General features: G+C 51.8%; 42 protein-coding genes and 19 pseudogenes (1 of these 61 running past the window's edge). 38 read left to right on the top strand and 23 right to left on the bottom strand.

The window, feature by feature from the left end; all coding sequences use genetic code 11:
* The 4 genes in view from pstC to phoU are tightly spaced (at most 51 nt apart) and all read left to right on the top strand, a layout consistent with a single transcriptional unit that may run on beyond the window.
* Window positions 1–813 carry the 3' portion of a phosphate ABC transporter permease PstC gene (gene pstC, locus JZM30_RS00305; protein ID WP_252317179.1) on the top strand. Its footprint begins 144 nt before the window's first position, so 813 of the gene's 957 nt are visible here — the last part of the coding sequence; its start codon lies beyond the left edge, outside the window; the stop codon is at window positions 811–813.
* Window positions 813–1,700, top strand: a complete 888-nt coding sequence (gene pstA / locus JZM30_RS00300) for a phosphate ABC transporter permease PstA (protein WP_252317178.1) — start codon at window positions 813–815, stop codon at window positions 1,698–1,700. Before pstC ends, pstA begins: the two co-directional genes overlap by 1 nt.
* A 51-nt stretch (window positions 1,701–1,751) precedes the next feature.
* Window positions 1,752–2,528 (top strand): phosphate ABC transporter ATP-binding protein PstB, encoded by a 777-nt coding sequence (gene pstB, locus JZM30_RS00295; protein WP_252317177.1) that lies wholly within the window; start codon window positions 1,752–1,754, stop codon window positions 2,526–2,528.
* Between the two features lie 14 nt (window positions 2,529–2,542).
* Window positions 2,543–3,277, top strand: coding sequence for a phosphate signaling complex protein PhoU (gene phoU / locus JZM30_RS00290; protein WP_252317176.1), 735 nt, complete (start codon window positions 2,543–2,545; stop codon window positions 3,275–3,277).
* Window positions 3,278–3,511: 234 nt separating this feature from the next.
* On the opposite strand, the gene JZM30_RS00285 is transcribed toward phoU, so the two are convergent.
* Window positions 3,512–3,844: a PDZ domain-containing protein gene (locus JZM30_RS00285; protein WP_252317175.1), complete on the bottom strand. Its 333-nt coding sequence runs from the start codon at window positions 3,842–3,844 to the stop codon at window positions 3,512–3,514.
* Window positions 3,845–3,880: 36 nt separating this feature from the next.
* A complete protein-coding gene (locus JZM30_RS00280) occupies window positions 3,881–4,636 on the bottom strand; it encodes a retropepsin-like aspartic protease (protein WP_252317174.1) in 756 nt (251 codons plus the stop codon).
* Window positions 4,637–5,161: 525 nt separating this feature from the next.
* Here JZM30_RS00280 and JZM30_RS00275 point away from each other — a divergent pair.
* Together JZM30_RS00275 and JZM30_RS00270 are read left to right on the top strand one after the other, a co-directional pair.
* Window positions 5,162–5,992, top strand: a pseudogene (locus JZM30_RS00275) (ABC transporter substrate-binding protein); the annotation flags it as partial.
* Window positions 5,993–6,124: 132 nt separating this feature from the next.
* Window positions 6,125–6,871: pseudogene (locus JZM30_RS00270) on the top strand (amino acid ABC transporter permease).
* Here JZM30_RS00270 and JZM30_RS00265 read toward each other — a convergent pair.
* Window positions 6,846–7,169: pseudogene (locus tag JZM30_RS00265) on the bottom strand (HAD hydrolase-like protein); the annotation flags it as partial. The pseudogenes JZM30_RS00270 and JZM30_RS00265 overlap by 26 nt on opposite strands.
* Window positions 7,170–7,488: 319 nt before the next feature.
* Here JZM30_RS00265 and JZM30_RS00260 point away from each other — a divergent pair.
* A complete protein-coding gene (locus tag JZM30_RS00260) occupies window positions 7,489–8,811 on the top strand; it encodes an NCS2 family permease (RefSeq protein WP_252317173.1) in 1,323 nt (440 codons plus the stop codon).
* A gap of 184 nt (window positions 8,812–8,995) precedes the next feature.
* Here JZM30_RS00260 and JZM30_RS00255 read toward each other — a convergent pair whose 3' ends face one another.
* Entirely contained in the window at window positions 8,996–9,511 is a 516-nt protein-coding gene (locus JZM30_RS00255; protein ID WP_252317172.1) for a 4Fe-4S binding protein, read from the bottom strand.
* Window positions 9,508–11,538, bottom strand: a pseudogene (gene aegA, locus JZM30_RS00250) (formate-dependent uric acid utilization protein AegA). The gene JZM30_RS00255 and the pseudogene aegA overlap by 4 nt, the downstream one beginning before the upstream one ends.
* Window positions 11,539–12,173: 635 nt before the next feature.
* Here aegA and JZM30_RS00240 point away from each other — a divergent pair.
* From JZM30_RS00240 to JZM30_RS00215, 6 genes and pseudogenes are all read left to right on the top strand, one after another.
* Complete coding sequence (locus tag JZM30_RS00240; protein ID WP_252317171.1) at window positions 12,174–12,845, top strand: CsgG/HfaB family protein; 672 nt, start codon at window positions 12,174–12,176, stop codon at window positions 12,843–12,845.
* A gap of 20 nt (window positions 12,846–12,865) precedes the next feature.
* Window positions 12,866–13,225 (top strand): DUF4810 domain-containing protein, encoded by a 360-nt coding sequence (locus JZM30_RS00235; protein WP_252317170.1) that lies wholly within the window; start codon window positions 12,866–12,868, stop codon window positions 13,223–13,225.
* A pseudogene (locus tag JZM30_RS00230) lies at window positions 13,222–13,878 on the top strand (DUF799 domain-containing protein). Before JZM30_RS00235 ends, JZM30_RS00230 begins: the two are co-directional and overlap by 4 nt.
* Before the next feature lie 623 nt (window positions 13,879–14,501).
* The gene (locus JZM30_RS00225) at window positions 14,502–14,951 is read left to right on the top strand and encodes a hypothetical protein (RefSeq protein WP_252317169.1); all 450 of its coding nucleotides are present in this window, start codon (window positions 14,502–14,504) and stop codon (window positions 14,949–14,951) included.
* Window positions 14,952–15,118: 167 nt separating this feature from the next.
* Window positions 15,119–15,526, top strand: coding sequence for a T3SS effector SopD family protein (locus tag JZM30_RS00220; RefSeq protein WP_252317168.1), 408 nt, complete (start codon window positions 15,119–15,121; stop codon window positions 15,524–15,526).
* Window positions 15,508–15,846, top strand: coding sequence for a hypothetical protein (locus JZM30_RS00215; RefSeq protein ID WP_252317167.1), 339 nt, complete (start codon window positions 15,508–15,510; stop codon window positions 15,844–15,846). Before JZM30_RS00220 ends, JZM30_RS00215 begins: the two co-directional genes overlap by 19 nt.
* Window positions 15,847–15,938: 92 nt before the next feature.
* Here the strand turns inward: JZM30_RS00215 and ddlA are convergent, their stop codons facing one another.
* The gene (ddlA, locus tag JZM30_RS00210; RefSeq protein ID WP_252317166.1) at window positions 15,939–17,036 is read right to left on the bottom strand and encodes a D-alanine--D-alanine ligase; all 1,098 of its coding nucleotides are present in this window, start codon (window positions 17,034–17,036) and stop codon (window positions 15,939–15,941) included.
* 288 nt (window positions 17,037–17,324) lie between these two features.
* Here ddlA and JZM30_RS00205 point away from each other — a divergent pair, with 288 nt between their 5' ends.
* Window positions 17,325–17,801, top strand: a complete 477-nt coding sequence (locus JZM30_RS00205; RefSeq protein WP_252317165.1) for a hypothetical protein — start codon at window positions 17,325–17,327, stop codon at window positions 17,799–17,801.
* A gap of 255 nt (window positions 17,802–18,056) precedes the next feature.
* On the opposite strand, the gene JZM30_RS00200 is transcribed toward JZM30_RS00205, so the two are convergent.
* The 5 genes and pseudogenes from JZM30_RS00200 to yihU all read right to left on the bottom strand — a co-directional run bounded on the left by JZM30_RS00200 (window position 18,057) and on the right by yihU (window position 24,711).
* Window positions 18,057–19,487 (bottom strand): MFS transporter, encoded by a 1,431-nt coding sequence (locus tag JZM30_RS00200; RefSeq protein ID WP_252317164.1) that lies wholly within the window; start codon window positions 19,485–19,487, stop codon window positions 18,057–18,059.
* A gap of 45 nt (window positions 19,488–19,532) precedes the next feature.
* Window positions 19,533–21,555: pseudogene (locus tag JZM30_RS00195) on the bottom strand (alpha-glucosidase).
* Window positions 21,556–21,690: 135 nt separating this feature from the next.
* A pseudogene (yihS, locus tag JZM30_RS00190) lies at window positions 21,691–22,859 on the bottom strand (sulfoquinovose isomerase).
* A gap of 72 nt (window positions 22,860–22,931) precedes the next feature.
* Window positions 22,932–23,810, bottom strand: a complete 879-nt coding sequence (gene yihT / locus JZM30_RS00185; protein WP_252317163.1) for a sulfofructosephosphate aldolase — start codon at window positions 23,808–23,810, stop codon at window positions 22,932–22,934.
* A gap of 38 nt (window positions 23,811–23,848) precedes the next feature.
* Window positions 23,849–24,711, bottom strand: a pseudogene (gene yihU / locus JZM30_RS00180) (sulfolactaldehyde 3-reductase).
* Between the two features lie 166 nt (window positions 24,712–24,877).
* Between yihU and JZM30_RS00175 the strand changes: the two are divergent.
* Both JZM30_RS00175 and JZM30_RS00170 read left to right on the top strand, forming a co-directional pair.
* Window positions 24,878–25,785, top strand: a pseudogene (locus JZM30_RS00175) (sugar kinase).
* A gap of 33 nt (window positions 25,786–25,818) precedes the next feature.
* Window positions 25,819–26,608, top strand: a pseudogene (locus JZM30_RS00170) (DeoR/GlpR family DNA-binding transcription regulator).
* A 150-nt stretch (window positions 26,609–26,758) separates the two neighbouring features.
* On the opposite strand, the gene JZM30_RS00165 reads toward JZM30_RS00170, so the two are convergent.
* Both JZM30_RS00165 and JZM30_RS00160 read right to left on the bottom strand, forming a co-directional pair.
* Window positions 26,759–27,274, bottom strand: a complete 516-nt coding sequence (locus JZM30_RS00165; RefSeq protein ID WP_252317162.1) for a hypothetical protein — start codon at window positions 27,272–27,274, stop codon at window positions 26,759–26,761.
* Between the two features lie 110 nt (window positions 27,275–27,384).
* Window positions 27,385–27,702 carry a putative quinol monooxygenase gene (locus JZM30_RS00160; protein ID WP_252317161.1) on the bottom strand — a complete coding sequence of 106 codons (318 nt, stop codon included), beginning with the start codon at window positions 27,700–27,702 and terminating at the stop codon, window positions 27,385–27,387.
* A gap of 84 nt (window positions 27,703–27,786) precedes the next feature.
* On the opposite strand from JZM30_RS00160, the gene JZM30_RS23440 reads away from it, so the two are divergent.
* On the top strand, window positions 27,787–27,999 hold the full coding sequence (locus JZM30_RS23440; protein WP_308167131.1) for a HipA N-terminal domain-containing protein: 213 nt from the start codon (window positions 27,787–27,789) through the stop codon (window positions 27,997–27,999).
* A 78-nt stretch (window positions 28,000–28,077) separates the two neighbouring features.
* Here the strand turns inward: JZM30_RS23440 and rpmE are convergent, their stop codons facing one another.
* Window positions 28,078–28,293 carry a 50S ribosomal protein L31 gene (gene rpmE / locus JZM30_RS00150; RefSeq protein ID WP_252317160.1) on the bottom strand — a complete coding sequence of 72 codons (216 nt, stop codon included), beginning with the start codon at window positions 28,291–28,293 and terminating at the stop codon, window positions 28,078–28,080.
* Between the two features lie 342 nt (window positions 28,294–28,635).
* On the opposite strand from rpmE, the gene priA reads away from it, so the two are divergent.
* The 7 genes and pseudogenes from priA (at window position 28,636) to rraA (ending at window position 36,673) form a co-directional block, all read left to right on the top strand.
* Complete coding sequence (gene priA, locus JZM30_RS00145; RefSeq protein WP_252317159.1) at window positions 28,636–30,831, top strand: primosomal protein N'; 2,196 nt, start codon at window positions 28,636–28,638, stop codon at window positions 30,829–30,831.
* 263 nt (window positions 30,832–31,094) lie between these two features.
* Window positions 31,095–32,105: pseudogene (gene cytR, locus JZM30_RS00140) on the top strand (DNA-binding transcriptional regulator CytR).
* A gap of 80 nt (window positions 32,106–32,185) precedes the next feature.
* Window positions 32,186–33,049 (top strand): cell division protein FtsN, encoded by an 864-nt coding sequence (gene ftsN, locus JZM30_RS00135; RefSeq protein ID WP_252317158.1) that lies wholly within the window; start codon window positions 32,186–32,188, stop codon window positions 33,047–33,049.
* 87 nt (window positions 33,050–33,136) lie between these two features.
* Window positions 33,137–33,664, top strand: a pseudogene (gene hslV / locus JZM30_RS00130) (ATP-dependent protease subunit HslV).
* Window positions 33,665–33,675: 11 nt separating this feature from the next.
* Window positions 33,676–35,012: pseudogene (gene hslU, locus JZM30_RS00125) on the top strand (ATP-dependent protease ATPase subunit HslU).
* A 158-nt stretch (window positions 35,013–35,170) separates the two neighbouring features.
* Window positions 35,171–36,083 (top strand): annotated as a pseudogene (locus JZM30_RS00120) (1,4-dihydroxy-2-naphthoate polyprenyltransferase).
* Between the two features lie 107 nt (window positions 36,084–36,190).
* A complete protein-coding gene (rraA, locus tag JZM30_RS00115; protein WP_252317157.1) occupies window positions 36,191–36,673 on the top strand; it encodes a ribonuclease E activity regulator RraA in 483 nt (160 codons plus the stop codon).
* Window positions 36,674–36,738: 65 nt separating this feature from the next.
* Here the strand turns inward: rraA and zapB are convergent, their stop codons facing one another.
* On the bottom strand, window positions 36,739–36,978 hold the full coding sequence (zapB, locus tag JZM30_RS00110; protein WP_252317156.1) for a cell division protein ZapB: 240 nt from the start codon (window positions 36,976–36,978) through the stop codon (window positions 36,739–36,741).
* Between the two features lie 528 nt (window positions 36,979–37,506).
* Between zapB and JZM30_RS00105 the strand changes: the two genes are divergently transcribed.
* On the top strand, window positions 37,507–38,346 hold the full coding sequence (locus tag JZM30_RS00105) for an MIP/aquaporin family protein (RefSeq protein ID WP_252317155.1): 840 nt from the start codon (window positions 37,507–37,509) through the stop codon (window positions 38,344–38,346).
* Between the two features lie 53 nt (window positions 38,347–38,399).
* The gene (gene glpK, locus JZM30_RS00100) at window positions 38,400–39,908 is read left to right on the top strand and encodes a glycerol kinase GlpK (protein ID WP_252317154.1); all 1,509 of its coding nucleotides are present in this window, start codon (window positions 38,400–38,402) and stop codon (window positions 39,906–39,908) included.
* 50 nt (window positions 39,909–39,958) lie between these two features.
* On the opposite strand, the pseudogene JZM30_RS00095 reads toward glpK, so the two are convergent.
* Both JZM30_RS00095 and idnO read right to left on the bottom strand, forming a co-directional pair.
* A pseudogene (locus JZM30_RS00095) lies at window positions 39,959–40,486 on the bottom strand (gluconokinase).
* Window positions 40,487–40,511: 25 nt separating this feature from the next.
* Window positions 40,512–41,276, bottom strand: a complete 765-nt coding sequence (idnO, locus tag JZM30_RS00090; protein WP_252317153.1) for a gluconate 5-dehydrogenase — start codon at window positions 41,274–41,276, stop codon at window positions 40,512–40,514.
* A gap of 429 nt (window positions 41,277–41,705) precedes the next feature.
* On the opposite strand from idnO, the pseudogene JZM30_RS00085 reads away from it, so the two are divergent.
* The 3 genes and pseudogenes from JZM30_RS00085 to fpr form a co-directional block, all read left to right on the top strand.
* Window positions 41,706–42,563, top strand: a pseudogene (locus JZM30_RS00085) (LacI family DNA-binding transcriptional regulator); the annotation flags it as partial.
* Window positions 42,562–43,413 (top strand): annotated as a pseudogene (glpX, locus tag JZM30_RS00080) (class II fructose-bisphosphatase); the annotation flags it as partial. The pseudogenes JZM30_RS00085 and glpX, both read left to right, overlap by 2 nt.
* Window positions 43,414–43,553: 140 nt before the next feature.
* Entirely contained in the window at window positions 43,554–44,300 is a 747-nt protein-coding gene (fpr, locus tag JZM30_RS00075; protein WP_252317950.1) for a ferredoxin--NADP(+) reductase, read from the top strand.
* 75 nt (window positions 44,301–44,375) lie between these two features.
* Here fpr and JZM30_RS24175 read toward each other — a convergent pair whose 3' ends face one another.
* From JZM30_RS24175 to JZM30_RS23435, 4 genes are all read right to left on the bottom strand, one after another.
* On the bottom strand, window positions 44,376–44,561 hold the full coding sequence (locus tag JZM30_RS24175; protein WP_368858829.1) for a helix-turn-helix domain-containing protein: 186 nt from the start codon (window positions 44,559–44,561) through the stop codon (window positions 44,376–44,378).
* On the bottom strand, window positions 44,539–45,075 hold the full coding sequence (locus tag JZM30_RS00070; RefSeq protein WP_252317152.1) for a Crp/Fnr family transcriptional regulator: 537 nt from the start codon (window positions 45,073–45,075) through the stop codon (window positions 44,539–44,541). Before JZM30_RS00070 ends, JZM30_RS24175 begins: the two co-directional genes overlap by 23 nt.
* A 382-nt stretch (window positions 45,076–45,457) precedes the next feature.
* Complete coding sequence (locus JZM30_RS00065) at window positions 45,458–46,042, bottom strand: FAD-binding protein (protein ID WP_252317151.1); 585 nt, start codon at window positions 46,040–46,042, stop codon at window positions 45,458–45,460.
* A 137-nt stretch (window positions 46,043–46,179) separates the two neighbouring features.
* Window positions 46,180–46,569 carry an FAD-binding protein gene (locus JZM30_RS23435; protein WP_286673411.1) on the bottom strand — a complete coding sequence of 130 codons (390 nt, stop codon included), beginning with the start codon at window positions 46,567–46,569 and terminating at the stop codon, window positions 46,180–46,182.
* On the opposite strand from JZM30_RS23435, the gene JZM30_RS00055 reads away from it, so the two are divergent.
* The 7 genes and pseudogenes from JZM30_RS00055 (at window position 46,543) to deoD (ending at window position 53,643) form a co-directional block, all read left to right on the top strand.
* The gene (locus tag JZM30_RS00055; protein WP_252317149.1) at window positions 46,543–47,763 is read left to right on the top strand and encodes an ISL3 family transposase; all 1,221 of its coding nucleotides are present in this window, start codon (window positions 46,543–46,545) and stop codon (window positions 47,761–47,763) included. The two genes, JZM30_RS23435 and JZM30_RS00055, sit on opposite strands and share 27 nt — an antisense overlap.
* A gap of 38 nt (window positions 47,764–47,801) precedes the next feature.
* The gene (locus JZM30_RS23745) at window positions 47,802–48,473 is read left to right on the top strand and encodes a HAMP domain-containing protein (RefSeq protein ID WP_252317949.1); all 672 of its coding nucleotides are present in this window, start codon (window positions 47,802–47,804) and stop codon (window positions 48,471–48,473) included.
* A pseudogene (locus JZM30_RS00045) lies at window positions 48,449–49,072 on the top strand (methyl-accepting chemotaxis protein). The gene JZM30_RS23745 and the pseudogene JZM30_RS00045 overlap by 25 nt, the downstream one beginning before the upstream one ends.
* 358 nt (window positions 49,073–49,430) lie before the next feature.
* Window positions 49,431–50,210, top strand: coding sequence for a deoxyribose-phosphate aldolase (deoC, locus tag JZM30_RS00040; RefSeq protein WP_252317148.1), 780 nt, complete (start codon window positions 49,431–49,433; stop codon window positions 50,208–50,210).
* A 41-nt stretch (window positions 50,211–50,251) separates the two neighbouring features.
* The gene (gene deoA / locus JZM30_RS00035; protein WP_252317948.1) at window positions 50,252–51,586 is read left to right on the top strand and encodes a thymidine phosphorylase; all 1,335 of its coding nucleotides are present in this window, start codon (window positions 50,252–50,254) and stop codon (window positions 51,584–51,586) included.
* Between the two features lie 63 nt (window positions 51,587–51,649).
* The gene (deoB, locus tag JZM30_RS00030; RefSeq protein ID WP_252317147.1) at window positions 51,650–52,873 is read left to right on the top strand and encodes a phosphopentomutase; all 1,224 of its coding nucleotides are present in this window, start codon (window positions 51,650–51,652) and stop codon (window positions 52,871–52,873) included.
* 50 nt (window positions 52,874–52,923) lie between these two features.
* Window positions 52,924–53,643 (top strand): purine-nucleoside phosphorylase, encoded by a 720-nt coding sequence (gene deoD / locus JZM30_RS00025; protein ID WP_252317146.1) that lies wholly within the window; start codon window positions 52,924–52,926, stop codon window positions 53,641–53,643.
* Window positions 53,644–53,733: 90 nt separating this feature from the next.
* On the opposite strand, the gene JZM30_RS00020 is transcribed toward deoD, so the two are convergent.
* Complete coding sequence (locus tag JZM30_RS00020; protein ID WP_252317145.1) at window positions 53,734–54,213, bottom strand: discoidin domain-containing protein; 480 nt, start codon at window positions 54,211–54,213, stop codon at window positions 53,734–53,736.
* Between the two features lie 46 nt (window positions 54,214–54,259).
* Complete coding sequence (fhuF, locus tag JZM30_RS00015) at window positions 54,260–55,090, bottom strand: siderophore-iron reductase FhuF (protein WP_252317144.1); 831 nt, start codon at window positions 55,088–55,090, stop codon at window positions 54,260–54,262.
* Window positions 55,091–55,173: 83 nt separating this feature from the next.
* On the opposite strand from fhuF, the pseudogene fhuD reads away from it, so the two are divergent.
* Both fhuD and JZM30_RS00005 read left to right on the top strand, forming a co-directional pair.
* A pseudogene (gene fhuD, locus JZM30_RS00010) lies at window positions 55,174–56,127 on the top strand (Fe(3+)-hydroxamate ABC transporter substrate-binding protein FhuD).
* Window positions 56,112–57,671: iron ABC transporter permease (locus tag JZM30_RS00005; protein WP_252317143.1), on the top strand; the 1,560-nt coding region annotated here is incomplete at its 3' end. The pseudogene fhuD and the gene JZM30_RS00005, both read left to right, overlap by 16 nt.

The following is a 57,671-nucleotide window of genomic DNA, read 5'->3' as shown; positions in this document are numbered from 1 at the left end:
GAAAAGTTTGGCTTTGCGTTTCTGTGGACTAAAGAGTGGGACGCGCCTGCCGGGCAGTTTGGTGCGCTGGTGCCGATTTACGGTACCGTCGTGACCTCGCTGATTGCCCTGATCATTGCTATTCCTATCAGCTTCGGTATCGCCCTGTTCCTGACGGAGTTAGCACCGAACTGGCTGAAACGCCCGCTGGGCGTTGCCATCGAATTATTGGCCGCCATTCCGAGTATCGTTTACGGCATGTGGGGTCTGTTTATTTTCGCACCGTTGTTTGCCAAATACTTCCAGCAACCGGTCGGGAGTATCCTGTCCGGCATTCCTATTTTGGGCACACTGTTCTCTGGTCCTGCGTTTGGTATCGGTATTCTGGCCGCCGGTGTGATTCTGGCCATCATGATCATTCCTTATATCGCTGCCGTAATGCGCGACGTGTTTGAGCAAACACCGGTAATGATGAAAGAGTCAGCCTACGGTATTGGTTGCACCACCTGGGAAGTGATTTGGCGCATCGTATTGCCATGCACCAAAAACGGAGTGATTGGCGGCGTCATGCTGGGGCTGGGGCGTGCACTGGGTGAAACCATGGCGGTGACCTTTATTATCGGTAACACCTACCAGTTGGACAGCCTGTCTCTGTTTATGCCCGGCAACAGTATCACTTCCGCGCTGGCGAACGAGTTTGCCGAAGCGGAATCTGGCCTGCATACGGCGGCATTGATGCAGCTTGGTCTTATCCTGTTTGTGATTACCTTTATCGTGCTGGCGCTGTCTAAGTTGATGATTATGCGTTTGGCAAAAAATGAGGGGGCACGCTAATGGCGGCGTTAGGAATGGAACAAGAAGCCACACTGGCGCGTACCCGGCAGAAAACGCAGGCCTGGCGTCGCCAGAAGAATCGCATTGCGCTATGCCTCTCCATGACAACCATGGCATTTGGCCTGTTCTGGCTGGTGTGGATCCTGTTCTCTACCGTAGTGAGAGGGATCGACGGCATGTCGCTGGCGCTGTTTACCGAAATGACGCCGCCGCCCAATACCGCAGGTGGTGGGCTTGCCAACGCCATTGTCGGCAGTGGATTGCTGATTTTCTGGGCCACGGTCTTTGGTACACCGCTCGGCATTATGGCGGGTATCTACCTGGCGGAATATGGTCGCAAATCCATTGTTGCCGAAGTGATTCGCTTTATTAACGATATCTTATTGTCGGCACCTTCGATTGTGGTTGGCTTGTTTGTCTACTCGATTGTCGTGACAAAGATGCAGCACTTCTCGGGGTGGGCGGGGGTGATTGCGCTGGCGCTATTGCAGGTGCCTATCGTGATTCGTACCACAGAGAACATGCTGAAACTGGTTCCCGATAGCCTGCGTGAAGCGGCTTATGCGCTGGGAACGCCGAAGTGGAAAATGATTTCGGCCATCACATTGAAAGCCTCTGTCTCCGGCATTATCACAGGCGTACTGCTGGCAATCGCCCGCATCGCCGGGGAAACCGCACCGTTGCTGTTTACGTCGCTGTCCAACCAGTTCTGGAACACCGACATGATGCACCCGATTGCCAACCTGCCCGTCACCATCTTTAAGTTTGCCATGAGCCCGTTTGTCGAGTGGCAACAGCTGGCCTGGGCGGGGGGGCTACTGATTACGCTGTGCGTGCTGCCGCTGAACATTGTCGCGCGTATTTTGTTCGCGAAAAAGAAACATTAATGGATTCAACGGTGTGTCGGACGACACACCAGTTAAAAGAGAGGGGTCTTAATGAGTATGGCTACCGAGACATCCAACTACAAAATCCAGGTGCGCAATTTGAATTTCTATTATGGAAAATCCCATGCGCTGAAAGACATTACGCTGGATATTGCCACCAATCAGGTGACCGCATTTATCGGCCCGTCTGGCTGCGGCAAATCCACACTGTTGCGCACGCTGAATAAAATGTATCAACTGTATCCGGAACAGCGCGCGGAAGGGGATATTTTGCTGGATGGTAACAACATTCTTACTGACAAGCAGGATGTGGCGTTGCTGCGTGCCAAGGTGGGCATGGTGTTCCAGAAGCCAACCCCGTTCCCGATGTCGATTTATGACAATATTGCCTTCGGTGTGCGTTTGTTCGAAAAACTTTCCCGCGCCGATATGGATGAGCGCGTGCAGTGGTCATTGACCAAAGCCGCATTGTGGCAGGAAACTAAAGATAAGCTGCACCAGAGCGGATACAGTCTCTCGGGTGGTCAGCAGCAGCGTTTGTGCATTGCGCGCGGTATCGCTATCCGTCCTGATGTGTTGCTGCTTGATGAACCTTGTTCGGCGCTGGACCCTATCTCTACGGGCCGTATCGAAGAACTGATTTCCGAATTGAAGAAAGATTATACCGTGGTGATCGTCACCCACAACATGCAACAGGCGGCACGCTGTTCGGATCATACGGCATTTATGTACTTGGGCGAACTGATCGAATTTAGCGATACAGATACCCTGTTTACCGCGCCCAAACAGAAACAGACCGAAGACTACATTACCGGTCGCTATGGTTGATTACAGGAAGCATCATGGACAATCTGAATCTGAACAAACACATTTCCGGGCAGTTCAACGCTGAGCTTGAGCACATCCGCACCCAGGTGATGACCATGGGCGGTTTGGTTGAGCAGCAACTGACGGATGCCATTACGGCAATGCACAACCGTGACGCGGAATTGGCCCAACGCGTGATTGAATGTGATGCCAAGGTGAACTTGATGGAGGTGACCATCGATGAAGCCTGTGTGCGTATCATCGCTAAGCGTCAGCCAACGGCGAGTGATTTGCGTCTGGTGATGGCAATCATCAAAACTATTTCTGAACTGGAGCGTATTGGTGATGTAGCGGATAAAATCTGTCGCACCGCATTGGAGAAATATTCGCATCAGCATCAGCCTTTGCTGGTTAGCCTGGAATCGTTGGGTCGTCATACGGTAGAAATGCTGCATGACGTACTGGGCGCCTTTGCGCGCATGGATCTGGATGAAGCTATCCGTATTTATCGCGAAGACAAGAAGGTCGATAAAGAGTATGAAGGCATTGTGCGCCAACTGATGACGCACATGATGGAAGACTCACGCACCATTCCGAGCGTATTGACCGCGCTGTTTTGCGCCCGCTCAATCGAACGCATTGGCGACCGTTGCCAGAACATCTGCGAGTTTATTTTCTACTTCGTTAAAGGGCAGGATTTCCGCCATATTGGTGGTGATGCGCTGGAAAAACTGCTGGAGAAAGAGAAAAACGGACCTGCACCTCAGTGATTTTCACTGACAATATCCCCTGTCAGGGGGTGGGGGCAGACTGCTGACAAAGTCACTCTACCCCCTCGTCATCCTCGGCGGAAACTGGGGATCTCTGTGTGAATAAACGCGTTTCTTCGGCAAGAGATTCCCGCCTTCGCGGGAATGACAGTGGGAGTCTGGCTGTTTATCAGCAACCTCATACGCCCCGTCAGGGGCATGTTGTTGATGGTCGGATGCAGAGGTTTGTGTGTGTTAGAGCATAATATCCATTACTTGATTTTCACGCTGAATAGTCAGTGCCAATGTTCCTTTTGGCTCCTGAAGTAATAATTTTCCCACCGTTTTTATTTTTTCTGGAGAATAGGTGGTATTGTTGATGGTTAATATCTTATCACTATTTTTTAATCCATATTTTTGTATTTCTTCATTATTGTTGTAAAACACTTCAATGCTTCCATCCATATAGCGAACGGCAATGGAACGTTCATGAGGAATGCTGTTTTTTTCAATAGAGTCAGCGTCATAGCAAAACATCATGCGTGAATGGATAAACGTATAGCGTTTAAACCGAGACAGGAAATCCATCCCGACATGAAATTTTCCTTCCTGATTATCTGAAAACTACATTTTATTTAATGGCAATCCATTAAATATAAAGTCCTGCAATATATGTTGGGTGCTTTTTGTTAAGCCACCCGCTTCAGCCATCGGTTCATTGCTAGACAATAATTCAAGTGATAGCTTGTTTTCTTTGACATAATTGAGGAATTCATTGGAAACGAAGCTGTGATCGGCGCCAGTATCCATGCGAAAGGCCACATCATTATTTTTATATTTAAACCAGAGGTGTGGCATTCGGTTGTAACTGTCATCATAGCCGGTGCACGCCTGATAATCCGATGCGGAGGGGAGCGTGTCGGAAATAATAACCTTTTTTTGGTCATTATCGACTTTCCAATTGAACCGTCTAAACGTATCAATACCGATAATGCCGTCTATTTTTGTTCCCATCGATTGCGGCAGCAGTGATAAATCGAGAGAAACCCATATGTCGCTGTCATTGATCTCTTTTGTGCCGATGACGAAGGTGGTTGGTTTCAATAGGGCAAACTGATGGCCCTCCAATCGTCCAGAAACCGTCGTGACGTTTGAAAATTCTTGGCGATAATTCTGTGGAATTTCTGATGAGAGTAAGGGGCGTGTTATCGTGTTCGCTATTTTTTCATCAATAAAGGTTACGCTGGCACCAGTATCAACGAGAAAATTTAATGTTTTGTTGTTTATCACGACGGGGATAACAATGTCATCTTCAATACTCGTTTCAAGAACGATCCCGGATTTTTTATTATTTTGCGTTTCACGCGGGTTCTTTTCCATTTTCCAGATAATCGCACCCGGTCACGCTTGATAAACAAAGTAATATTGATACTATTTGGGTTGTTTTTTCATGACTTAGCGGCATTTTCATTCCTGCTTGCTGAATTTTTTAAAAATTCTATTGTTGTTTATTTAAACAACATATAAACAATGATTTGGTTTGCGATAATTAGACGTATTCTTAAGTGTAAAGCGCGCCATGATTGGACGCTATGTAATATGGCAATGGAATTTTTTTAATGTTGAAAGCATAGCCCATCTTCAGTTGCGGTGGTTACCTGAAAGGGACTGGCTGGTGCGGTGGTGTTTTCGGTGTGCAACACTGGTTTCAAACTCATAGACCGGACGAATCGTCCGGTTTCACCCGCCATCACCTGGGTTTTATCTTTGTTCAAACGCCTTACCCGAGTCTGAAACTCGGCTATGTGACATAAGATTATAATATTATCCATTTTTATTATTTCCTGATTGCCGCGCGGGCTGTTAGCTTGCTGGCTAACAAAACTTATAAGGGTGACAAGGGAAATGGTGAAAAAACAAGTTGTTGCATTAACGTTATTAGCGGGTTTGATTTCTGTTTCCGGTATCGCTCAGGCGGATAAGCTGGATGATATTCAGAAAGCGGGCGTAGTGAAAATTGCGGTATTTGACAGCAATCCGCCGTTTGGTTTTGTCGATCCGCAAACCAAAAAGCTGGTGGGCTATGACGTGGATATCGCGGAAGCCATCGGCAAAGCGCTGGGGGTCAAAGTCGAACTGCGTGCTACCAACCCGGCCGTATTCCTTTGCTTACCTCGCAGAAAGTCGATCTGATTGCCGCCAATTTCACCATTACGGATGAGCGTGCCAAGCAGGTTAATTTTAGTATTCCCTACTTCGCCACTGGACAGAAATTTATCGCCCGTAAAGGCGTGCTGAAAACGCCGGACGACATTAAAGCGCTGCGTATAGGTGCGGATAAAGGGACCGTGCAAGAGATCACCTGCGTGAACATTATCCGACGGCAAAAGTCATCTCTTATGACGACACACCGCTTGCTTTTGCAGCCTTGCGTAATGGTAACGTACAGGCCATTACTCAGGATGACGCCAAGCTGGTTGGCTTACTGGCCAACGTGCCAGATGCACAAAAAGCTGAGTTTGAGATCTCTCCGTTTAGCATCACTAAGGAATACCAAGGGGTGGGTGTTCCTAAAGGTGAAGATCGCCTGACACAGAAGGTGGATGAAACGCTGTTGCAATTGGAAAAAACGGTGAAGCGAAACAGACCTACGATCGCTGGTTTGGGCCGACCACAAAATCTGCTCAACCACGTGGCGATTTCACCTTTGCGCCGTTGGATAAACAGCCTAAAGCCTGGTGCTGTTATCCGTCCACACGTGCCAACGTGAGGTTACAGGACGTTTCAGGTGACACCGTATCTGTCCTCTGTTGAACAGAGGGCATTGTCGTTTCTGCAACAAAGCGTTTTTACTACCGCGAACAGGGTATGACATTGACTGAAAACGTTGCTTCTTTTTTAGAAAACTGGCTGCTGGCATCTCGTTATCTGTCATGGTTGTGGCACGGTTTTTTGCTGACACTGTGGCTTTCACTGTGTGTGGTTGTGCTATCAACGTTGCTGGGAATGGTGCTTGCCGCCGCAAGGGATAGCCATCGTAACCTTTTGCGCTGGCCGGTAATCGCTTACAGCGCCTTGTTTCGCAATACGCCGTAGCTGGTGCAGTTGTTCTTCTGGTATTTCGGCGCGGCGCAGTTGCTGCCGGGCGCACTGTTGCAATGGCTGAATTCACCCCATGATGTGGCCATTGCAGGCCAGGTTTTGAGTTGGCCCTCTTTCGAGTTTCTCGCCGGATTGATTGGCCTGACGCTCTATTCCAGTGCGTTTATCGTCGAAGAGATTCGTGCGGGAATAGGCGGTGTCGCGCGCGGACAAAAACACCCATCGCTGGCATTGGGGCTGACGCCCTGGCAATCCATGCGTTATGTAGTGCTGCCTCAGGTGCTGAAAATTGCTATGCCACCGCTGCTGGGTCAATACATGAATATCATCAAGAATTCCTCTCTGACGATGGCGATTGGCGTAGCCGAGCTCTCTTATGCTTCGCGTCAGGTTGAGACGGAAACCTTGCGGACCTTTCAGGCATTCGGCGTCGCGACGGTGCTGTATATTGCGATCATTGCGCTGATCGAGGGTTGGGGCATGTGGCGGCAACAGCGTCAATTGGCGCGGTAATCGCGGCAAGCAGTTCTGGAATGCCGTCAATGGGTTGCAGTGATTCCTCAAACAACCGAGCGATCTCTGCACGGAAGTGTTTTTCCAGCGTTTCAGGCACTACCGTCAGGCCATGTTGTGCGCTCACACGATCGATAATGTCGTAGAGCTTGACGCCTTTGTAGGTCTTGATGACCTCCTCCAGCGACAACTGTAAGCCATACGGAATAAAAATATTCACATAGGCCTGGCAACAAATCACTTCGCTGTCGACCAGCGTGCCATCACAATCGAAAAAAACACAATAAATCGAAGACATGGGGTTCCTTATTGGTAACGCGTGTGGTTCACCCACTACTTTACCCCACTGTGTCAGTATTTTGTCCTTACCGGGCGTAAACACGATAAAAGCCTGTTTTTCACCTGGTTTTCATCTTTTGTTCTGAAGGTGGAGAGTTATGGCTTGTTCGCCGTTTTTCTCGCGTATTTGCAGAAAAAAGGATACCTGATGCCGTTGAGGGTAACGGTTGCGATAACGTCTGCTTATGGCAAGAAAAAAACCGGCCAATGGCGTTAATCTCTGTACATTTTGTTATAGGATACCCACCGACCATAATTCCTTATCTGGAACGTTGATAATGAAAACATCACAACCTGAGATTGCGGGAGAGCAAAGCTTATTGGAGCGCGTATTCAAACTGCGCCAACATGGCACTACGGCGCGTACGGAAACGATTGCTGGGTTCACGACCTTGCTTACCATGGTGTACATCGTTTTCGTAAACCCGCAGATTCTGGGTGTTGCGGGCATGGATACCCAAGCGGTGTTTGTGACCACCTGTCTGATTGCTGCGTTTGGCAGTATTTTGATGGGGCTGGTGGCTAACCTGCCAGTTGCATTGGCTCCCGCCATGGGGCTGAATGCCTTTTTTGCGTTCGTTGTCGTCGGTGCCATGGAGATCTCCTGGCAGGTCGCGATGGGGGCTATCTTCTGGGGCGCAGTCGGCTTTTTGATTCTGACCATATTCCAGATTCGCTACTGGATGATCGCTAACATCCCAATCAGCTTGCGTTTAGGGATTGCCAGCGGTATCGGCATGATGGGGCTCAAAAACGCCGGTATCATTGTTGCTAACCCGGAAACGCTGGTGACCATTGGCAACCTGACGTCTCACAGTGTTCTGCTGGGCGCGCTGGGGTTCTTTATCATTGCGGTACTGGCCCCACGTAACATTCACGCCGCTGTGCTGATTTCCATTGTGGTTACTACAGTCATTGGCCTGTTGCTGGGTGACGTGAAGTTTTCTGGCGTGTTTTCTATGCCGCCGAGCGTCACATCCGTTGTCGGTCAGGTCGATCTGGCGGGATCGCTGAATTTGGCGCTTTCCGGTGTAATCTTCTCTTTTATGTTGGTCAACCTGTTCGATTCCTCTGGCACCCTGATTGGCGTGATGGATAAAGCTGGGTTAGTCGACGCGCGCGGTAAATTCCCGCGTATGAAGCAGGCGCTTTACGTTGATAGCATCAGCTCGGTGGCTGGTTCCTTTATTGGCACTTCCTCCGTAACGGCGTACATCGAAAGCTCTTCCGGTGTTTCGGTTGGCGGACGCACCGGGCTGACAGCAGTTGTGGTCGGTATTCTGTTCCTGCTGGTGATTTTCCTTTCTCCACTGGCCAGCATGGTATCCGCTTATGCGGCGGCAGGTGCGTTGATTTATGTTGGGGTGTTGATGACCTCAAGCCTGGCGCGCGTGAAATGGGACGATCTTACTGAAGCGGTGCCTGCGTTTATTACTGCGGTGATGATGCCATTCAGCTTTTCCATCACCGAAGGGATTGCCCTTGGCTTTATCTCCTATGTGGTGATAAAAGTAGCAACCGGGCGCTGGCGTGAAATCAGCCCTTGTGTGGTGGTTGCGGTGCTGTTCCTGTTGAAGTTTATCTTTATCGACGCGCATTAATTGCATACTCAGTCAGTGATAAAAAGCCTGCCTGTCACCACTGTCATTCCCGCTAAGGCGGGAATCTCTTGCAGGCGAAATACGTTTCTTCTCACAGAGATCCCCGGCTTTCGCCGAGGATGATGAGGGATAAAGTGACTTTGTCATCAGTCTGCGGCGTTTCAACAGCATCACCGTTTCTGACTTATAACAGGCGAATATCTGCGTTATCACGCGCTGCCTGTTGTTGCTTTTTGAAACTCCGTTGTTGCAGCTCACTGTTGCTTACCAATGTCAGCGCGGATGTCGGACACACCCGTACGCAGGAAGGAGATGCGGCAACATCGACGCAGAGATCGCACTTGTGCACCTCGCTTTTTGCCGCAACACCTTGTGAGGTCACCACCACGTCAATGGCACCAAAAGGACAAGCAATCACGCAACTTTTACAGCCAATGCAGCGAGATTGAATAACCTGAATGCTGTCGTGATGGCGCACCAACGCATCATGAGGATACACGCTGGCACAGGGCGCATTTTCACATTGGCGGCACAATACCGGCACGCTTACCTGCGCGCCCTTGATAACTTTCAGACGCGGGAAGAAACGCGCTTTGTCGATGGTGGCATCAGCGCCGCCCGCATGGGCGGCGGCACAGGCGATTTCACAGGTGCGGCAGCCAATACATTTACTGGCATCGGCAATCACAGAAGCGTTCATTGAAGCGTTTCCTCGCGCGACGAGTTGAACTGAGAAGCCAGCGAGACCGCCGGTAAGGAAGCGATGGTGCTTTGTAACCCCATCTGGTCGAGCATACTGATGGCAGCCTTGCGCCCATCGGCAATCGCGGTGACCACTAAATCCGCACCGCGCACGGCATCGCCACCGGCAAAAATACACGGATGGTTGGTTTGGCACGGACGTCGGCCGTTGCCGCGTGCCGGTGCATTAATGTGGCCCCAATCATCCAGTCTCACCTTGGCCTCTTCAAGCCACGGCATGCTGTGCGGTTGGAAGCCAAATGCAGTGATGACGGCTTCAGCTGGTTGTACAAACTCGGAGCCAGGGATAACACGTGGCCGACGGCGGCCGCTTGCATCGGCCTCACCCATCTCGGTTCTGACCAGACTGATACCGCAGACGTTGCCCTGCTCATCCAGACAAATCTTTTGCGGCTGAACGTTAAACATAAATTCCGCACCTTCTTCGCGCGAGTTCTTCACCTCTTTTTTCGATCCCGGCATGTTGGATTCATCGCGGCGATAGGCGCACGTTACTGATGCTGCTCCCTGACGCAATGAGGTTCGCAGGCAATCCATGGCCGTGTCACCACCGCCGAGCACCACCACGCGCTTTCCTTCCATCGAAATATAGGGTTAGTCTTCCAGATCGGGTAACCCCATAACCAGTTTAGTGTTGGCAATCAGGAATGGCAAGGCATCGTAAACACCGGGCGCGTCCTCATTTTCCAGACCCGCTTTCATCGAACGGTAAGTGCCGACACCGAGGAACAGGGTTTCGTATTCCTCCATGATTTGCGACAGCGCGATATCTTTCCCTACTTCGGTATTGAGTTGGAAGTGAATGCCCATTTCGCTAAACAGGTGGCGGCGATGGGTCAGTACTTTTTTTTCCAGCTTGAAGGGAGGAATACCAAAGGTCAGCAGGCCACCAATCTCAGGGGGACGATCGAACACGGTAACCTCTACGCCATTGCGTGCCAGTACGTCCGCACAGGCTAAACCCGCAGGTCCGGCACCGATGATCGCCGCGCGCTTGCCTGTGGGGGTAACACCGCTCATGTCCGGTTTCCATCCCATCGCCATGGCACTGTCCGTGATATAACGCTCGATATTGCCGACGGTAACCGCACCGAATTCTTTACCCAGCGTACAGGCTCCTTCGCACAAACGATCCTGCGGGCATACGCGACCGCAAATCTCTGGCAGGCTGCTGGTTTGGTGTGAAAGCTCCACCGCTTCCAGTATGCGGCCCTGCTTCGCCAGGCTGATCCAGTGCGGGATACTGTTGTGCAGCGGGCAGGCCCATTCACAAATGGAATGGTTGCCACAGGACAGGCAACGGCTTGCCTGGTCTTGCGTCTGTTCAGCGGAGAAATCGTGATAAATTTCGTCAAACGTGGTTTTGCGTAGCTCAATGGGCTTTTTCTTCGCCTCTACGCGCGGCCAGTTTTGGCGCTGTTTGAGTGGATTGACGCTTTTGGTCGGCATGACCGGCGTGGTGCGCTGCCAGGTGGTCGTAGAACGCTGCGCCATTACCTGTTGCTTGGCTTTTCGCTTCGCCTCCAGCGTCTGTTCACTCACCAGCGTGAGCGCTTGCGTTGGGCAGGCCGCCACGCACGCCTGACCTTCGGGGCGGCAGATACACAGGTCGCATTTATGCGCAAACGAGGCTGGGCTGGTTGGTTCTGCAACCACCGACATCGCCCCAAACGGGCAGGCAAGCACACAAGTTTTACAACCGATGCATTTGTCTTTTAACAGTTGGATGCTGTCGTCTTTGCGCACCAGTGCCTGAGTGGGACATACGCTGGCACAGGGCGCATCTTCACAATGGCGGCAGGTTACCGCAGGACGCAGTTCCTGCGTGTTGAAGGCCTTGATGCGGGGTAAAAATGCGTCCGCACTCGCAGGATACTGGTTGTCGTTGTGTGAAATGACACAGGCGATTTCACAGGCCTTACAGCCCATGCAATCTTGAGCGTTAGCAATAACAAAGCGGTTCATAACCTCTCCCTGACACATCTAGCCGATAAAAAAGAACCCAGAGTGGTGACGACAAACGTCCAGCAGCGTGTTTGCCGCGTACATTTTCCGCGCCGGATGAGCAAAGATCATCGGCGAGGCGTTACTCTCTGATTGTTAACGTTCGATTTTTTGTCTGGTCGCCCAGAAAGCGGTTTGGAAGGGGTTGGCACGGGTCTCGCACTTGCAGGAGAAAACACAAGAAAAAATACAACTTCCCCCCATTTACTGTCTTTCATCCTACTGGCTCCCTCTGTCTGTAATCTTGATGTAGGACATGTAAATAGAGGGTTAATTGGGGGAGAGTTGTTGAAGGGAGTGAAAACAAAATAGTGTTTTGTATTAGTTGGTTACGTTACGTGTTTTACTTAGGGCAACTTCAATTATTCAGCATAATGTGCCAATAAATGACGAAATAATAAACGATAACCTTGGTGTTGTTGGCGTTTTTTGTTATTAAAATTAAGAAAAACAGCTAGTGACAGGTCTTTACATTCATCATATTGTAATGGCGCGAATAAATTACATTTAACATAATGAATTTATTCACGATTTACGTAATTCCCACGAAAATGGTCGATCAAGATCACAAAAGAATATTGATAAGGGATTGGTCTATGAACAACAAAATCATCCAGGGTTCTCTATTGGTATCCGCGGCATTATTAAGCGAATGTGCAACAGAGTCTTCACGCAGCGTTGAGACACCTAAAGTTACCTCCTACCAGACGGCATACCAGGGTGTTCGCAGCCCGATATCTGTCGGAAAATTTGAAAACCGCTCGAACTACATGAACGGTATTTTCTCTGATGGCGTTGACCGTCTGGGAAACCAATCAAAAACCATTCTGGTGAGCCACCTTCAACAGACCGGTCGCTTCAACGTGTTGGATCGTACCAACATGGAAGAGATCAAGGCCGAAGCAGGTATCAAAGGTCAGCAGCAGAAACTCAAAGGCGCGAGTTATGTCATCACGGGTGATGTGACCGAATTTGGGCGTAAAGAAGTGGGCGATCACCAGCTGTGGGGCATTCTCGGTCGCGGAAAAACCCTGGTTGCCTACGCCAAAACTACGTTGAACGTGGTCAATGTGCAGACGTCAGAAGTGGTGTACTCGATGCAAGGTGCGGGTGAATACACGCTCTCCAACCGTGAAATTATCGGCTTTGGCGGCACGGCAAGCTATGACCCCACCCTGAATGGCAAAGTGCTGGATCTTGCTATTCGTGAAGCAGTGGACAACCTGGTGTCAGGTATTGAGAGCGGCGCATGGCGCCCGAGCAACTAACAGCATAGGGATTGCTACGTATGTCTTATGGAAAAAAAGGCGCACTGCTGCTGGCTGCAGCGGTGCTGGCTGGTTGTGCCACAGAACCCAAAACGATTTACAGCTGGGATAATTACCAACCGACGCTGTATCAATATTATCAACAGGACAAAACCAGCCCTGAAGAACAGATCACAGCGCTGAATCTGGCGCCTGAAAAGGCCAAAGCGAAAAATAAACCAGTTCCGCCCGGCTTACACGCTCAGCTTGGCTTACTCTACGCCAATACCGGGCGGGGCACGGAAGCCCGTCAACAGTTCGAAACGGAAAAAGCGCAATTTCCAGAATCTGCGCCGTACATGGATTTTCTGTTGAGCAAAAATAAAGTAGCGGCCAAATGAACCGTTTGTTGGGATTTCTCGGGCTGGCATTCGCTTTGGCCCTGACCGGCTGTGCCAAGCCGACACCGTATGATTACACCGTGTTTAAGCAAAGTCGGCCGAAATTTATTCTGGTGCTGCCGCCGCTCAACCACTCCCCAGATATTAAAGTGGGCCCCAGTATGCTGACACAGGTGACTTATCCGCTAGCGGAAGCGGGATATTATGTGTTGCTAGTGGCGGTAGTGGATGAAACCTTCAAGCAAAACGGAATGACCACGGCGCAGGATATTCATGCTGTTAGCATCGATAAGCTGCGCCAGATTTTCGGGGCTGATGCTGCGCTTTATTTGGATGTTAAAGATTACGGCTCCAAGTACATGGTACTTAGCAGCGAAACCCGTGTAACGGCGGAAACAAAGCTGGTGGATTTGAAAACCGGTAAGCAGATTTGGAACGGTGTTGCCACGGCCTCCAGCAGCGAGCAGTAGTCCAACTCCAATGGCATCCTTGGCGCGCTGGTGCAGGCGGCGGTAGAACAGATCGCCAGTACGGTGTCTGACAAAGGGCATGATATTGCTGGTATCACCAGCGTGCGCCTGCTCTCTGCGGGTACGCCGCGTGGTGTGTTGTATGGCCCGCGTTCGCAGCAATACGGTAAAGATGGCCTATAAGCCCCCTCGCGTTTAAACGGGTTATTGATCAAAAAGGAGCGCTCATTGTTTACGCTCCTTTTTTTATCTAAGTAAACCGCTCGCTTGTGAATTACAGTCGCGTCTGCGTGAGCTCGACATTATTGTGTGGCGTTAGCGCTCAATTCAGTCTCATTCAGTCTCAAGCCAAAATTCATTAGGGATTTATAAATCGCTTTTTCTATTTTCATAGCCCAACACCCTTTATTAAATGATATTTTAAACAAGCGAATTATCATAAAATATTGACCATTGTGTTTTTTATTGATTATTGATTATTGATTATTGATTATTGTAATGTTTTAGCACGCAGAAAAGTGTTTTTAGGAAGCGATGACTCTCTGCCATCGACATAATGTTGCCTGTGCGTTGGTTGCGATCGTTATTCAATTCATCTTTTTATCCAGCGTTGATGCTGTTCAAAAAAACAATCTTACGCGTTGTAACTAAATGTTTTTATGCGAGTGGTATCTGGTCGACCGGCGCTCTTTTTTGGCCTGTTTTTGTGAAAAGCCGATTATTAATAGTTACGCTAAGAAGAAACATACAATATCCAATGATATCGTTCAATTTTTTCACTTGATATTAGAGCAATAAGGAAAAATATGACTACAGTAAATTTAAAGCGACTGGACAATTGTGTTTTAAATGCTCAGCAGATCTCTGCTAGTGATAGCGAAGGGAATAATAACTCGACAGCATTAGCAAAAAAACTACATTCCATTGACAATACACCGTGTGTTTTACAATTTGGTTTTAAAAAAGGGAACATTGCGTCGACCCTGAATAAACAGGGTACGCTTTTTATGGGAATGCCGAAGATGGCTATGCCAATGAAGCCAGGCTATATCAGAAGCCTTGCGCATGAGAAACGTGGCATAAATAATCCGATAAAATATCAGGGTGGCCCCATTTATAATCCACTTAATAAACATGGGAATGCATTTCAAGGGTTTTCTGCCAGTATGAAAAGAGAGCCTGAAACAGTGAGAGACGTTTCCAAAATAAATTCTATCGACATAGGTCTTGATGATCATATTTTTGAAAAAATATAAATTATTTCCTGTGGCGAATGAAGAAAAAGTGCAAGTTGCACCTGTGAATCATGAAGGTGATATAAAACCGATTACGTTTAAAGATAATAAGCCCTATTATAAAATAGCATTTGTGGACGTGAATTGATTTTTAGCGTATTCCAGCATATTGAAGAGATGGTACAACTATGAACGTGGGCTTTTTAGGCAGTTCAGTTTTAAATAGTAAAAATTTGTCTAATCTTGTCATGTACAATGACAAAATGAAAGCAACGAAAATTAGCCTATGGGATAGATTTATTGATCTTTTTAAATCTTGCAAAAAGCAAGATGTCGTCAATACGTTTTACACCCTTATTCATGGCGATAGTAATGAAGGCAATAGTGCTAAAACAAACAACAGATTTTATTGTTTTGAACAATTAAAAAGACTGGCGGATGTTGAACATCAACATCTGTTCAGCATCCGCGAAACGCAGCACAGTGCCAGTGAAAGCCTGTACACCTTCTCGATTGGCAATGAGGATATTGTTACTTTTGCTCTGATAAAAATGGGCTCTCACTCGCTGGATTGGAAATGTCTGGATTACCGGTAGTGGACAATTATGAGCGCATTGTGTATGACTACATGAAAAGTCATGAAGCACGCTTTGTGGTTGATTACAAAGACACCAAAACCAAGGCCGGATTTGGCGCAGACGAACTCATGGATTATAGCCGTTTCTTTCTGAAGAATAATGCAGATATCAGAAGAGAATTTCTTGCACACGGTCTGATAAATATGGATATGATGGACATACTCAGGGACGATATAAACGATCGGTTCCCCATCGATGAGAATCGAAGAAATTATGTACTTACCGTCATCACCGGTTCATTGAGGTCGCTGTATCAGTTAGATAGCGATTACATGTAAAGCCGGAATATCTATTTTGCTTATTCCAGACTTCGACGTGGTTTATTCGAAGTCTGGTGAGAGGGCTAATAGGTATATGGCGGGCGTATCCGTTATCGAACAGAACTTGCCAGAGCGCGATCGTTTTCCTGCCGTTCTAACGCTAACTCAATCAATGTGGTGATGAGATCGGTATAGCTTAGGCCGCTAGCCTGCCACAGTTTTGGATACATGCTGATATTGGTGAAGCCGGGCAGCGTATTCACTTCATTGATAATCACTTCATCGTCCGGCGTGAGGAAAACATCCACACGTGCCATGCCCTGACATTCCAGCGCCTGGAAGGCCTGCAAGGCAATGTGTTGGGTCTTTTCGTTAATTTCAGGTGTAAGATCTGCTGGCGCTCGCACCAGCGCACCTTGTTCGTTGATGTATTTGGTATCGTAAGAGTAAAACTCGTCGCTCAGCACAATTTCGCCACAGACGCTGGCTTTCGGGTGATCGTTACCCAGTACCGCACACTCGATTTCTCTGCCAACAATCGCCGCTTCTACCAGCACCTTATGATCGAACTGGAAAGCGAGCTCAACGGCCTGCTGAAATTCTGCTTCGTTGCGAACTTTGCTCACGCCGACAGACGAGCCCTGATTGGCCGGCTTGATAAACAACGGCAGCCCGAGAGCGTTACTGACGCTGGAAAAGCTGTGATGCTGATGATTGGCGCGATTCAGGGTAACAAAGGGGGCCACCAGCAAGCCTGCATCACGCAGTAGGCGTTTGGTGACGTCTTTATCCATGCTGACCGCGGAACCCAGTACGCTGCTGCCAACAAACGGAATATTGGCCATTCTCAGCAAGCCTTGCAGTGAACCGTCTTCTCCCAGGGTGCCGTGCACGATAGGAAAAATAACATCCAATTGGGTAAGGGCGTGGGCACTCTGGCTTTCAATTACTTGCTGCTGTGTTTGACCTGGGATCAGCGCTACGCTTTTGTTTGAACGGTTAAAGGCGATCAGCGCGGGGTTCTCGGCATTCAGCAGGTAGTTTGACGCATCGTTGATATGCCACGCCCCCTGCTTGTCTATACCAAGCAGCGTCACATCAAACTTGGTTTTATCAATGGCATCAATAATATTCTTGGCCGATTGTAACGAGACCTCGTGCTCAGCGGATTTACCGCCAAAAATGATGCCCACGCGTAGCTTTTTCATGCGTTGATTCCTGTGTTGTAGTGCCAAACCCCGTAGCGCTTTGAGTACTGATTAGATAATCAAGTGCCTCTGCGATCAAGCGCTTCACGGTATTACGGGTAAAAAAATCCTCGCACAGGGAACGATGCTTGTATGACGGGTTGAAACGGTATTGTGCTGTTGTTTCGAATACGTGGTCTATGCTAAGCGATGTCATTAATAAAAACAGAGGGAGGATTCGCAAGATGGAAATAGAACTTACAGGGGGAAGGAAATTACATCATTGCAATATGACGAATTTAGTACAGTATGACGATAAAAAAAGCTACGGCGTTGAATTTATGGCAACGATTTCTCGATCTTTTCAGAGCTTCGCCGAAAAAAGACGTTATTGACTCTCTTTATGAAAACATTAATGAGCATCCTGCCGCCAAGCGCGGTGGTACAGTCTATTATCGTTTTTATAATTTTGAGAAACTCAAAGCGCTGGCTTTACCAGCATATAGAAATCTTTTTAAAGTCAGTGCGCAATCGCTTGGAATGAAGGGGACGCGATACACTTTTTCAATCGATAAGGTCGATATTTACAGTTTCGACACACCCAATAATTGGGACTCACTGTTTAAGTTGTCAGTTAATCAGTTGCCTTTGGTTGAAAACTACAGCGCTATTGTTAAAAAATTCGCCGCCGATAATGATATTAAGTTTGCCAAGCAATTCCCGGATACCAAGATAAAAGATAACTACGGTGGGGATGAAGTTATGGATTATAGCTGCTTTTTTTAGAGAGAAACCCGGACATTAAACTCACCTTGCTTGAGTATGGTCTTTTCGATCTGGATATCACCAACGCTTTTGTAAATGACATGGAAGCTCAACTCAAAGGCGATGATGATAGAATAGGAAAGATCAATTACCGACTGATCACCTTGCAAGTGTCACTCAAATATCTTGAGAGCAGAGATTGCATGGCGTGATATATTCACCGGCAGTGGGGTTTGACGTGCGTTGGTACAACCCCACTGCCGATGATATTTCGCATTACCCGCCACTCTTCAATGCTGTGAAGCTATTGCTGGTGCTTTCGGTAGGTTTCTCACCCTGATACTTACGTTGACCGATTTCTTCGATAATCAACGCAAAGCGTTTCTCATTGAGCTGGTAAAAGAAGCCCATGGTTAAGGCGGCAACGATCGCCAAACCGCACGGCCAGAGAAAAATAAGCTGACGCAGCCCGAGCAGGGTGGCGTCACTCTGGGCCACATTCGGCATATAGTCGGTGTGTGTCAGCATGATACCCGGCAGAAAACCGGCCAACGCGGCGGAAATCTTGCGCGAGAAGGTGTAACCGGTATACACCGAGCCCTCGGCACGAATGCCGGTTTTCCATTCTCCATAATCGACCGTATCCGGCACCAGTGCCCAGTTCAGGCTGTTGACAAAGGCTGTGCCGAAAAAAGCCATGCAGGAAAATGAGGCAAACAGTACCGAGTTACTGCCCCAAAAAAAGTTCAACACATCGCCGATGGCCCACAGGGCCAACCCGCCTAGGTAAACCTGCTTTTTGCCAAAGCGTTTTACCGCCGCAGGCACCATAAACACCCCGATCAAAATACAGCCCATGCTGAAAAAATCCATCCACGACAGTAAGTGAATATCGTTCAGTACGTATTGGGTGTAGTAGACCTGAATGGCCAGTTTGATATTGAAGGCGGCCAGTGTGCGCAGGTTGGCAATGCACAGCACCAGCAGCGGTGGGTTATGAAAAATAGCGCGGAAAGACTTCAGGATGCCGGGTTTATAGTGATCGGGCATGACATCCACGTAGCGCTCCTGCACGCCGCTGTAACACCACCACATGCTAAACAAGCCGCAGGTGGCGAAGATCAGTGCGGCGACCAAAAAACCCAACGAAGGTTGTGCAGTAAAAAGTGCCTGGATCGGCATAAATCCTACGGTGCATAGCAGCAGTCCCAGCGTCGCGCCGCCCTGTCGCCAGGCAGCCAGATGCGCTCGTTCTTGCGGGTTTTTCGTGATGGCTGGCACCATCGCACCGTAGGAACAGTTCATCATGCTTAAGAATAGGCCGTACAGCATAAACAGCACGGTTGCCATCACGGTTTTGCCCGTAATGTCGAAAGGGGTACCGATGAAGTTAGCCACCGCCAGCAGTGCCACGGGGAAAGAGGCGTACAGCACGAAGGGGCGGAATTTTCCTTTCGGACCTATATTACGCCGTGAATCCAGCATCACGCCGGTACCCATATCGGTAAAGGCGGTAAAGAATTTGGCAATCAGGAAGATAATGCCGCCGTAGGTGCCCGGCAGACCCAGTACATCGGTATAGAATTTCAGCAGGTACAACGTGCCAATATCCAGCAGGATATTAGAGCCGAGGTCACCCATGCCGTAAGCGAGTTTTTCCTTGAACGGCAGGCGTAGGGTAGCCGGGTTGGTTGCGGATTGACTCATTTTTATTCTCCGAATGCCAGCAGGTAGCGCTGCGGGCGAGCCGTTTTACAGGTGTTGTAATGAACCAAACAGGGTTGCCCATTGGCTGTCCGCGCGGTAGAACACCGGCGGTTTGCCCAGCGGTGCGTCAACGGTGACATCACCACCGCGGTGCGTTTTCCCCGTCCACAGGTTGACCCAGTTATCTTCCGGGAGATAAAGCGTCCAGTCGCTGCGGCCCTGTTCGTAGACCGGTGCCACCAGCAGATCCTGTCCAAACAGATACTGGTATTTCAGATGGTAAGTGCGGGCATCGTCTTCGTAATGCAGGAACAACGGACGCATCACGGGCAGGCCGCTGCTGGCGTTTTGTGCCACGGCCTGTTTGATGTAGGGCTTCAAGGTGGTAAATACGCTGGTCATTCGCGCGAAATGCGCGATGGTTTGCGTATCGCCATCAAACTGCCAGTTATCACCGGGGCGGTTGCCTTCGTGGGTGCGCATCATGGGGGTAAAGGCACTTAAATCGCACCAGCGCAGCAGCAGCTCTTTGCCGCGCTTCATCTCGAACAGCGTGGTGTAACCGCCAATATCGCTGTGGTGCGGGCCGTGGCCGGTCATCGCCAGCGACAGCGCGGCAGGCACCACTGAAGCCAGCCCGTCATCCAGACTCTAGTCAACGTTCTGATCGCCAGCCCACATCATTACCGAGCGTTTCTGGCTGCCGGTGGAGCCCGCGCGCATAAAGAATAAAATCTCGCCGAGCTTGCCGGTTTCCTGCAACGCTTCGTAGTTGCATTTCGCCCACAGCGCAGGCCAGGCGTTGTGCATGATTTCAGCGCTGACGCCGTTGTGCAGGTAGGTGTCGGTAGGCAGGTATTCGCCGAAATCGGCCATCCAGCCGTTGCAGTCCACCTCGATCAGGTTCTGCTTGATGACCTCTTTGTACCAGTTATAGGCGGCAGGATTGGTTAAATCCACGACGCCACCATAGAACTCGCCAAACTCCACCAGATAGTCGTTGCCCGCCGCATCTTTCGCCAGATAACCGTGCTGTGCCGCTTCGGTGCACAGGTCTTTGTCGCTGGCAACGTAAGGGTTGATGTAGGAGAGGAATTGCACGCCCTCCTGATTCCACTGCTTGATGCGTGCTTTCAGTTCCGGATAGAGGGTTTGGTTCCAGCGTCAGTTCCACATCACGCGCTTCCCGAAAGAGGTCATGCGAATCCCGGACCAGTCCTGCGCCCAGATGCCGTTAACTTTCACGCCCCCGTTTCGCATGGTATCCAGTTTTTGCTGACACACATCGGTGCCGCCTTGAATACCGAGCGTCACGCCGTCGTATACCAAATCCGGCAGCTCCGGTTGTCAACCCAGCAGCGCTGTGAGTTTTTCCAGCAGCGCAATGTAGGTGTCCGCCCATTCGAAGCGCAGGGTGGCATGATCTTCCCACATCGCCAGTTCGTGATAATCCGGTGCGGTAAAATCAAAATTCATGTAGCAGCTGTTATCAACGTGGCAATAGTATTGGCTGCTGACAAAGGTGGGTTGCGGGAAGAAGGTCCAGTAGTAGTCTCCGTCAGCGTTCTCCTTGCAGTCGGCCTGCCAGGTGACATAGCTCTGTTTATTGCGACCCACACCCTGTTCGCTGGTCCACAGCGGGAACGGCTTGCCGCGCAGATTAAAGTAGGAAAACTGTTCGCCGCAGCCATAAATATGGTCTTGCTCCTGCGCCGCCAGCCGCAGCCAGATACGGTTATGGTCGTGGTTGTCGTTTTGCAGCGCCAGCGCGAGTCTGCCTTGTTCATCACGCGTGATACGCAATGTGGCGACCGCGACTAAAGCGGATGGACCAGCCATCCGCTTGTTCCAGCACCGTCGCGTCGTTCAGCGCGATTTTCTCATTCAGACGATCTTTAATACTGAAATTGCCGCGGAACATATCGATGTCGGCGTTACCGGCACCAACCCATAAACAGGGCGCTTCTGCGCTGTGGCGTAGAATCAGGCGCTGGTGATAAGTTAACGAAAATCCACCGTTAACGGTGTGTAATTCGATATCGGTCAGCGAAAGCATTATGACCTCCATAAAGTAGGGTACTTTTTAGGGTAATTTTCTCTTTTTTTGTATCTTTTCAATCGCTTTGACCTGACCGCTTGGTGTCTTCGTCGCCCGGTGTTGGCTGGTTTATCCGCCGCACGATCAGGGGGCTACCGTTCACGCTTATCTGGCTTGGCTGTCCAAGAGTCCGGCGGCCACCGCAGGGGCTAAACCGGGAGCCAGTGGCAGACGAGGGATCACCAGACAGTGCAGCAGATGGTAAATATCCTGTTTGCCATCCCACACCTTGGTGGTCACTTCATTGTGGATATCCAGCTCTTGCCACCAGGAGCCGTTCTCGTAGTCCATGATATATTTGATGCAGTAATCCCACCATTTCTGGTACCAGGCTTCGTACTGGCTATCGCCGGTAACGGTGTACAAGGCGTAAGCGGTGCCCATCGCTTCCACAATTGGCCAGCGCACGCGTTCACGCACGATGGGTTTGCCGTCCCAGTCCACGGAGTAAACAAAGCCATCTGCGCCGTCGGGGGCCCAGGCATCGCGGATGGTGGCGTGAAACAAGCCTTTGGCATCTTCCAACAGCCAGTCTGGCGGGGTCTCAAAGCGGGCTTCCAAGGCAGCGCGCAAGTGCAGCATCAAACGGCCCCACTCGATCCAGTGCCCCGGTGTGCCGCCGTAGGCGCGGAAGCGGTGGGCGGGGTTATCCTTGTTGTAATCGCGAATCGGGTTCCACTGAGCGTCGAAATGCTCTTTGACACGATACTCGCCGCGTCGGGCCACATCGTGAATAATCACGGAGGCAATACGTAGAGCGCGATCGAGCCATTTACGGTCATGGGTCACGTCGTACGCAATCAAAAAGGCCTCGACTGCGCGCATGTTGGCGTTGCCGCCGCGATAGTCTTCTGTCGCGCTGAACGCTTCATCCCAGGATTCCAGACACATCTGCTCCAGTTCACTCCAGAAGTACTTTTCGATTACCGCAATGGCGTCATCCAGCAGCGTTCTGGCCTGCGGATGCCCAGTGGTGACGGCGCTGGCGGCACCGAGCAACACAAAGAAATGTTGATAACCTTGTTTTGAGGCATCCGTGACGCCTTCATCGTTAACGCAGGCATACCAGCCGCCATAGCGCTCGTCGCGCAGAGCGCCGTTCAACGCCTGAATGCCATGCTCCACCAAGGCATATGCACCGGGACGACCCATAGCGGCGGCCACCGAATAGACGTGCAACATGCGTGCGGTGATCCACAAGTGAGCGCCCATCTCGGCCCTGACCTGGCTGTTATTGCCGAGCCAGCCGAAGCGTTCTTGCCGAAATCGAGGATGCGGTCCGTTTATTGTTCCAGCCAGCGGTTGTGGCTCAGCGTGTTAAACCATTTCATCATGATGCGTACTCCTCAGCGGCGGCGGGCTATCATATCATAAACGATTTCACCCAGACGCTGCAATTTGGGCGCGGTGACATCCCTGAGCATCAGAGGCATATCGGGTAGACCAATCACGGAAGACCACACGGCGCGACCGGCTAAAAAACCCGAGGCACCGGCTTCCATGGCAACGCGCACAGCGCGCGGGAACAATTTTTCATCAACGCCGGAAGAGAGGATGACCCACGGCATAGCAATGTGTTCATTGAGTTTTTGCGAGGGAGCGAGCAACGCTTGCTGTGCGCCTTTGCCGTGCAACGGCATCTCCACTTTGTAGAGATCGGCTCCGCTGTCGCCCAGCTCTTTTGCCGCATCGATAATGGCTTGTTCACGATCGAAGTGGTCGCCACAGCGCGGCGGACGTACCACGGGTTCGATAATGCTGAGCAGCCCCTGAGCGTGACAGATATGGTTGAATGTTTTCACCATCTCCAGACGCTGCTGTGCATCTTCATCGCTGCGCCACAGCACCAACAGTTTCAATGCCTTGGCCCCATTGTTTTTGGCGGCCACCGGATCGACGCTGTTATCAATCATGACGTTATCAACCGGAATGCCGTTACCGGGTATAAACGCATCGGCGGCAACGATGGTGTCGCAGGAAGGCGCGATCGCCTGCTGCTGCACCACTTGTGGATAGCAGAATTGCTGATCGACCAAAATGGCTGAGGCATAAGGCGACAGAATTCTGGCGGCATTGATTTTAAAATCGGTTAACACCTGATCGACTACCGGTTGTGGGGCCCCTGCTGCTGCAAACATTAAGCGCATCGCTTCACGCTGATCGACGGTGAGCATGGCAAAGCCGCCGGAAGGTCGGGTAATGTCTTTCAGGGTGTAGGTTTCCATGTATCTGTCCTTTATTAATGTGTTACAGAGATCGGTGGTTACTGAGCGGCTTTCGGGGTCAACCCGGCGCTGGTGCGTACCTGCTCAAGAATGGCCGTCCAGTCCTGGCGTCCACGTCCGGCGGCGCGCGCCTGGTTGTAAACTTCGCGTGAGGCCGCGTTGAGCGCTATGCCTAAATCCTTGTGCGCCAAATCGATCATGAAGGCGGGGGTGAGATCGCCTTTCAGCACTTTGTTGGGCCAGGAGGTAGTAAAGTGGCCTTTGCCTGCCGGTGTGCCGCTCATCAATTTGAGAGCGACATCGAAAGAGAGCCCGAGTGCTTCACACAGCGTCGCGGCTTCTGCGGATAGGGAGTTGAGTGCGATGCTCATGTAGTTGTTGATGAGCTTGACCCGAATGCCCATGCCAGGACCGCCGGCATTCACCAGCTCATTGCCCATTGCCATCAGTACCGGTGTTGCGCGCTCAACCTGTGCGGGCGTGCCGCCTGCCAGTAACAGCAATGTGCCCGCGACGGCATGATCCGAGGTGCGGCCGACGGGCACATCCATCATGCTGAAGCCTTTTTGGTTCATTTCTCGGATCAGGGCGTCGGTTTGCAGTGGATGAATAGTGGACATATCGATCACCAAGGCATCCGTGCGTAGTGTTGTGCAGACACCCTCATCGCCGAACAACACATTGCGCACCAAATCACCGTTAGGCAGCATGGTGATCACTAATTCTGCCTCTTTTGCTGCATCGGCGGCGCTCTTGGCGCTGTGTGTGTGTCCTGTTGTACCAGTGTCTGCACGGCGGCCTGGCTGATATCAAACACATGCAACTGATGTCCCTGTTTGATCAGGTTGCTTGCCATCGGGGCGCCCATTTGGCCGAGGCCGATAAATGCGATTGTTGCCATGCTGCTCTCCTGCCGTTCTCGGTTGTCACATTTTGTCTATTGATGACCGTTTTGTTTGTTTTGTTGATCGTATTTGTAATTTATGGTCAAAAAATTGACATTCATCACTCTTTAAACATTTGATGAAATTAAAATGGTGTCATTCGATGTCGTTTAAGGAATAACCATGATTTGTATTACCTGTGTGGGAATTACCGTGATGGATCGCCTCTATTATGTGGAAGCGCTGCCTGCGACGGGGGGGGGGGGGGGGGGGAGTATGTGGCGCAAAACTACCGCGAAGTGGGCGGTGGCCCGGCGGCAACGGCTGCCGTTGCCGCTGCCAGACTGGGCGCGCAGGTCGATTTTATTGGTCGCGTGGGGGATGATGACATTGGTTCCGCACTGCTGAGCGAGCTGGCCTCCTATGGCGTTAACACCCGCTATACGCGCCGTATTGAACAGGCTCTCTCCTCGCAATCCGCTATTCTGGTGGATGAGCAAGGTGAGCGGATTATTTTTAACTACCAGAGCCCGGATCTTTCACCCAGCGCCTACTGGTTTGATCAAATCGATTTTAGCCAGTGGGATGTGGTGCTGGCGGATGTGCGCTTGCATGAAGGTGCCCAACGCGCTTTCACGTTGGCGCGTCAGTCGAGGGTGATGACGGTGCTGGACGGTGATATGACACCGCAGGACATTACCGAACTGGTGGCGCTGAGCGATCATGCGGTGTTCTCTGCCCCCGGTCTGCTGCGCTTAACGGACGTGGCTGCGAGCGCTGAAGCATTAACGCGCGCAAAAATGATCACAAATGGACAGGTTTATGTCACTCAGGGGGCTGAGGGATGTCAGTGGTTGGAAAACGGTGAGTTACGGCATCAGTCTGGATTTGCCGTTAACGTGGTGGATACCACCGGTGCGGGCGATGTTTTCCACGGTGCGCTGGCCGTTGCCTTGGCGCAGGGGAATACCGCAACTGAGGCAGTGCGCTTTGCCAGTGGCGTGGCGGCATTGAAATGCACGCGCCCGGGTGGACGTGCCGGTATCCCTGACTGTGATCAAACCCGCTCCTTTTTGTCCCTTTTTGTATAGAATGCGGAAAGTGTGGTTTTGAGAGGGATCCCCATGAGCTTTACCGAACTAACCGGTAATCCGCGCCACGACCGTTTGCTGGCACTGGTGGCCGAACGCGGTTACATGAACATTGATGAGTTGGCGCAACTGCTGGAGGTTTCCACGCAGACCGTCCGGCGTGACATTCGCAAACTGAGCGAGCAAGGATTGATTACCCGGCACCATGGCGGTGCCGGACGCGCATCCAGCGTGGTGAACACCGCGTTTGAACAGCGAGAAGTGTCTCTGACCGATGAGAAAAAGGCGATTGCCGATTATATTCCTGATGGCTCGACGATTTTTATCACCATTGGCACCACCGTAGAGCACGTAGCCAGTGCGCTACTGAACCATAACGAGCTGCGCATTATCAAGCCTGCGTGTCGCGCATATTCTGTATAAAAACCCGCGCCTTGAGGTGATGGTACCGGGCGGTACGCTGCGTTCCCACAACAGTGGCATTATCGGCCCGGCGGCCAACGCTTTTGTTCAAGGTTTTCGCGCCGATTATCTGGTGACCAGCGTCGGAGCGATCGAGAGCGACGGAACACTGCTGGAATTTGATGTCAATGAAGCCAGCGTGGCACAAAGCATGATGCGCCATTCGCGGCACATCTTGCTCGCGGCCGATCACACCAAGTATCACGCCTCGGCGGCGGTGGATATTGGCAATATTACTCAAGCCGCCGCGCTGTTTACTGATGAAATGCCGCCTGCGGCGTTGAAAGCGCGGCTCAAGGATAGCCAGGTGGAGGTTATTCTTTCGGGTGAGGAAGGAGAAGCTTCTGAGCCGAGGTTGTAGCCATCGCTTTGCGTATTCCCCGACATGGCTTCACTACAGTTGTCATATTAGCCGTTACATTCATCATGTGTAACGGCTAATGTTATGCCTGATACAGCATTCACTCACGGTTTGTGTTATTCAGCAGCGCAATTATGCAAATTGGATGCGCTAAATAATCATCGCGAGAATGATAAGGAAAAGAATCAAGATCGCGCTAGAGAAATAGATAAGATAGGTTCGTGTTTTTGTTAGTTCGTGCTGTAATGCTCTGAATTGTTTATCGTAATTAACAGCCCGACTCTCTTGCTGAGGGGATGTATCTTTTTCTGATAAGAAACGCTCAGCATGATTTGCAATGATGCTTCCCCCGGCCCCAGAGCATGAAAATATTGCCAGGTTTTTAAATATTTCCAGATTATCGATAACGCTCATCGGTAAGGTTTTAGCAAATTCTTCACTGGGTATGATTGCCTTTGGGACAAAAATACCAAAAAGAATACCGTACGATATCAAACTGACACCTTTTATAACCCTTTCTACTTTCCACTCAAGAATCGCAATCATAAAGCAGGTGAAGGTAATAATAAGGATGATGAAAATGAAATTGTAATTTTTATGAAACCAAGAAAGTAGCAATAGTATTGAAAACAATAAACCCAAATACACCATTAAATTACGGTTCAATTTAGCGCCTGCCCAAAAAATGTCGGTGTTGCACCACTCTTTTCTGGTTGTCAAACCATCAGTAAAAATCTTCTGTGGTGCTCTGTACCGGTTGTTAGCGTAATATCGATTTATCTTTTTGATAATAACTTATTATAGACTTCACCAAAACCACCCATCAATATATAGGCCGCATCCTTTCGCTTGTGCTGATCGATCATCGGCACCAGACGTTTGAAGTGTTCGCTGGCGCAGTGCTCATCCAGCGCCGCACGGTCCGGCCACTCTTCGATGAAGATGAATTGCCCGATGTCTTTTCCGTCGATATACAGATCGTAGGCAATGCACCGCGGCTCTTTCTTGGTGGCCTCAACAAACTCACGATATAGCGGGAGGACGGTTTCAATCGCCTCTGGCTTGATAAAATCTTCAGCAATTACTTTTAGCATTTAGGTTCTCGGTTTTTGAGGCTGAGGTGGGGAAAGTTCATCGTGGCGTTGGCGTCATATTGCAGATATACGCTATAGCAGGTAATTACGAGATTAACGTCTATAGCGTGTAGGCCTTGTTTTACCTGCTTCTCGATACCGCTACACCACCAGCCTTATCAAGGTGATGACGTTTATAATTTCTTCGACAATTTGTTGCCGGATAACCCGGATATCAGAAGGCGTATTGTGGTTAAGCATCACGCAGATTCTACCAGGCTGTTTGTTTGCAGGTTAAACTGGCGATGCGATTCTTAAAGGCAGGCAGGTCAAGGCGATTGATTACCGGGTGGGAATAGGCACCTGATGGGTGCCTTTATTGCTTTGCGCGGACGCTTATTTTTTGCTGCCCGGCACGCTGAAACGCTTGTTGAAGCGCTCAACACGGCCACCGGTGTCAACAACACGTTGTTTACCGGTATAGAACGGGTGGCATTCGCCACAAACGTCCAGGTTCAGATCGTGACCCACGGTAGAATAGGTTTTGATAACGTTACCGCAAGAACACGTTGCAGTAATCGCTACATAATTCGGGTGAATACCTTTTTTCATGGCAAACCTCTGTTAAGGCCGTGCCGCTATCCAGCCCTGTTTCGCCAGACACCACACGAAGTTAAGCACTGTAAGCACAGTACTGTACATTGACTCTCTACGAATCAGTATACGCTTCGCCATCGCGCCGGTCATTACACCACGCATAGCAAAGTCGTATAAAGGCGGCGAATCATACAGAAATTAGCCAGCCGATGCAATCAGGCAACACATTTTAGTCTGCAACCTGTACACTGGCGGCGCAAGCCCCCATGACGTCCGCGGAGCGGTAACACATCGTACCGTCGGGCTGCGCTGTGCAGAGAAAACAGCAGAGCGCCAGAGTTATCAGCCGGAGAAAGCATGTCCATCGTTCAGGTCGCATTGCCCGTGCCGCTGGCACGCACATTCGATTACCTGCTGCCCGCAGGCATGACGCCATTGCCTGGCGTGCGCGTCAGCGTGCCTTTTGGCAACCGCAAGGCAATTGGTATTGTCGTTGTATGCAGCGATCGCAGCGAACTTCCGGTAGAACAGCTCAAATCCATTCACGACGTGCTCGATGCGCAGCCTCTTTTCCCTGACAGCCTGTGGCGCATTCTTCTCTGGGCCGTGGGCTACTATCACTATCCTATAGGTGAGGTGCTGTTCCACGCTTTGCCTATTTTGCTGCGACAGGGCAAACCGGCCCATCGCGCTCCGCTCTGGCAATGGTTCGCCACCGAACAAGGTAAAGCCACACCGCTCGCCACGCTGGCGCGAGCCCGCAAACAGCAGCAGGCGCTGGCAGCCCTGATACAAGGTGCACTGTACCGCCATCAGGTGAATGAATCCGGTCTGACGGAGACCGCATTGCAGGCACTGCGCACCAAATGGTTGTGCGATCTCAAGGCCATCGACGCGGAGGTGCAAGACTGGCGTCATCAGCCCATCACCCATGATGAACGACTGCGCCTCAATACCGAGCAGGCGACCGCAGTGGGCGCTATTCGCAGCGAAGACAGCCATTTTACCGCCTGGCTACTGGCCGGGATCACTGGCTCCGGAAAAACCGAGGTGTACCTGAGCGCGCTGGAAAACGTGTTATCACAAGGCAAGCAGGCACTGGTGCTGGTGCCCGAGATCGGCTTGACGCCGCAGACCATTGCCCGTTTCCGCGCACGCTTCATCGCGCCAGTGGATGTGTTGCACTCGGGACTGAACGACAGCGAACGTCTGGCGGTTTGGCTGCGCGCACGCAGCGGAGAATCCGCGATTGTTATCGGCACCCGCTCTGCGCTGTTTACCCCGTTTGCTCGCCTGGGAATGATCATCATCGATGAAGAACACGACGGCTCATATAAACAGCACGAAGGATGGCGCTATCACGCGCGTGATTTGGTGGTGTTCCGCGCCAGAGAGGAAAATATTCCCATCGTGCTCGGCTCCGCCACGCCGGCGCTGGAAACGCTCTACAACGTGCAGAACGGCAAATACCGTCAGCTCACGCTACGCAAGCGTGCGGGCAATGCACAACCTGCGCGCCAGCATATCCTCGATGTCAAAGGATTACCGCTCACCAGCGGCCTGTCACAGCCGCTGATTACCCGCATTCGCCACCATTTGGAACACAACAATCAGGTCATCCTGTTTCTTAATCGCCGGGGTTTTTCGCCGGTGGTGATGTGCCACGAATGCGGTTGGATCGCGGAATGCCAGCGCTGCGAGCACTATTACACCTATCACCAGCAGCAGCGTCAGCTCCGTTGCCACCATTGTGACAGCCAGCGTCCGGTGCCGCAGCAGTGTCCGCACTGCGGTTCAACGCATCTGGTGCCAGTTGGTTTGGGCACCGAGCAGTTGGAGGAATCGCTGACCTCCCTGTTCACCGATGTGCCAATTACCCGTATCGATCGCGACACCACCAGCCGCAAAGGCATGCTGGAACAGCAACTGGCGCAAGTGCGTCAAGGAGATGCGCGCATTCTTATCGGAACGCAGATGCTGGCAAAAGGACACCATTTCCCGGATGTCACGCTGGTGGCGCTGCTGGATGCCGATAGCTCGCTGTTTTCTGCCGATTTTCGTGCAACAGAACGTTTTGCCCAGCTCTATACGCAGGTTTCCGGACGTGCCGGACGCGCCGGGAAGAGCGGCGAAGTGGTGCTGCAAACCCATCACCCCGACCATCCGTTACTGCAATTGCTGCTACAAAAGGGCTACGACGCCTTCGCCAGTCAGACGCTGAAAGAACGCCAGAGCGTGTTTCTGCCCCCCTACACCAGCCACATTCTGTTCCGCGCCGACGATCACGATAATCAGCATGCGCCGCTTTTCCTCCAGCAACTGCGCAACCTGCTGGAAAGCAGCCCGCTCAAGGATGACGCGCTCTGGCTGCTCGGCCCGGTTCCTGCACTGCAGCCCAAACGCGCCGGGCGCTTTCGCTGGCAATTGCTGTTGCAGCACCCTTCCCGCGCCACGCTTCAGCGTATCGTTAAAGCCTCACTGCCGCTTATCCCGCTACTGCCCGAAGCGCGAAAAGTGAAATGGGTGTTGGATGTCGACCCCACCGATAACTGATCGCCGTCGTTAACGCACCACGAAAAAATGCGAACGGTGCCGAAAAAACGACATCCGTCACATCTTTTATGCAATCTGAGCAGCAAAACTTGCGCGCCATCTGTTAAGCGTAGGCAGAGAAACAGTATCCTTAGCAAAATGGGTGGTATAAGCCTGTCGGGCAAAAAAATCGGGCGGCGAGCGTGCCGCCGTCCTGTTCGCCAATCGCATACGATGCAAGGAGAACCGCGTTGGACTATAAAAATGACACCACGCCGGCGACGATGAAAGACGTGGCAGAGGTCGCGGGTGTATCGACGGCCACGGTCTCCCGAACGTTAATGAACCCGGAGAAGGTCTCGAGCCAAACGCGTAAGCGGGTTGAACAAGCCGTGCTCACCGTGGGTTACGCGCCGCATGCGCTTGCCCGTCACGTAAAACGCAGCGAGTCGCGCACGCTGCTAGCGATTGTGCCAGATATTTGCGATCCCTTTTTTACCGATGTCCTGCGTGGTATCGAAGAAACCGCCGCAAAACAAGGTTATCTGGTACTGATTGGCGATTGCGCTCACCAGCATCACAAAGAAAAGTCCTTCGTGGATTTGATTATCACCAAGCAGATTGATGGCATGTTGCTGCTCGGGGCCAATCTGCCGTTTAGCGCCAGCAAAGAGGAGCGGCGCAACCTGCCGCCGATGGTGATGGTCAACGAGTTCTCACCCGATCTGGAATTGCCGACGGTGCACATCGATAATCTCATCGCCGCCTTTGATGCCGTTTATTCTCTGCACCGGCTCGGACATCGCCGTATTGCCTGTATCGCGGGTCCCGAAAACATGCATCTGAGCGAATACAGCTTGCAAGGGTATATTCAGGCGCTGCGCCGCAGCGGCATTCAAGTGGATAATCAGTATATCTATCGCGGCAGCTTCAGTTATGAAACCGGCGTGAACGGGCTGATGATGCTGATGAAGCACCCGGCACCGCCCAGCGCCATATTTTGCCACAGCGACATGATGGCGATGGGGGTACTCTCTCAAGCGAAAAAAATGAAGCTGGATGTTCCCAAAGACCTGTCGCTGGTGGGTTTTGATGATATCGAGCATGCACAATACCGTTTCCCAGCACTCACTACCGTCGCCCAACCCCGCTATGAATTGGGGTGTGAATCCATGCATCTGCTATTGGAACAATTGTAGGGCCATCCGGTGCCCAGCGGTTCACGGTTACTCAACAGCAAACTGGTTATTCGTGACAGCACGGCCACACCAAATTACGCTCGTTATCTGGTTTAAGAATTCCGGTGCTGGTCAAAGTTTTTAGGGTTCAGTAACATGCTCCCTAAATCTTTCATTTCATTTGTAGCGAAACGACAGTGGCACAACGAGATTACGTCAGTCGTGGGCGCTCAGGCGCACGACGAAAAAAGACAACCAGTCGAAGATGTGGCTCTTCGTCGGGCGTCTCTAAGCTCATGATAATGCTGGCCGTTGCCGTTCTGGTGACCTTCGCGGGCGGACTCTATTTTATCGCCAACAACAAGCCTGCTGAGTCGCCCGTGCTACCGCGCAGCGCCACCAACAACGGCAATGGTCTGCCACCGAAGCCGGAAGAGCGCTGGCGTTATATTAAAGAACTGGAGAATCGTCAGTTGGGTGTTCCTGAGCCAACGGCACCCAATTCCGGTGGAGAAATCAAATCACCGGCCCAACTCACGCAAGAACAACGCCAACTGCTAGAACAGATGCAGGCGGATATGCGCCGTGCGCCGACGCAGCTGTCAGAAGTGCCTTATAACGATCAAACGCCGGTGCCCCGCTCCCAGGTCACCATCACCGCACCTAAAACCGTGGTGGTACCGCCGGTAGCAACCACGTCGACGGTGAAGCAGCCGCCCGTGAGTACACGTGCGCCCGTCACAGCCCCCGCGACACAGCCAGCTACACCTAAGCAGGAAACGCCAAAACAGGTGGAAATTGCGAAGCAGCCGGAAACACCCAAACCAGAAAAAGCACAGCGCTGGATGGTACAGTGTGGTTCGTTTAAAACGCTGGAACCGGCAGAATCAGTGCGCGCACAGTTGGCTTTCGCCGGTATCGAAAGTCGCATCGCCAGCAGTGGCGGCTGGAATCGCATCACTTTAGGGCCGTATAAAGATCGCGCCACCGCCGACAAAATGTTATCGCGCCTGAAAGACGCTGGCGCAGCAAACTGCATTCCTCTCGCTGCCGGGGGTTGAAAACTCCTAAGCGCTCCCCCATCTACAACATTAATATGCCCCACAGCAATGTGGGGTTCTTTTTCCTTATCTAGCGGGGATCGACGCGTGACAACTATAGTAAGTGTACGTCGCAACGGTCACGTGGTGATTGGCGGCGACGGCCAAGCAACATTGGGAAACACGGTCATGAAGGGCAACGTGCGCAAAGTAGTCGCCTGTACAACGACAACGTGATCGCGGGCTTTGCGGGCGGCACCGCTGACGCCTTTACGCTGTTCGAGCTGTTTGAACGCAAGCTGGAACTGCATCAAGGCCACCTGGTCAAGGCCGCCGTGGAATTGGCAAAAGACTGGCGCACCGACCGTATGCTACGCCGTCTGGAGGCACTGCTGGCCGTCGCAGACGAAAACGCGTCGCTTATCATCACCGGTAACGGCGATGTGATTCAACCGGAAAACGATTTGATTGCTATCGGTTCTGGCGGCCCGTATGCGCAAGCCGCAGCCAGAGCGCTGCTGGAGAACACCGAGCTCAGCGCGCGAGATTGTTGAAAAGTCGCTGGGTATCGCAGGCGATATCTGCATCTACACCAATCCGTTCCACACGATTGAAGAATTAGCCTCCAAGGCGTAAGGAATGACATCATGTCTGAAATGACCACGCGCGAAATCGTTAGCGAGCTCGACAGCTACATCATCGGTCAGCACAAGGCCAAACGTGCGGTGGCAATCGCATTGCGTAACCGCTGGCGCCGTATGCAGCTTTCCGACGCGTTACGCCATGAAGTGACCCCCAAGAACATCCTGATGATCGGGCCGACCGGCGCCGGTAAAACTGAGATTGCCCGTCGTCTGGCCAAACTGGCCAACGCCCCGTTTATCAAAGTGGAAGCCACTAAATTCACTGAAGTCGGCTATGTTGGTAAAGAAGTGGACTCCATCATCAGCGATCTGACGGATGCGGCCATCAAAATGATGCGCCAGCAATCGCTGGAAAAAAAACCGCTTCCGCGCTGAAGAGATGGCCGAAGAACGCATTCTGGATGCGTTGATTCCCCCGGCAAAAAATAACTGGGGTCAGCCGGAAGAGCCGCAAGAACCATCTGCGGCGCGTCAGGCCTTCCGCAAAAAATTGCGTGAAGGGCAGTTAGATGACAAAGAAATTGAAATCAATCTGGCAGCAACCCCGATGGGCGTTGAAATCATGGCCCCTCCTGGCATGGAAGAGATGACCAATCAGTTGCAGTCCATGTTCCAGAATCTGGCGGGTCAAAAGCAGAAAGCGCACAAGATGAAAATCAAAGATGCCTTCAAGCTGCTGGTTGAAGAAGAAGCCCCAAACTGGTAAACCAAGAAGAGCTGAAACAGCAGGCTATCGAGTCCGTTGAGCAACATGGTATCGTGTTTATCGATGAGATCGATAAAATCTGCAAACGCGGGGGAAACCTCCGGCCCGGACGTCTCTCGTGAAGGGGTACAGCGCGTCTGCTGCCGCTGGCGGAAGGCTGTACGGTCTCCACCAAACACGGCATGGTGAAAACCGATCACATCCTGTTTATCGCCTCCGGTGCGTTCCAGGTCTCCAGCCCGTCGGATCTGATCCCCGAGCTGCAAGGGCGTTTACCTATCCGCGTTGAGCTGCAAGCGCTGACCACGGAAGATTTCGAACGCATCCTGACGGAGCCAAGCGCATCACTGACGGAACAGTACAAAGCGTTGCTGGCGACGGAAGGCGTGGATATCGTCTTCACGACAGACGGCATTCGCCTGATTGCCGAAGCAGCCTGGCAGGTCAACGAGCGCACCGAGAACATCGGCGCACGTCGTCTGCACACTGTTTTGGAGCGTTTGATCGAAGAGAAGAGATCTCTTACTATGCCAGCGAAATGAGCGGCCAAACTGTTACCGTGGACGCAGAATACGTGCGTAGTCATCTTGACGAGCTCGTAGCAGATGAAGATCTGAGCCGTTTTATCTTATAATCCCTACAATTCGGATTGTCCTGTTGCGCAAACGCTCTGTTTGGCAAATGATGGGAGGCTGATGCCTCCCATTTGCGTTTCTGGCCAGCGCTCATGGACTGGACTTCTCATTAACACATGCATGCGACAGACATTGCATTGAAAAAACGAAACGTATCATGACCTTATCAACCCAAAGCAGCAAAACCAAAGCCTGGCTGGACAGCTTGCGTCCGAAAACGCTTCCATTGGCGTTTGCGTCCATTGTGACGGGCTCCGCCATCGCTAGTTGGCACAACAATTTTAAACCGGGTATCGCTCTGCTGGCGCTACTGACCACCGAACTGCTGCAAATCCTCTCCAATCTGGCGAACGATTACGGTGATGCGGTAAAAGGCAGTGATACCGAAACCCGTATCGGGCCTTTGCGCGGCATCCAAACTGGCGTTATCTCGCTGTCGCAGTTGCGCATGGCGCTGATCGTCAACGTGGTGCTAACCATCGTGTCCGGGCTGTCGCTGGTCATCATGGCGTGCGAAAAACCGTCGGATATCATCGGCTTTCTGATCCTCTGGGTGCTGGCGATGGTCGCCGCCATTACCTATACCGTGGGCAACAAACCCTACGGTTATATGGGACTGGGGACATATCCGTCATGATTTTCTTTGGCTGGCTCAGCGTCGCAGGTTCCTATTACCTGCAAACCGGTCATTTTGACAGCATCGTTATGCTGCCCGCCACCGCCTGTGGCCTGCTCGCTACTGCGGTGCTGAACATCAACAATTTGCGCGATATCGACAACGATCGTCTCAGTGGTAAAAACACGCTGGCCGTTCGCCTCGGAGCGCAGCGTGCCCGGTGCTACCATTCCCTGCTGTTGCTGACCGCGCCGCTGTGCCTGGCCCTGTTTGCCATGTTTTATCTGCACACGCTGGCTGGCTGTTTATCCTGACCCTGCCGCTACTGCTCAAGCAGGCAGCCTATGTGCGCCGTGAAATCAGTCCGTTCAGCATGCGCCCCATGTTGGAAAAAACCGCCAAGGGCGCGCTGCTGACCAATTTGCTGTTTGCTGTGGGTGTGATGCTCAGCTAAGCGGCGAGTATTTAATGATACGCATCAAGTTAACATTTGATGATTTTGCCAACACTTGCCTTTAAGGGATATACTCAGGATCCCGGCGGCAAACTGACGTAAATCCTATGAAATACGATACTTCCGAGCTGTGCGATATCTATCACGAAGAGGCGAACGTTGTTGAACCTCTGTTTTCCAACTTTGGAGGACGCACTTCCTTTGGTGGCAAAATCACCACGGTGAAATGCTTTGAGGATAACGGCATCCTCTACGATGTGCTGGAAGAGAGCGGCGTAGGTCGTGTACTTCTGGTGGATGGCGGCGGTTCTGTGCGTCGTGCGTTAATCGATGCTGAACTCCCGTCTGGCGACACAAAACGCCTGGGAAGGCATCGTGGTCTACGGTGCGGTGCGTCAAGTGGACGATCTGGAAGAGTTGGATATCGGCTTCAGGCCATGGCCGCTATTCCGGTGGGTGCCGCCAGCGAAGGAGTTGGCGAAAGCGATATCCGCGTCAATTTCGGCGGTGTGACCTTCTTCTCCGGCGATCATCTGTATGCCGACAATACCGGCATTATCCTGTCGGAAGATCCACTGGATATCGAATAGTTCGGCAGTAACATATTGATAAAAAAGGGCGCACTGCGCCATTTTTTGACTTTTGCATTTCTCGCTTAGACTTCTTCCATCTTGCCCAACAGCGCGCGCAGGCGTTCCTGCCAGACAACCTGTTCTTCTTTCAAGTGTTCGTTTTCACGCACCAGCATTTCACGGGACTCAGCGGCCTGTTGCACTTCCTGGCTCAACTGACCGTTCTTTTCCTTCAGCTCTTCGATTTCCATTTGCAATAATGTAATGGTATCAATCGCTTGCTGAGCTTTGGCTTCCAGTTTCTCAAACACTTCAAATGACATTCTTCAACCCCTTTTAATCGCAAGGCACCAATGAGGCGTACTATCTCCCCTTCCCATGCCAATCCCGCTTCACATACGCTTGCTATCACGCTTGCGTTGAGGGTGGCACTCCACCAGCACGTCTCTTTCGTTCAGTGTATCGGTAAATTGTATGGGGCTGTCAGGGCGCTGTCTAGCAGCCATCCACTCTGATGGCAGTCTTGATCGTTTTTTTAACCGCAACAATCAGTGCAAACTGAAATTACGTACTTGCTTGCGTAATAATTTGCACGCTACCCTTCTGACCACTCGCGCTCATGTTAACAACGTTAACGCCGTCATTAACATGAAACGGGCGTAAGTAACCGTACAGCAGCGCTTTGATAGGCGAATACGCTCATTTTTATGACGAACAACACACATTTTGATTTCGATACTTCTCGTTTTCGAATATTAACGATAAATTCACATCGTCCACACATTTATACAGGGTCGCTCTATGTCAGCGGCCTGAACATTACTCTGTAGCCCCGTAAACAGGAAACCATTATGAGTCAATCGAGAGTGCCAACCTTAAAAGGCCAATGTATCGCCGAGTTTCTCGGCACCGGTCTGCTAATCTTCTTTGGAGTGGGTTGCGTGGCAGCATTAAAACTTGCCGGTGCCAGCTTCGGTCAATGGGAAATCAGCGCCGTCTGGGGTTTAGGCGTCGCCATGGCGGTCTACCTGACTGCTGCTATTTCCGGTGCCCACCTTAACCCGGCAGTTACCATCGCCCTGTGGCTGTTTGCATGCTTCGACGCGCGCAAGGTGATTCCTTACATCATTGCGCAGGTAGCTGGTGCCTTCTGCGCCGCCGCGTTGGTGTACGGTCTTTATCACAATTTGTTCGCAGATTTTGAACAGACTCACAACATCGTGCGCGGTAGTGTGGAAAGTTTAAATCTGGCGGGCACGTTCTCGACATATCCGCACCCGCAGATTTCCGTATTCCAGGCCTTTGTGGTGGAAATGGTCATCACCGCCGTACTGATGTGTTTGATTCTAGCGCTCACCGACGATGGCAACGGCGTGCCACGCGGTCCGTTAGCGCCGCTGCTGATCGGTATCCTGATCGCAGTAATTGGTGCCTCCATGGGTCCGTTGACTGGGTTTGCGTTAAACCCCGCACGTGACTTCGGTCCGAAGCTGTTTGCCTATCTGGCAGACTGGGGACAAGTGGCCTTCACCGGCGCGCGTGATATTCCGTATTTCCTCGTGCCGATTTTCGGACCAATCATTGGGGCATGCCTGGGCGCTTTCGGCTACCGCGCCCTGATTGGCCGTAATTTGCCTTGCGATGTCTGCGAAGTAGAAGACAAAGAAACGCAGCGCACTGAAGCACGCTAAGCGACGCCCACGGCATACGCTTTTTTACCCGCTACACAACAGGATTAGAACCTATGACACCGGAAAAAAAATACATTGTCGCGCTGGATCAGGGTACTACCAGCTCCCGCGCCGTCATACTCGATCATGATGCCAACATCATAGCCATCTCTCAGCGCGAATTCACCCAGATTTACCCCAAAGCAGGCTGGGTTGAACACGACCCAATGGAAATCTGGGCAACGCAAAGCACCACGCTGGTTGAAGTGCTGGCCAAAGCCGATATCAGCTCTGATGAAGTCGCCGGTATCGGTATCACCAACCAGCGTGAAACCACGGTGGTGTGGGAAAAAGAGACGGACAAACCGGTTTACAACGCTATCGTATGGCAGTGCCGCCGTACCGCTGATATTTGTGAAACCCTGAAAAAACAAGGCCTGGAAGATTATATCCGTACCAACACCGGTCTGGTGGTTGACCCTTACTTCTCCGGCACCAAGGTGAAGTGGATTCTGGACAACGTGGAAGGGGCTCAAGAGCGCGCCAAACGTGGCGAACTGCTGTTCGGCACGATTGATACCTGGCTGATTTGGAAAATGACACAAGGCCGCGTACACGTCACCGATTACACCAACGCCTCGCGTACCATGCTGTTCAACATCAAGACGCTGGACTGGGACGACCGCATGCTGGAAGCGCTGGATATTCCACGCGTTATGCTGCCACAAGTGCGTCCTTCTTCCGAAGTCTACGGTCAAACCAACATCGGCGGTAAAGGCGGCACGCGTATTCCTATCGCCGGTATCGCAGGCGACCAGCAAGCAGCGCTTTACGGCCAGCTTTGCGTTCAGCCGGGTATGGCGAAAAACACCTACGGTACTGGTTGCTTCCTGCTGATGAACACCGGTAAAGAGCCGGTAAAATCCCAGCATGGCCTGCTGACCACCATCGCCTGTGGCCCGCGTGGCGAAGTGAACTATGCGCTGGAAGGTTCCGTGTTCGTGGGTGGAGCCTCTATTCAATGGCTGCGTGATGAGCTGAAACTGATCGATGAATCCATGGACTCCGAATACTTCGCCACCAAGGTGAAAGATTCCAACGGCGTCTACGTGGTTCCTGCCTTTACCGGGCTGGGCGCACCGTACTGGGACCCGTATGCCCGTGGTGCCATCTTCGGCCTGACGCGCGGCGTAAACTCCAACCACATCATCCGCGCTACGCTGGAATCCATTGCGTATCAAACGCGTGACGTACTGGATGCCATGCAGGCGGATTCAGGCACACGTCTGCAATCACTGCGCGTTGACGGCGGTGCGGTTGCCAACAACTTCCTGATGCAGTTCCAGTCAGATATCCTCGGCACCCGCGTAGAACGCCCTGAAGTGCGCGAATCTACCGCACTGGGTGCTGCGTTCCTGGCAGGTCTGGCTACCGGGTTCTGGAATGATTTGGATGAAGTGAAGAGCAAGGCAACGATTGAACGTGAATTCCGCCCCAGCATTGAAACCGTGGAGCGTAACTATCGTCACAGCGGCTGGAAGAAAGCCGTGGCACGTGCTCAAGCGTGGGAAGATCACGAATAATTCCCGTAGGGAAAACCGCAAGGGCGCAGCGATAGCTGCGCCCTTTTTTATTAACCGGCAACGGGTAATCGCTCAGGCGTCAGCGCATTGATGCAGCGCTGTACCACACCGTCGACGGGTACAGCGATATCTATCGCCACCACATCCGGTTCGTCCGCCTGTGGCGTTTTCAGTGCCATAAACTGACTTTTCAGCAAACTTTCCGGCATGAAATGGCCTTTACGCTGCTGCATACGCGCTAGCACCAGCGCGTAATCTCCCGTCAGCCAGAGAAAGGTAATACCGTGATTTTACTTCCTCAGCCGATCGCGGTAGCGTTTTTTCAGCGATGGACAGACCAGAACGCCTGTCTCATTCTTTTGTTGCAGGCTGAAGATCACATCGTTCAACCGCTCAAGCCAAGGTTCACGGTCATCATCATTCAGCGCCAGCCCCTGTGACATCTTGAGAATATTGTAACGCGGGTGCAGATCGCCACCATCAATGAACTTGGCCCCTAACCGCTGTACCAACTGCGCACCCACGCTCGATTTTCCCGTGCTGGATACGCCCATGATCACCACGCATTGTCCTGCCATAACGGCTCCTTGTTACACCGCGTGCTTAAACGGCGACCAGCATGCCGCCATCAACAAACAACAGATGTCCGTTAACAAAATCAGATGCCCGTGAGGAGAGATAAACCGCCGCGCCGATCAGCTCTTCCGGGTTACCCCAGCGCGCCGCGGACGTACGTTTACCCAGCCATTGGGTAAAGGCTTCATCCTCGACCAGCGCTTTGGTCATGTCGGTTTTGAAATAACCCGGCGCAATGCCATTGACCTGAATGTTATAACGCGCAAGTTCAACGCACATACCATGCGTCAGAATTTTCACCGCCCCTTTAGAGGCGGCATAGGGGGTAATGGTGTCCCGCCCAAGCTCACTCTGCATTGAGCAGATATTAATAATCTTGCCGCGTTGCCGTTTCACCATAAAGCGAGATACCGCCTGAGAAACCAGAAACACGGATTTCTGATTGACGTCGATCACCGCATCCCATTCATTTTCAGGAAACTCAGTGAAAGGGTGACGGCGTTGGATGCCGGCATTATTTATCAGCACGTCAATTGCGCCAATATTTTCTTCAATATCAGCAATGGCGTTATTAACCGCCTGACCGTTGGTCACATCAAAGGCGCAGGCATCAGCCACAAACCCAGCATCACGTAATTGGCTGGCAGCATGTTGGGCACGATCGTCAGTAATATCGTTTATAATAATATCAGCACCTTGCTCGGCTAAACCTTGCGCCAACAGAAAACCAATACCCTGCGCTGAACCCGTAATAAGGACTTTTTTATTTGTTAACGAAAAAAGATCTTTCATTATTCTTTCCCGATAAATAATAGAACGGCTTGTCCTATTGATAGCGATAAGAAACTCAAAGCCCGCTGAAAAGAAGGCTCAATAAGTGATCGTGTGGGGCGTCGCTGTCGTAATAATAACCGCGGCGCAAATAACATCGCCAATGCCAGACGCCCTATTATCAAACCGGTTTATTGCTAGTAAAACTGTGAGAGAGATCACTCAATATCATGTTACGAAAGGAGGTTACTTTTTACGTGATCCTTCGCGCGTATTTTTACTGAAATATCGGCTACCGTTCGTCCCCCTCACGCTAACACCCGAAAAACACTTATTATTTTTGCGCTCACAGCCATGTTACGAGAGGTATTCCAGTAACGCGCTTTCCTTTTCCCGGAGCGGCAGTGCATAATCCTCGTTTTGAATCAGGCGACACTTGGGCTTTCCTGCATGAAGAACCAGCGCGTTACGTTACAGGACATCGCACAATTATCAGGCGTCACCAAGATGACCGTCAGTCGTTATCTGCGCACGCCGGATAAAGTGTCGCCTGAAACCGCGCAGCGCATCGCTCAGGTGATGGCGGAAGTGAATTACACCCCCGATGAGCGTAAAGAGGCGACACAAGCGCCCGCCCCGCGCATCGGCATTCTGGTACCATCGTTTAATAACCAGATTTTCTCCGATCTGTTGGCCGGGATTGAATCGGTTACCGCGCTGAACGGCTACCAAACACTGGTGGTCAATTACAACTACGATAAAACGCGGGAAGAAGAGCAGATCGTTAACCTGCTGTCTTGTAACATTGCTGGCTTAATTCTTACCGACTCCGAACACACGCTGCGCGCCAACAAATACCTCGATTCCGCCAATATTCCCGTCGCTCAAGTGATGGATCTGGAGCCGTTGCCAGGCCGCATTGTGGTCGGGTTCAACAATACGCAGGCCGCCTATGATATGACGGTGGCGATGCTGGCCAGCGGTAAACGCCACGTGCTCTACTTTGGTTCCATGTCCGACGTGCGCGACCGCAAGCGCTATCAAGGCTATAGCCGCGCCATGCAGGAAGCGGGACTGGAACCTATGCAAATTTCGCCCAACAAGGTCTCTTCTGTGTCGATTGGTGCTGATATGCTGGCACTGATACGCCAGATGTATCCACAGGTAGATGCCATCTTCTGTACCAATGACGATATCGCCGTTGGGGTATTGCAAGAGTGCCTGCGCCTGTCGCTTAACATACCGGGTCACATCGCGATTTCCGGTTTCCACGGCTTGGATATTGGGCAAGCCACGACACCCGCCATTGATCGGTGAAGGCGAAATCGACGAAGCCCCCATGCTTTACATCGGTGAGCAAGTCGGCACCGGCGTGGGTGATGCGGTGGATATCGCCGTCGATCCCATTGAAGGCACACGAATGACGGCGATGGGGCAAGCCAATGCGCTTGCCGTACTGGCCGTCGGTGAAAAAGATACCTTTCTGCACGCGCCCGACATGTACATGGAAAAGCTGATCGTCGGCCCTCAGGCCAAAGGTGCTATCAATCTGGCACTGCCACTGGCGGATAATCTGCGCAACATCGCCATCAAAATTGGCAAACCGTTACAGCAGCTTACGGTGATCACACTGGCGAAACCGCGCCACTATGGGGTGATTGCCGAGATGCAACAACTGGGCGTGAAAGTGTTTGCTATTCCCGACGGTGATGTCGCGGCCTCAATTCTGACCTGTATGCCTGACAGCGAAGTCGATGTGCTGTATGGCATAGGCGGCGCGCCGGAAGGGGTGATTTCCGCTGCGGTGATCCGTGCGCTGGATGGCGATATGCAAGGTCGCCTGCTGGCTCGTCACCAGGTTAAAGGGGACAGTGAGGAAAACCGCCGTTTGGGCGAGCGCGAGCTGGAACGTTGTGCAGAAATGGGGATCGAAGCCGGACGTGTACTCACTCTGAGCGATATGGCGCGTAATGACAACGTGATCTTCTCGGCTACCGGCATCACCAAAGGCGACCTGTTGGAAGGGATTGTCCGTCGGGGTAACATCGCCACCACCGAAACCCTGCTGATTCGCGGCAAATCACGCACCATCCGGCGTATTCGTTCAACACATTATCTCGATCGCAAAGATCCCGCGTTGCATGACTTCCTGCTGTAATAGCATGAATGCACAACGTCTATTGTATTGATTGCTTCACTGTTGTTAAAAAATCGCGTATCGTAAAGGCCCTCTCCCCTGACGCACCGTTTTGTGAGGGGATGGCCTGAGTGGCCGAAAAACATCAGGAGCACAGCACTATGGCAGAGTGGGTAACCGGTAACGTTATTCAGGTAACAAATTGGACGGACAGCCTTTTCAGCATTCAGGTTCAGGCGCCGATTGCCGCGTTCACTGCGGGCCAGTACGCCAAACTGGGATTGGAAATTGGCGGCGAACGCATTCAACGCGCCTATTCCTACGTGAATGCCCCCAGTAATCCCATTCTTGAGTTTTATCTGGTCACGGTGCCGGACGGCAAGTCCAGCCCGCATTTGCATGCTCTGCAATCCGGAATGCCACTGGAAATCACCAAAGAGGCGGCAGGTTTCTTTGTACTGGAAGAAATCCCTGACTGCGACACGCTGTGGATGCTCGCGACCGGCACCGCTATCGGCCCTTATCTGTCGATTTTAGAGGAAGGGAAAGATCTGGAGCGTTTCAAGCACATCGTATTGGTGCACGCGGCGCGTTTTGCCAATGACCTTAGCTACTTACCCAAGATGCAGCAGCTACAGCAGCGTTACGGCGATAAACTGCGGATACAAACGGTCATCAGCCGGGAAACACAGGTAGGCTTCCTGACAGGACGCGTTCCGGCGCTTATCAGCAGCGGGGCGTTGGAGAAGGCGGTCGGGTTGCCACTAAATGCGCAAACCAGCCATGTGATGCTGTGCGGTAACCCGCAAATGGCGCGCGATACCCAGCAATGCCTGAAAGAACAACGGGAGATGACCAAGCACCTGCGTCGCCGTCCGGGGCATATTACCAGTGAGCATTATTGGTGAGAAGATTCGGTGTGGCTGGCTTACAACCATCTGCCAGTATAGGCAACGCGGTGTTTTTTACGCGGTAATGAAAGGTTATTTTTCAGAAAAATAACTAAGCCAGTCATACACATCATCAAACAGCTGATGATGGACAATGATCGTTTTATTTTCCCGACATATCAGCCCTTCACTTTGCCAATGTGCCAGTATTCTGGAAATGGTGACGCGAGTCACGTTGATGATCTGGCCATATTCCTCATGGGTCAACGTCAGCGGCACAGTATACCAGTCTGTTTTTAGGCTCAATTCCACCTTCCAGTAACATACTTTTAAGTAAAATTTTAAGGCGTTGTGTGGGTTCACAACTGGTGTTGGTGATTACCGCCTCCAAGCTGCTCTCCTGCTTGGCCACAACGTGACGGCATATTTTTATCGCCAGTTCAGCATCCTGCCGCATGGCATCCAGTAAAATATCGGGTGGTACCACCAGAATATCCGCATCGCGGATCACAATGGTGGTGACATTAACATGCTGCTTGGTAATACAAGTAATATCTCCCATCGTGCGTTCTGGCAGCACCAGTGAGAATGACATCGGATTATTTTCGACATAGTTGGCATAATACATACAGAGCCCATTAACCAAATAGAATAACCGCTGCGACTCCCCACGACCCTTGATGATGGTGCCTTTCTTATAATGATCCAGAGTTCCATGTCGTTGATATAATTCGCGAAGTTCAACAATATCTTTCGGGTATATCCAGGGCATTTGGTGGAAAATGTGTCTCATTATTATTTCCCTGTTTTATGGAATGATATAAGCACATCAAAATATAATTCATTGTAAAAGAAAGCGATTAATCAACATCGAGTACGATTATGCGCATCAGTTTGCCGTTTCCTGTTTGGAATTACTACCGCGTCAAACCACATTTTGTTAAATTCACCGCGTTCATTTACCCGTGCATTTTTACACCCGAGGACAGCAGGAATAAAGAAAGGTAAATAACGTCGTTGACATGTTGCATAAAATAATCGATGAGAGAGGAAGTTAAAGGCGTTTATTGAAAACACTGTTATGAAATGATTAACCTTTATTACAATCGCAAGTTGATTCACTCAGGCTGAATCAACCCGAGTGAATCTGTGAGTGCATGTCAGGAGGAAAGCAATTAACTCTTTTTATCGCTGGCTTTCATGACCAGTGGCTTTTTTGCCCCCAGGTCTTGCGCAATGTTTTCCGCCGCAATGCGCGCCGAGTTGATAGCAAAGCCAACGGTGCTGCCTGCCATCACCAGATCGTAACTGTCACCGTACATGCCTCCGGCATCGTTGCCGATCACGCACAGACCAGAAACAGGGACGTTTTTATCATCAACCGCCTGCAATTTTTCGTTCACCTTCACGCCGCCCAAGGTACCGAGTGAGGTTGCCACGCTCTTCACCGCATAGAAGGGTGCTTTCACAACAGGACGCAGATAGCGGGCATCTTTCACGAAATCTTCATCGTGGCGGACGTTGCAAAATTGGTTGTAACGCTCAATGTTGTCTTTCAGCGTTTGATAATCCATGCCGGTTTTTTGCGCCAGCTCTTTGATGGAGTTCGCACGGAACGCTTTGCCGGCCGCCTCGCCTTTTGCAAAGTGCTCTTCCAGTTTAGTGAGTTTGGTGGCAACGGGGACCATCACGCCAACGCCAACATCAATGCCGTGATCGACCATGTAGTTTTTGGTGTCCTCGTCATACAACACAAACATCGTTCCACCCTGATTTTCCAGGGCATTACCAGCAAAAGGCCACTGCTCAATTTGGCTTCGTTGGTGAATCGTTCGCCCTTGGTGTTTAGCCACAAATGGGGCTGTTTAGCAGAAGCCGCGTAATGGTTGGTGGTGGACTATTTTGACGGCCCCGGACGATAGGACATATTGATAAATTCACGACCATCTTTTGCTGCGCCGGCTGCCCAGGCCATTTTAATGCCGTCACCCACTTTCCCCGGGATACCAACCACTTCCACATCGGGGAAGCGGGTATACTCGGTCAGCATCTCTTTATTGCTGCCGAAACCACCGGTGGCAATAACCACGGTTTTGGCATTGATACGAATGGATTCACCGGCAGAGCTTTCTGCCATGAGTCCTACGACTTTTCCTTTTTCATCGGTGATAAGCTGTTTGCCTGCTGTTTTCAGGGTCTTCCCTTGTTGTGGTGGCTGAAGGCATGATAATGGCGTATTAAATCGCCAGAGGTCACCACCATGGACGAAAAGTCTCTCTACGCTCATATCCTCAACCTGTCTATTCCGTGGCAGGTAAAGTCTCTTTCTCTCGATGAAAATGCCGGTTCTGTTACCGTTACAGTTGAGATTGCGAAAAACACTCAGTTAACCTGTCCAACCTGCGGGAAATCTTGTCCTATTCACGATCACCGACATCGTAAATGGCGCCATCTCGATACCTGTCAGTTCGCGACAATAGTCGAAGCTGATGTACCCCGTATTATGTGCCCGGAGCATGGCTACCAGACGCTGTCTGTTCCATGGGCCGGCCCCGGTAGCCGGTATACGCTGTTGTTCGAGTCGTTCGTTATCTCATGGCTGAAAATCAGCACCGTGGATGCCGTCAGGAAACAGCTGAGGCTGAGCTGGAATGCTGTCGATAATATTATGCAACGGGCGGTTAAGCGTGGACTGGCCCGTCGAAAAACACCTCAGGCCGCACGTCATCTCTGTGTTGATGAGGTCGCTTTCAAAAAGGGGCATCAGTACGTCACCGTTATCTCTGATACCCAAGGACAGGCATTGGAACTCAAAGATGATCGCGGAGTTGAAAGTCTTGCTGGCTATCTCCGGAGTCTGGGTGACCGCCAGATTGAATCCATTAAAACCCTGTCGATGGACATGAATCTATCCTATATAAGCGCAGCGCGGCTCCATCTGCCTAACGCGGTGGAGAAGATCGCGTTCGACCACTTCCATGTAGCGAAAATGCTCTGTGCCGTCGTAGATAAAACACGACAGTTGGAGATGAAAACCATCCCGTTACCGGCACGAAAAAGTGCACATCGTTCCCGTTATCTGTGGTTGTACGGTCGCCATAAACGTCATGGTCGAATAGCAGAAAGACTGGAAGCAGCGCAGATGGTTCTGCCTGATACCAGCCGTTGCTGGGCAATGAAGGCGCTGGCCCGGGAACTCTGGAACCGCCGGTATGACGAACACAGCAGGCGTCTGTGGCTGGAATGGATAGGGATGGCAAAAGACGTTGGTGTCCCGCTACTAAGCAGCGCCGCCCGGACGTTACGTAAACGACTGTACGGGATCCTGAATGCCATGAAACACAGGGTATCAAACGGTAATGCAGAGTCACTAAACAGCAAGATAAGGCTGCTGCGGATCAAGTCCAGAGGATACCGGAACAAAGAACGCTTTAAGGTGGCAGTGATGTTCCATTACGGCAGGTTAAACATGTTGTTATGAGTCTCCCACCATGATAGGGGAAGACCCCACTCAATCAGATTGAGAATGCACTTAAAACCTATAACCAACAATGGACGCTATACAGTAATACCTATCTGACGGGCGAAGAGAAAACGTTGTTTGAAAAATATGCAGCGTTGCGCCAAACCTATTATCAAAACGTTATTATTCCTGCTATCAATGCCATAAAGAACCATGACAAAGATACGCTGGAAGATATTATTAATCATTTGCTAAAAAAAGAGTATTTGCCGCAGCAACAGGTTATCGACCAGCTTATTAAGCTTCAATCTGACGTCGGTAGTGCACTATATTCTGAATCTCAAAATGATTTTAGCCAGATATTATCAATGGTTGTGATTATTTTTTTGGCCGGTGTCTTGATTGTGGCTCTTTCCGGCTGGCGATTGATTATGTCGATTGCAGTTCCTATCAAACATGCGGTGGAATTGGCGAGGAGCGTTGCGGGTGGCGATCTTACACACCAGGTCGAGATCACGTCGCGTGATGAAATGGGACAGCTTCAGACGGCGTTACAAGAGATGATGCTGAACCTGACCGGCATCGTTGAACGCGTTCACCGCAATGCCGATATCATTGCCGCGGCGTCCGGCCAGATCAGTAGCGGTAATATCGACCTCGCACCGAGCAACAGGCCAGTTCTTTGGAAGAGACTGCCGCCTCAATGGAGCAAATCACATCGTCGGTGACGCTGAATGCGACCAATGCCGCACATGCCAGCCAACTGGCGGTTTCTGCCTCTCAGCAGGCCGTCAAGGGAGGAAACATGATGGTGGAGGCGACTGCCGCGATGGAGCTGATGGTGACCTCATCACAGAAAATTACCAACATCATTAACGTGATTGAAGGCATCTCGTTTCAAACCAATATTCTGGCACTTAACGCCGCGGTAGAGGCGGCGATAGCCGGTGAACAAGGGCGCGTTTTGCCGTGGTAGCCGGAGAGGTGCGCTCGCTGGCGCAGCGCCAGTGCGGCTAAAGAGATTAATGAGCTCATCAACGCCTCGGTTCAACAAGTAAGTCAAGGCCGCCATGTCGTCAGGAATGCAGGTAATGCCATTCAAGAAGTGGTGGCGGAGATTAAGCAGGTAGCCTCATTGGTGACCGAAATTTCAACTGCCAGCCATGAGCAAAGTTTAGGGATTGGGAAAATTAATACGGCGATTTCACAAATGGAGACAGTCACACAGCAGAACGCGGTGTTGGTGAATGAATCCGCCGCAGCTGCCAGTTCACTGGCCGAGCGTGCAGAAGAGTTCAGCATGGCTGTCGGTGCATTCCGCATCTGATTATCACTACGCGAAACACAAGGATGTGTTTCTCTCTAACCCGTTATACCTGTCATATTTCAAGTTGCATGTGCGTTGGCTACGCTCATTCACCCGAATCACTTACTTGAGTAAGCTCATCGGGATTCACTCGCTTGCCGCCTTCCTGCAACTCGAATTATTTAGGGTATATAACGTCCTTGCCGCTCACATTAATAGCCTACGGCACGTCGCGATCTCTCCTCCCGTCTTATACTTATAGAGCCGTGGTGGAAGAGTGACTCTCACCGCATTAATGTTGTTTAAATTATATTAAACTTATTTTTTGTTATTATTCTTACAATAAAGCGTGAAAAACCATAACATACAGGATATTGCTATGACTGACTTAACTGCTGTAGCGCAACGTGCGCTGGGGCTAATGGATTTGACCACCCTGAACGATGATGACACACCAGCGCGGGTGATCGCACTCTGTCAGCAGGCGCGCAGCGCGGCAGGAAACACGGCCGCCATCTGTATTTATCCCCGTTTTATCCCCCTGGCGCGTAAAACGCTGCATGAGCAGGGCACGCCAGAGATCCGCATTGCAACCGTGACCAACTTCCCTGAGGGCGGTGATGATATTGATATCGCCTGTGCGGAAACCATGGCGGCGATAGCCTATGGTGCTGATGAAGTGGACGTGGTGTTTCCCTATCGTGCATTAATGGCTGGGGACACGGAAACTGGCCATACGCTGGTGGCTGCCTGCCATACACTGTGTCAGAAGGCTGGCGTGGTGCTGAAAGTGATTATTGAAAGCGGTGAATTGAAAACCGATGCCTTGATTCGTCAGGCGAGTGAAATAGCCATCGACGCCGGTGCCGATTTTATTAAAACCTCCACGGGGAAAGTGGCGGTTAACGCGACGCCGCACAGTGCTGAAATCATGCTGCAAACCCTCCGTGATAAAAACGTCGGCGACCGCGTGGGCTTCAAAGCCTCAGGCGGTGTGCGCACCGCACAGGATGCGGCGATTTACCTGAAACTGGCTGATGACATCATGGGTGAAGGTTGGGCCGATGCCCGTCACTTTCGCTTTGGCGCATCCGGCCTGTTGGGCGATCTCCTTACCACGTTGGGACAGAATGGCGCTTCCTCGTCGCCGGGCTACTGATTGCGTGAAGCATTACGGCAGTTTGATCGGGAGGCATGGCTGTGTTTCTGACTCAGGAAATCATTCGCAACAAGCGTGATGGCAAGACGCTGAGCGAAGATGAAATTCGTTTTTTCATTAATGGGATATGTGATAACAGCGTCTCGGAAGGGCAGATCGCCGCGCTGGCGATGGCTATCTGTTTTCGCGATATGACCATGGATGAGCGCGTGGCGCTAACGCTGGCTATGCGCGATTCGGGCAGCCGATTACACTGGGACGATCTCAACTTGAATGGTCCTCTGGTGGATAAGCATTCGACCGGCGGCGTAGGTGATGTCACCTCCCTGATGCTGGGGCCTATGGTGGCGGCGTGCGGCGGCTATGTGCCGATGATATCTGGGCGTGGTTTGGGCCACACAGGCGGGACTTTGGATAAACTGGAGTCTATACCCGGCCTTAACATTTTCCCTGAAGACGATCAGTTTCGCTACATCATCCGCCAGGTCGGCGTGGCGATCATCGGACAAACCCGTTCTTTGGCACCTGCCGATAAGCGTTTTTACGCCACGCGAGATATCACCGCAACGGTCGACTCTATCCCATTGATCACCGCCTCAATACTGTGTAAAAAGCTGGCGGAAGGACTGGATGCGTTGGTGATGGACGTCAAAGTTGGGTCGGGCGCCTTTATACCCACTTACGCGCTGTCGGAACAGCTGGCGCAATCCATCGTTAGCGTAGCAAACCGAGCGGGTTGCCGCACCACGGCGCTGTTAACCGACATGAATCAGGTGCTGGCGTCGAGTGCGGGTAATGCGTTGGAAGTCCGTGAAGCCGTACGGTTTTTAACGGGTGAGCACCGTAATTCCCGGCTGTATGATGTTACCATGTCACTTTGCATTGAGATGTTGCTGGCAGGCCGTCTGGCTGAAAACTCGGATGAGGCGCGCCAGCGTCTGCAAGCGGTGCTGGATAATGGGCGCGCCGCTGAAGTATTTGGCCGTATGGTGGCAGCCCAGGGTGGGCCAACGGATTTTGTCGAACAGATGGGCGCTTATGTACCGGCAGCCGTGCTCAGTAAACCGGTATTTGCCACCCGCAGCGGTGTCATTACTGCGATGGACACCCGGGCACTCGGCATGGCGGTGGTCGCGCTAGGCGGCGGGCGCCGTCAGGCGGGGGACGCTATCGATCACAGCGTCGGGTTAGACGCCGTGGTGAGCCTGGGCGATAGCGTGGACGCCTTGCGTCCCCTGGCGGTGATTCATGCCAACAGTGAAACCGCGTGGCAAGCGGCGGCGCAGGCGGTTCGAGCCGCCATCAGCATAGGTGATGAACCGCCAATAGCCATGCCGATGGTTTATCGCTGCATCGGTGCCGATCAGGCTGATTAACCGTGAGTCACTTGGGCAACATTGAGCAACGCAAACGTCGCTTACGAAAGATGAGAGAAAACAATGAAACGTGCATTTATTATGGTTCTGGATTCATTCGGCATCGGTAGCAGCGCAGATGCGGCGCGTTTTGGCGATGCCGGTTCTGATACCCTTGGTCACATTGCGCAAGCCTGCGCCGAGGACAAAGCCAATCAAGGTCGTACCGGGACACTCCATTTGCCGAACTTAACCCGTTTGGGGTTGGGCAAGGCGGCGGAAGCCTCTACCGGGCATTTCCCTGCGGGATTGGATGCTAAGGCAGACATCATCGGTGCGTATGCGCATGCCAGTGAAATCTCCTCCGGTAAAGACACGCCGTCGGGCCATTGGGAACTGGCAGGAGTGCCGGTGCTGTTCGATTGGGGCTATTTCTGCGATCAGGAAAACAGCTTCCCGCAGGCATTGCTGGATTTGTTGGTGGAACGCTCCAATCTGCCTGGATATCTGGGTAATTGTCACTCATCCGGCACCGTTATCCTCGAGCAACTGGGTGAAGAGCACATGAAAACCGGGAAACCGATTTTCTATACCTCTGCCGACTCGGTGTTCCAAATAGCCTGTCACGAAGAGACCTTCGGGCTGGACCGGTTGTATGAACTGTGCGAAATCGCGCGCGAGGCGCTCACCGAAGGGGGCTACAACATCGGGCGTGTTATCGCTCGCCCTTTTATTGGCGACAAGCCGGAAAACTTCCAGCGCACCGGTAACCGTCACGATTTGGCCGTAGAACCCCCTGCGCCTACCGTACTGAAAAAACTGGTGGATGAAAAAGGCGGGCAGGTGGTTTCCGTTGGCAAGATTGCCGATATCTATGCCCAGGTTGGGATCACCAAGAAGGTCAAAGCGACCGGTATTGATGCGTTGTTTGATGCCACGTTGAAAGAGATGGATGCCGCAGGCGACGATACCATCGTGTTTACCAATTTCGTTGATTTTGACTCTTCCTATGGTCACCGACGTGATGTTGCTGGCTATGCAGCGGCATTGGAACTGTTCGATCGCCGCTTGCCGGAAATGCTGGCGCGGGTTAAACAGTGCGATATTCTGATTCTGACCGCCGATCACGGTTGCGATCCTACCTGGCCGGGCACCGATCACACCCGTGAACATGTGCCGGTATTGATCTACGGGCCGACGGTGACGCCTGGTTCACTCGGGCACCGCACCACGTTTGCTGATGTCGGTCAAACGTTGGCGCACTATTTTGGCGTGTCAGATATGGACTACGGCACCTCGATGCTGTGATCGCTGGTATTTACTGAATTCACTCGACGTACTCTATAAGGAATCAAAGAATGGCAACGCCACATATCAATGCGGAAAAAGGGGATTTTGCCGATGTTGTACTGATGCCGGGCGATCCGCTGCGTGCGAAGTACATTGCCGAAACCTTTTTTGAAAATGCCCGTGAAGTCAACAATGTGCGCGGCATGCTGGGTTATACCGGCAGTTACAAAGGGCGCGCGATTTCGGTGATGGGGCACGGTATGGGTATTCCGTCCTGCTCTATCTATACCAAAGAACTGATCACGGAATACGATGTGAAAACCATCATTCGTGTTGGCTCCTGCGGTGCGGTGCGCGAGGATGTGAAGTTGTATGATGTGGTGATTGGCATGGGCGCGTGTACGGATTCAAAAGTAAATCGTCTGCGCTTTAAAGATCATGACTTTGCCGCTATTGCCGATTTCGATCTGGTGCGTAATGCGGTTGACGCAGCTCAGGATAAAGGCATCACCGTTCGGGTGGGTAACCTGTTCTCTGCTGATCTGTTCTACACGCCAGACCCGCAGATGTTCGACGTGATGGAAAAATACGGCATTCTTGGCGTAGAAATGGAAGCGGCGGGGATTTATGGCGTAGCTGCTGAGTTTGGTGCCAAAGCGTTGGCTATTTGCACCGTCTCTGACCATATTCGCACCGGTGAACAGACCACGTCGCACGAACGCCAAACCGCGTTTAACGACATGATCACCATTGCGCTGGAATCTGTGCTGTTGGGTGATCGCCGCTAATCCTATTCGTAACGGTCATAAAAAAGCCCCGGCACCTGTTTGGCCGGGGCTTTTTGTTATCAGAACAACGTTATGACAACTCAGTCAGGGTTATTTAATGGCCCGCGTAGGAACCTGCGCTTCGCTGTTAAACGTGATTTCGTTGATGGCACTCCATTTATTAGTATCGGTGCCAAACGTTTCCAGCTTGATAAAGCGCGCGTTGACCGCCGGGAAGGTGAATTTCTCGCCCTCTTTGGCATCGTTAGACGTGACCAGATTATCAGCCAGTTTGGTCCAGCTCTTGCCGTCGGCGGAGTAGGAAACAGAGAACTTCAGCTTGCGCTCTTCCGCTTTGAACGGCACCAAGACAAAGTTTTCAATGGATTGCGCCTTATCGAGTTCCAACTGCACCCAACCTTCACCGTTTACCGCCCAGCGCGTTTTGTTATTACCATCAGTAATGTTGGCAGGGGTATGGCCCTTATCGGAGTCATAGCCGGAAGCGGTAACATTGGTGACTTGCGCTGCGGTAGAAGAGAGGGAAAACAGGCCTAACACACAGGCAGTGACCAGAGCGTATTTTTTCATTTTTTTTACCTCATTCACAGGGATAAAGGAACGCAGATTCATTGCGTTAATGTGAAATTAGAGTATGAAAAAAAAGAAACAAAATTTCAGTTATCCGTATCGCGTTATTGTGATTAGTGCAGCAGCAAAATGTGGTCAGCCCTTTACATATGTTGTGTCTTTGCGGTGTTCTGCGCGCAGACGCGGGCAACTCGGGCAGAGCACACCGCCTTCCAGACGATAAATCAGACAGCAGTGACGCCGCTCTTTTTTTTTGCTCACCAGAGGGAAGGGTACGTAAGCGGATCGGTTGATACAGACTTTTTTCGCCGTTGGCAAGCACTGGTCTATCGAGTAAATCTGCGGCGTGGCGCACATCCGCACCTTCTTGTTCTGCCTGATTCATCCCTTGGTAAAAACGCACGCCAGCATTATTCCAAAACAGAGCTGCACTTAGCCCTGAGAGTACGGAGAGCTGTTGGCATACGGGAGCGATGTGTTCATCGATCAGCGGTAAAAAAGCCTGCCACTCGCGCTCCTCAACCGGGCTGCCGAGCGAGGAGAGAACAAAGCGTTGTGGCGTACCTTGTTCGCTTTGCACATAAGCAATGTCAGCCAGATGATAAGGGAGTTGCCACTGATGGCGCAGATGTACATAGACCCAGGGTGCAACCAGTAACGCAAAATACCACTGCGACCATCTGGATATCAGGTAGGGAATCGCCTGCTCTGGCTGTCCTTGGGTCAGCGCGTGCAACCATGATGGTATTCCCGCTGTTAGCGGCGCTTGCAGTTGCGCAGTGGGAAAGAGTGCGGCCCCGTCAGGCGCAGAGATCAAAAAACGCGTTTCTATTACGCGTCTGATTTCGGCATGTTGTTCTAGGCCACAGCTATTCACACCGACTCCGATGGGGCATTGGCAACAGAAGGAGGATTTTGCATAATACGACCAAAATTGGAATGATAATAATTACTTTTCTTATGATTGGCTTATCGGGTGCCTTTTCTCGCCGTAATTTATTGAAACTGGCAGCGCTCTCTCCATGGTTGACGTCGGGCTTTGTCTCGGCGTCTGACCCTATTGTCAGCCTCGAACGGATTATTGCGCTGGAGTGGCGACCGGTAGAATTGTTGATGGCACTGGGCATTACCCCGCTTGCCGTGGCGGAGAAGGGGAATTATCACCGTTGGGTGGTCGAGCCGGCGTTGTCTCACTGTGTTATTGATGTCGGGTTACGCAATGAGCCCAATATGGAATTGTTGCAACGCCTCAATCCCTCTCTGTTTCTGGTGTCACAGGGCTTTGGGCCCGATATTGAACCATTGACCCGTTTGGCACCTTGCTTCGCTTCGGGTTTTCGCGATGCACAGCACCAACCGCTTGATGCAGCCAGGCGCGATCTGCTTTTGCTCGGTCAACGCTTGAACCTGATGCATGTTGCGGAGCAGCATCTGCTCGAATTTGATCGTGAGCTGGACATCCTTGCACAACGTCTTCGTGCTTATTCGCCTCGTCCTTTGCTGCTGTTCTCGCTGCTTGATAGCCGCCGTGCGCTGGTTATGGGCCATAACAGCTTGTTTAAAACGTGCTCACCCGGCTCGGCTTAGCCAATGCCTGGCAGGAGGAAACCAACTTTTGGGGGGAGTACTGTGGTCGGCATTGAGCGTCTAGTGCGCTACGAAGATGTGCAAGCGCTGTTCTTTGTTCAGGGCGATACCGCACTGCTGGATGCGGTGTCCCAATCAGCGCTGTGGCGCATGATGCCCTTTGTTCGGGACAACCGCTGGCAGACCTTGCCTGCGGTCTGGTTTTACGGTGCAACGTTCTCGGCGCTACGCTTTGCACGGCTTCTGGTGCAGGCGTTGGAGTCGAAGTCATTAGAACTTTTGGCCTGCTGTGGCTATCTGCACTGGCGTTGGTGGCGATTGGGCTGACCGGTGTGAATTTTAGTCAGTTGGTACCAGCACCTTTGTGGTGGCGCAGCGTGTGGAGCCCAGATGGGCAAGATGCCAACCAGATGTTGTTTCATTTCAGCCTGCTGCCCCGGACGGTGCTGTCGCTGCTGGTCGGTTCCTCGTTGGGACTGGTTGGCGTATTGTTTCAGCAAATTTTGCGTAACCAGTTGGCGGAGCCCGCGACGCTTGGCGTTTCCGCTGGCGCGCAATTATGCTTGGCCTTGGCAACGCTGTGGGCCTTGCCTGGTGGAGAGACAACGCGACAGTTGGCGACTATTGTTGGTGCAATAGCCGCGGGTGCCATTGTGTTTGGTGTGGCATCGGGGCGGCGAATGTCGCCCATTACCCTGATTCTCGCCGGATTGGTGGTGGGGCTGTATTGTGGTGCGGCGAAAAGCTTACTGACGCTGTTCAACCATGAACGTTTGCAAAGCCTGTTCCTGTGTGGCAGCAGTATGCTTAATCAGTATGACTGGAGCGCTGTTTCGTTCCTTTGGTCCCGGATGCTGATCGGCTTGGTTATCGTGTTACTCATGATCCGTCCGTTGGCAATGCTGGCATTGGACGACGCTGTTATCCGCAGTCTGGGAGTAAACCTGACTATGGCGCGTATTGCTGGGGTGGGTATCGCCATGGTGCTAAGCGCCATGCTAGTGAGCGTAGCGGGTGTTATCGGTTTTATTGGTCTATTTGCACCGTTACTGGCACGCATGTTGGGTGCCAGAAGGTTAGGCCCACAGCTTGCGTTGGCGATGCTGGTGGGGGCATTGCTGCTGGTCATCAGCGATCAGTGCATTATTCTGCTCGCACGCTACTGGCGCGAGGTGCCGACAGGGGTTGCGACCGCGCTGGTGGGCGCGCCGGTCATGTTGTGGCTACTGCCACACCTGCGCCATGTGAATGTGCCTTCGGTGGACACCGTTCGTCAATCTGTGCGTGAACGCGCGCTGAGCATGCCGTTATTGACCCTCTACGCTGCGTTGCTGCTGTTTCTGTTGCTGATCGCGTTGGGCAGCGGACAGGATCAAAACGGTTGGTACTGGTCGCTGCATGAGATGTGGCACTGGCGCTGGCCGCGCGTAGTTGCCGCGCTTTCGGCCGGTGCGATGCTTGCTGTTGCGGGCGCCTTGATGCAGAAGTTGACGGGAAATCCAATGGCCAGCCCGGAAGTATTGGGGGTCACCTCGGGGGCCGCTTTTGGCGTGGTTCTGCTGCTGTTATTGGTTCCGGGGGATGTGTCATCGTGGCGTTGGCTGGCCGGCAGTGCCGGCGCGGGTGGCACACTGCTGCTGATTATGCTGCTGGCAAACCGTGGCGGTTATTCTTCCAGTCGCCTTCTTTTGGTGGGGATTGCTCTGAGCACCGTATTTTCTACCCTGCTGACTTTTATTCTGGCGAGTGGCGATCAGTTGGTACTTGCTTATCTGGATGGACAGATTGCCAACGGGGGACGTGTTGGTTTCCTCGGTCAGCAAAACGCGCGCGATGTGCCGTTCAATGTCGTCAGCTACACCAGCAGAATG

The sequence above is a fragment of the Candidatus Symbiopectobacterium endolongispinus genome, assembly GCF_018777385.1.
Classification (GTDB): Bacteria; Pseudomonadota; Gammaproteobacteria; order Enterobacterales; family Enterobacteriaceae; genus Symbiopectobacterium; species Symbiopectobacterium endolongispinus.
This window is presented reverse-complemented; position numbering and strand designations above follow the sequence as displayed.

Coding starts and splice junctions, on each gene's coding strand:
- pstA (WP_252317178.1), top strand. CDS start 813: ATGGCGGCGTTAGGAATGGAACAAGAAGCCACACTGGCGCGTACCCGG.
- pstB (WP_252317177.1), top strand. CDS start 1,752: ATGAGTATGGCTACCGAGACATCCAACTACAAAATCCAGGTGCGCAAT.
- phoU (WP_252317176.1), top strand. CDS start 2,543: ATGGACAATCTGAATCTGAACAAACACATTTCCGGGCAGTTCAACGCT.
- JZM30_RS00285 (WP_252317175.1), bottom strand. CDS start 3,844: ATGGATTTCCTGTCTCGGTTTAAACGCTATACGTTTATCCATTCACGC.
- JZM30_RS00280 (WP_252317174.1), bottom strand. CDS start 4,636: ATGGAAAAGAACCCGCGTGAAACGCAAAATAATAAAAAATCCGGGATC.
- JZM30_RS00260 (WP_252317173.1), top strand. CDS start 7,489: ATGAAAACATCACAACCTGAGATTGCGGGAGAGCAAAGCTTATTGGAG.
- JZM30_RS00255 (WP_252317172.1), bottom strand. CDS start 9,511: ATGAACGCTTCTGTGATTGCCGATGCCAGTAAATGTATTGGCTGCCGC.
- JZM30_RS00240 (WP_252317171.1), top strand. CDS start 12,174: ATGAACAACAAAATCATCCAGGGTTCTCTATTGGTATCCGCGGCATTA.
- JZM30_RS00235 (WP_252317170.1), top strand. CDS start 12,866: ATGTCTTATGGAAAAAAAGGCGCACTGCTGCTGGCTGCAGCGGTGCTG.
- JZM30_RS00225 (WP_252317169.1), top strand. CDS start 14,502: ATGACTACAGTAAATTTAAAGCGACTGGACAATTGTGTTTTAAATGCT.
- JZM30_RS00220 (WP_252317168.1), top strand. CDS start 15,119: ATGAACGTGGGCTTTTTAGGCAGTTCAGTTTTAAATAGTAAAAATTTG.
- JZM30_RS00215 (WP_252317167.1), top strand. CDS start 15,508: ATGTCTGGATTACCGGTAGTGGACAATTATGAGCGCATTGTGTATGAC.
- ddlA (WP_252317166.1), bottom strand. CDS start 17,036: ATGAAAAAGCTACGCGTGGGCATCATTTTTGGCGGTAAATCCGCTGAG.
- JZM30_RS00205 (WP_252317165.1), top strand. CDS start 17,325: ATGACGATAAAAAAAGCTACGGCGTTGAATTTATGGCAACGATTTCTC.
- JZM30_RS00200 (WP_252317164.1), bottom strand. CDS start 19,487: ATGAGTCAATCCGCAACCAACCCGGCTACCCTACGCCTGCCGTTCAAG.
- yihT (WP_252317163.1), bottom strand. CDS start 23,810: ATGGAAACCTACACCCTGAAAGACATTACCCGACCTTCCGGCGGCTTT.
- JZM30_RS00160 (WP_252317161.1), bottom strand. CDS start 27,702: ATGCTAAAAGTAATTGCTGAAGATTTTATCAAGCCAGAGGCGATTGAA.
- rpmE (WP_252317160.1), bottom strand. CDS start 28,293: ATGAAAAAAGGTATTCACCCGAATTATGTAGCGATTACTGCAACGTGT.
- priA (WP_252317159.1), top strand. CDS start 28,636: ATGTCCATCGTTCAGGTCGCATTGCCCGTGCCGCTGGCACGCACATTC.
- rraA (WP_252317157.1), top strand. CDS start 36,191: ATGAAATACGATACTTCCGAGCTGTGCGATATCTATCACGAAGAGGCG.
- zapB (WP_252317156.1), bottom strand. CDS start 36,978: ATGTCATTTGAAGTGTTTGAGAAACTGGAAGCCAAAGCTCAGCAAGCG.
- JZM30_RS00105 (WP_252317155.1), top strand. CDS start 37,507: ATGAGTCAATCGAGAGTGCCAACCTTAAAAGGCCAATGTATCGCCGAG.
- glpK (WP_252317154.1), top strand. CDS start 38,400: ATGACACCGGAAAAAAAATACATTGTCGCGCTGGATCAGGGTACTACC.
- idnO (WP_252317153.1), bottom strand. CDS start 41,276: ATGAAAGATCTTTTTTCGTTAACAAATAAAAAAGTCCTTATTACGGGT.
- fpr (WP_252317950.1), top strand. CDS start 43,554: ATGGCAGAGTGGGTAACCGGTAACGTTATTCAGGTAACAAATTGGACG.
- JZM30_RS00070 (WP_252317152.1), bottom strand. CDS start 45,075: ATGAGACACATTTTCCACCAAATGCCCTGGATATACCCGAAAGATATT.
- JZM30_RS00065 (WP_252317151.1), bottom strand. CDS start 46,042: ATGTTTGTGTTGTATGACGAGGACACCAAAAACTACATGGTCGATCAC.
- JZM30_RS00055 (WP_252317149.1), top strand. CDS start 46,543: ATGGACGAAAAGTCTCTCTACGCTCATATCCTCAACCTGTCTATTCCG.
- JZM30_RS23435 (WP_286673411.1), bottom strand. CDS start 46,569: ATGAGCGTAGAGAGACTTTTCGTCCATGGTGGTGACCTCTGGCGATTT.
- deoC (WP_252317148.1), top strand. CDS start 49,431: ATGACTGACTTAACTGCTGTAGCGCAACGTGCGCTGGGGCTAATGGAT.
- deoB (WP_252317147.1), top strand. CDS start 51,650: ATGAAACGTGCATTTATTATGGTTCTGGATTCATTCGGCATCGGTAGC.
- deoD (WP_252317146.1), top strand. CDS start 52,924: ATGGCAACGCCACATATCAATGCGGAAAAAGGGGATTTTGCCGATGTT.
- JZM30_RS00020 (WP_252317145.1), bottom strand. CDS start 54,213: ATGAAAAAATACGCTCTGGTCACTGCCTGTGTGTTAGGCCTGTTTTCC.